The sequence below is a fragment of the Roseospira marina genome, from assembly GCF_014197855.1.
GTDB classification, from domain to species: domain Bacteria; phylum Pseudomonadota; class Alphaproteobacteria; order Rhodospirillales; family Rhodospirillaceae; genus Rhodospira; species Rhodospira marina.
In genome coordinates this window covers 1-50759 of the sequence record NZ_JACIGJ010000020.1, presented here as the reverse complement: position 1 = coordinate 50759, position 50759 = coordinate 1, and the positions used below count along the sequence as shown (strand labels likewise).

The window sequence follows — 50759 nt, the reverse complement described above, 5'->3', positions numbered from 1 at the left end:
ACCGCGATCCAGACCCGGGTCCAGGCGGTGATCAGAGGCAAAAAGTGTTACCTATGTCATCGGTCCAAAACGTTACCAATGTTTCCGGTTGCTCAAGGGGGGCGCTTCGCATCAACCCCACCCCGACCCTCCCCTATCCTGGGGAGGGCGGCCCGGCGGCCTGATTGCCCGAGGTGAGTCCTTCCCCCGAGACGCTCAGTCCGGATGATCTGTTCTATGGGAACACAAAGACAGCGTCATCCCGAAGCCCCGAAGGGGCGAGGGATCTCCCAAGGGAAGCGCGATCGGATCCGTTTTGTCTCGACCCAAGGCCGAGGTGCGAATCAGATCGCCTCAGTGGCAGAGGTAGCCGTACCACGTGCGATCGCGCGACGCGCCGTTGACCGCGAGGCCCTGAACCTCGAGGTGATGCACATGGCTGCCGTAGGCGACCACGCGAATCGCGGCCGCCGGTTCGCCGGTCAAATGGGCGGTCGCCGTGTCGCCGGTCATGGAATAGGTCGCCGGGACCACACGTTCATGCTCGCCCAGGAGCCTGAGGCGGCCGTCCTCAATCTCAAGGCTGGTCAGGCATGAGTCCGGAATGTAGTCATCGCCCACCCGCTTCTCAGCCTTAAACAAGCCCCAGCGCCCCACGAGAAACGGGGGGGCGCTGGGCACCGGCGCGCTGTAATCATTGATGTCCAGGTATTCCGACAGAAACACCCGGAAACCCTGCGCCTGCCGAATCTCCGACAAATACAGAATCGGATCGGTCGTCTTCAGTTCAGCGTAATGTTCTTCCATTACGCTTTCTTCGTGATTCAACAAAAAAATGTATCCACACCCCAAGATGGACAAGGCCGCAAGCATGGCTATGGCTCGGCGGCGCGGGGTGCGCCAAATACCGGATACCGTGGTCTTCTTCATCACTCACAATCCTTCCAGGCGGCACCCGAGCCCCATACGCATCGCGCCACACATCCCGTTCATCATGTCCGTTTATCGCGCCCACAACCCGTCCTGAGGTCGTGCGCGACCGGCGCCCGCTCCGTGTGGGTGCGGGCGAGCGGACCCTCGTGCCTAATCGTTTGGCACACTAGGGGGCAAGCCCGCTGGCGTCAGGGCTGGCATCCGCGATTCTCTGTTGTTTCGGTGTGGCTCTTATGTCAATTCAGGAGGCAAATTGCAAATCCGTGATGAGCATTGGCCCCATTGGCGGGCGGGACATAGAGTCTCGGCGCTGAAGGGGTTGTTGCTTGTTTCTGCACTCGCATTCATCTATTGCGTCAATATCTAGCGTTGGTCTGGTCAATCGGCATGGAATCTTCGGTAAACACACGAACGCGGGCGCCGATGGGTCTCGTTTCTTTAAGTATTCTTGCTCTGGTTGTTGGTGCCGTCACGGGGGTGGGAGCCGCGCTTCTTCGCGTTCTCATCGCGGTGGTTCACAACGCCGTGTTTCTGGGGGAGTTCGGCTGGTCGTACGTCGCCAATGATCCCACGCCGCCCAGCCAGTGGGGGCCCTTCGTGATCCTGGCGCCAGTCGTCGGCGGCCTGATCGTCCTGTTCCTGGTGCGACGGTTCGCGCCGGAGGCCAAGGGGCACGGCGTGCCCGAGGTCATGGCCGCAATCTTCTACAACAATGGACGCATCCGGCCCGTAGTGGTCATCATCAAGTCCCTGGCCTCGGCGCTGTCCATTGGCAGTGGGGCCTCGGTCGGGCGCGAGGGGCCGATTATCCAGATCGGCAGCGGCATCGGATCCACGTTGGGGCAGCTGTGCCATCTGGCCCGCTGGCAGACCATCACCCTGGTCGCCGCCGGCGCGGGGGCCGGCATCGCGGCGACCTTCAACACGCCGCTTGGCGCGGTGATGTTCACCATCGAGCTGATGCTGCCCGAGGTCAGCGCGCGCACCTTCCTGCCGGTCGTCCTCGCCACCAGCACGGCCACCTACGTCGGACGGATTTTCTTCGGGATCGAACCGGCCTTCACGGTGCCGACCGAGGTGCTGCCCGAACTGCTGTTCCCCAGCACCGTTCAGTTCCTGCCGGTCTATGTGGTCTTCGGGATCCTGTGCGGGGGGGCGGCGGCGCTGTTCGTCTGGTTCCTGCACTGGGTGGAGGACTTCTTCGACGACATGCCGCTCAATCCGTACGTCAAGAACGTCATTGGCATGACCTGCCTAGGCGTCATGATGTACGTGTTTTTCCTGATCTATGGCCGGTATTTCACGGACGGCGTCGGGTACGCCACCATCCAGAGTATCCTCAACGGTGACATGACGTTCGCCTATCTGATGGCGATCCTGTTCTTCGCGAAGCTGCTGGCCACGTCCATCAGTCTGGCGTCGGGCGCGTCCGGCGGCGTCTTCTCCCCGTCGTTGTTCCTGGGCGCGACGCTGGGCGGCTGCTTCGGCGCCATCCTGACCGTGGCCTGGCCGCATTTGGGCCTCGGACCGATCCAGTTCGCCATCATCGGTATGGCGGCCATCGTCGGCGGTGGCACGGGCGCGGCCATGACCGGGATCCTGATGATCTTCGAGATGACCGGCGACTACACGATCATCGTTCCCGTCACCATCGCCGTGGCGGCCGCCATCGGCACCCGCCGCGTGCTGATGGAGGACAACATCTACACCATGAAGCTGGCGCGCCGGGGGCAGCACATCCCCAAGGAACGCCATTCGCACATGTTCACCATCCGGAAGGTCCGCGACCTGATGGCGCCGGTGGTGGCCCGGCTGACGACGGACGACTTGAACCGCCAGGACACGGGCTGTCACGTGAGGGATGCCAGTGCGCTGATCGCCGACCACTACGCCACCGTGGAAGACGCCCGGGGCCATCTGGTCGGCGTGCTGCCGACCGACGCTCAGGGACGCCCGTTGCCCGGCGCCGCGCTCATCACGACCTACACCATTATCATCGAGGGGGACTTCGTTCAGGCGCTCATGACCCGTCTGGCCAAGCGGAACACGTCCCTGGCCGTGGTCCTGAAGGAGCGGGGCGCGGTTCGTCCCTACCGCGTCACCGGCGTGGTGCACCGGGACGGCGTGGCCAAGGCTATCCTGGACGAATACCGGGGCTGACGGCCCCGCCGCCGCTCACACAGGCTACGACGTTGAGACCCGCCGGGCTCCAGTGCATGGAGCCCGGCTTTTTTTTGGGGACCCGACAGAGGGGCCGTGATCCGACCTCAGGACGGCCGAGAGCCATCCGCCGGTCTGGGGCGCTGTGGATGCGCCATGGACGCGCCGAGGCGGGCCAAAGCGGGGCAGGGTGTTGGTCCCCCTCACGCTGGCGCTCGCGTACCCAAAAAAAAACGGCACGCCGGAGGTGATCCGACGTGCCGTCGTATCTGCGATCCGCGCCCCCCATCGGGGAGGGCGCGGGCCGGTGTTTTTTAGACGCCGTGGGCCATGACGGCCAGCAGCAGCAGCGCCACGATGTTGGTGATCTTGATCATCGGGTTCACCGCCGGGCCGGCGGTGTCCTTGTACGGATCGCCCACCGTGTCGCCGGTGACCGCGGCCTTGTGCGCCTCGGAGCCCTTGCCGCCGTGGTTGCCGTCCTCGATGTACTTCTTGGCGTTGTCCCAGGCGCCGCCGCCGGCGGTCATCGAGATCGCGACGAACAGGCCGGTGATGATGACGCCCAGCAGCATCGCACCCAGCGCTGAGAAGGCCGCCGACGGTCCGGCGATGAACTGGATGACGAAGAACAGCACGATCGGCGACAGCACCGGCAGCATGGACGGGATGATCATTTCAAGGATCGCCGCCTTGGTCAGCATGTCGACGCACCGGCCGTAGTCCGGCTTGGCGGTCTTTTCCATGATGCCCGGGATTTCCTTGAACTGACGCCGCACCTCGTTGACGACCGAGCTGGCGGCGCGGCCGACGGCGGTCATGCCGAGCGCCCCGAACAGGAACGGCAGCAGGCCGCCGATCAGCAGACCGACCACGACGAACGGGCTGGACAGCGAGAAGTTCGCCTCGACGCCCGCGAACATCGGGTACGTCTCGGGGTTGGCCGTGAAGTAGCTGAGGTCCGAGGTGTAGGCCGCGAACAGCACCAGCGCGCCCAGACCGGCGGAGCCGATGGCGTAGCCCTTGGTGACGGCCTTGGTCGTGTTGCCGACCGCGTCCAGGGTGTCGGTGACCTTGCGCACGCTCTCGTCCAGTTCCGCCATCTCGGCGATGCCGCCGGCGTTGTCGGTGACCGGACCATAGGCGTCCAGCGCCACGACCATACCCGCCAGCGCCAGCATGGCGGTCACCGCGATGGCGATGCCGAACAGCCCGGCCAGCAGGTAGGCGCAGATGATGGCGGCGCAGATGATAAGCGCCGGCACCGCCGTGGCTTCCATCGACACGGCCAGACCCTGGATGACGTTGGTGGCGTGACCGGTGGTCGAGGCCTTGGCCACCGAGCGTACGGGGCGGAACTCGGTCGAGGTGTAGTACTCGGTCACCCAGATGAGCAGGCCGGTGACCACGAGGCCGACGACCGCGCACAGGAACAGCGACCAGGGGCCGAACGTGCTGCCGCCCACGGTCCATTCCGCGTTGAAGCCCAGCAACAGCGCGGTCATGACCGCGATGCCGCCCAGCGAGAACAGGGCCGACATGAAGAAGCCGCGATACAGCGCGCCCATGATCTTCGTCGAGCCGTCCTTCAGCTTGACGTAGTAGGTGCCGGCGATGGAGGCCAGGATGCACACGCCGCCGATGGCCAGCGGATAGGCCATCATGGTCGACTGCCAGTCGGTGCCCAGGAAGAAGATCGACGCCAGCACCATGGTGGCCACCACGGTCACGGCGTAGGTCTCGAACAGGTCGGCGGCCATGCCGGCGCAGTCGCCGACGTTGTCGCCCACGTTGTCGGCGATCACGGCCGGGTTGCGCGGGTCATCCTCGGGGATGCCGGCCTCGACCTTGCCCACCAGGTCCGCGCCGACGTCGGCGCCCTTGGTGAAGATGCCGCCGCCCAGTCGGGCGAAGATGGAGATCAGCGACGCGCCGAAGCCCAACGCCACCAGCGGGTCAATCAGGCCGCGCCCCTCGGCGCCCATCATGAGCAGAATGACGTAGTAGGTGACGACCGACAGCAACGCCAGACCGGCCACCAGCATGCCGGTGACCGCGCCGCTCTTGAACGCAATCTCAAGGCCGCGTCCCAGGCCCTGTCGGGCGCCTTCGGCCGTGCGCACGTTGGCGCGCACGGACACCAGCATGCCGACGAACCCGGCGATGCCCGAGCAGATGGCGCCGAGGGCGAAGCCGAAGGCCACCGTGAGGTCCAGAACGAACATAAGGATCAGGAAGACGACAATGCCGACTCCGGCAATGGTCAGGTACTGCCGCTTCAGGTAGGCCTGTGCTCCCTCCTGCACCGCGCCCGAGATGCGCCGCATCTCATCGGTTCCCGTGTCCGCCGCCATGATGGCGCGGACCGTCTTGACGCCATACACGAGCGCCGCAAGGCCGCACGCGATGACAAATATATAGAGTACGATCAGCATCTTGGATTGCGCCCTTCGCTTAAGATTTAACCGACCGTTTAGGTCTCGGTTGTCTGCCGCGTTGCCCCACCGTTATCGGGCCGAACCGCGCATCTCGTCTGGACACAGGGGGCATCCCCTTAATTTTTTGTTATGGTCGGACCGGAGCCTGCCAGAAGACCCGGTTCCAAGCAACGTAAGACCCGTCAGGCCGATCCTGCGCGCGCCTAGGGATGCATGCGCGCTCAATAACCCTATCGAAAATAGGCGTTGTCAATCAGCACGTCGTAAATGGAGTCGCCCTCCATTTCACGGCGCGCAAGCGCGTTCAGAACCGCTTTCAAACCGGGACCGTCGAGTCGCCCGGCCCGATCACGCAGCTCCGGTAGCTTCTGGATCAGGCCGGTCAGAAAGGCGTCGTTGAGGCGGGGCATCGCCTGCGTGACGGCGGCCTCCTTCTCGGGATTGATGTGCAGGCGCAGACTGAGGTTGAGGTGCCGGTTCACCTGACCGTCGACGATCAGAGGAACGGCAAACTGCGGCATCCGCAGGAATGTGGGGGAGGGGCCATAGTCCGACGCCGGCGGCTCGGCGTGGGCCTCAGCCTCGGCCTCTGCGGGCTCGTCGGCGGGCGGCGCCATGCCGAGAATGGGGCCGACGCCCAGCACGTCGGGGATGATGCCGCCGAGGGTCAGCCCGACGGTGGCGCCGCCCAGGACGACGATCGCCAGGACGACGATCAGGAGCAGCTTGACCATGGCGTCTGTCCTCTCTCTCTCAACCGGTGCCCGCGCAAGCCCTACCAGTGATGGCGCCAGCCCGGCGTGTCAAGAAGGACGGGTTGCCCCTGCGCGTCGATGAGGGCAATCTCCGCGCCCGGCTCCAGCCGCCCGATGCACGCCACGGGAACATCGGCGGCGCGTGCGGCGGCCTGGACGGCGTCCGCCCGGTCGGGCGGGGCGGCGAACAGCAACTCGTAATCGTCGCCCCCGCCCAGCACCGCGGACACCAGCCCGGGATCCGCGTCGACGCAGGCCCGGGCCGCCGGGGAGAGCGGTACGCGCCCGGTCTCCACCCGGGCACCGAGCCCGCTGGCCGTGCACAGGTGGCCGAGGTCGCCGACGAGCCCATCGGAGACGTCCAACGCCGCCGTGGCAAGGCCCCGCAGCCCCACGCCGAGGCGCACGCGGGGGCAGGGCACATGGTAGCGTGCGATCAGCGCGTCACGATGGGTGGAGTCGGCCGGGGCCACGGCGCCCGTGAGGACCTTCAGGCCCAACGCCGCATCACCGATGGTGCCGGAGACCCACAGGTCGTCGCCCGCGCGGGCGCCGCCCCGGGTCAGGGGAGCGCCCGGCGGCGCCGATCCCAGGATGGTGACGGAGATCGTGACCGGTCCGGGGGTCGAAACGGTGTCCCCGCCGAGCAGGCCGATGGTCCAGGCCTCCAGGTCCGCGCCCAGGCCGGCGGCGAAGCCGTCCAGCCACCTGTCGTCCTCGGCCGGCGACAGCGCCAGCGTGAGCACCACCCCGACCGGCGTGGCCCCCATGGCGGCCATGTCGGACAGGTTGACACGCAACGCCTTCATGGCGACCCGGTCCGGTGGGTCCTCGGGCAAAAAATGCACACCGGCCACCAGCATGTCGGCGCTGATGACGGTCGCCTGCCCCTCGGGGAACGGGGGAAGCACGGCGGCATCGTCCGCCAGCCCGAGCGCCGCCGGACAGCGCCGGGCCAGGGGAGCGAACAGCGTCGTGATGAGATCGAACTCGCCTCGCCGGGCCATGGGGACCTCCCTGTCCGCGTCCGCAAGCGCTACCGTCAGCGGGGGGCGAATGCGTCCGGATAGACCTGACGGGCGACGCGGTCGAGTACGGCGTTGACCAGCTTGACCTCCGGCCCGTCGTAGAACGCGCCGGCCAGATCGACGTATTCGGTGATGGTGACGCGCGGCGGAATGTCCTCGATCGCGGTCAGCTCGTACACCGCGACCCGCAGGATGGAACGGAGCAGCAGCTCCAGCCGGGTGCCGCGCCAGTCGCCGCTCAGGCTGCCGTCGATGATCTCGTCCAGGCGCGCCGTCTCCGCGCCGGCGCCGCGCCCCAGCCGGGTCAGCAGCAGTGTGTCGGCGGGGGCGAGGGGGGTCGCCACCTCGCGGGGCTCGAACAGCCCCTCCGGATCGGGGATGTCGGCCAAGGCTTCCCCGCCCAGGCGACCCTCCAGCAGCTCGCGTAGGACCTCGTCGATCCGGGCGTCGCCGACAGCGGTCGCATACAGGGCCTGAACCGCCGCCAGACGTGCGGCGCTGCGGCGCCGGGCACTGGTGCTCATATCGTGGTGTCCGTTCCAAAAAAGGGGGCCAGGCCCCCGGGCCTCGCGAGGGAGGCCGAAAGTGGGCTTACAACCCCAGTTCGCGCTTGACCTCGATCATGCGCAGGCAGGCGCGGGCGGCCTTGCCGCCCAGGTTCTTGCCCTCGGTGCGCGCCCGATCCATCGCAAGCTCCCGGGTCGGGCAGGTCAGGATGCCGTTGCCGAGCGCCAGGGAGTAGTCGAGCACCAGTCGGCTAACGCCAGACATGGTCTCGTGGCAGACATGCTCGTAATGATCAGTCTCGCCCTTGATGGCGCAGCCGAGCACCACATAACCCGCGTAGCGATGATCGGTCGCCCGCAGTTCCATGGTGCGCACGGCATAGCGCACCACGGCGGGAATCTCCAGAATCCCCGGGACGATGATGCGCTTGTAACCGGCGCCCTTGGCCGTCAGTTCCTGGACGCAGCCGCGCACGAGTTGGTCCGCGATGTCCTCGTAGAAACGCGCCTCGACGATCAGAATGCGTGCGCCATCGGTCATGATCCGGAACCTTCCGCGTCGGGAATCTGGCGTTGTTCGATCACCCGGAGGCCATAGCCGTCCAGCGCGATGATGTTACGATGCGTGTTCGACAACAGGATCATGTCGCGCACCCCAAGATCCAGCAGGATTTGCGCCCCGACGCCGTAATCGACCAGGCGGCCGTCCTCGCCCTCGCCTTCGAGGCGGGCGCGCACGCGGCTCGACAGCGCGGTCGGGTGCGGCTCCCGGATCAGCACGATGACGCCCTGACCGGCCGCGCCGATGGCCTCCATGGCGTCGTGCAGCACCTCGCCCTTGCCGCTGCGGGCGTCGTGCAGCAGGTCGTCCAGCACGTTCAGCGCGTGCACCCGCACCAGAGTCGGCGTGTCCGGGGCGATCGTGCCCTTCACCAGGGCGATGTGCTCGGCATAGGCCACGGTGTTGACGTAGACGACCATGCGCCAGTCGCCGCCGTGCTGGGAATGCAGCTCGGTTTCGATCTCGCGCTTGACCAGCCGTTCGGTGCGGCGGCGGTAGGCGATCAGATCGGCGATGGTGCCGACCTTCAGGCCGTGGAACTGGGCGAAGCTCACCAGATCCGGCATGCGCGCCATGCTGCCGTCGTCGTTCATGACCTCGCAGATGACGCCGGCCGGAACCAACCCGGCCAGCCGCGCCACGTCCACGGCGGCCTCGGTGTGGCCGGCGCGGACCAGAACGCCGCCCTGCCGCGCCATCAGCGGGAAGACGTGCCCGGGGGTCGCGATGTCGTCCTTGCCCTTCGACGGGTCGATGGCGACCGCGACGCTGTGCGCCCGGTCGGAGGCCGAAATGCCCGTGGTCACCCCCTCCTTGGCCTCGATGGAGTAGGTGAAGGCCGTGCCGTGGCGGGTGCTGTTCTGCTGTGGCATCAGGGGCAGGCCGAGGGCACGACAGCGCTCCTCGGTCATGGCGAGGCAGATCAGGCCCCGGCCGTACTTGGCCATGAAATTGATCGCGTCCGGGGTCGCCATCTGGGCAGGGATGATGAGATCGCCTTCGTTCTCGCGATCCTCATCGTCCACCAGAATGAACATGCGGCCGTTGCGGGCGTCTTCCAGAATCGCTTCTGGTGGCGCCAGGAACTCACGGAAGCTCACATGGGTGGTTTTTACGGTGTCCGACTGTCCCACGCCCATTACTCCCGCGTTTCCAACAAACGCGCCACGTAGCGCGCCAGCATGTCGATCTCGAAATTGACCGTGTCGCCCACGGCCAGACCGCCGAAGGTCGTCACCTCGGTGGTGTGAGGAATAATGTTCACCCCGAACCGGCGGTCGTCCACCTCGTTGACCGTCAGCGATACGCCATCCAACGCGACCGAGCCCTTGCCGGCGACATAGCCCTTGAGCGTCTCCGGCACCTCGAACACGAACCGGGTGGACTCGCCGTCGGACCGCCGCTCGATGACGGTGGCGATGCCGTCCACGTGCCCGGAGACGATATGCCCGCCCAGCTCTGCGCCCAGCGCCAGGGCACGCTCCAGGTTGACCGCCTTGCCCTCGGTCCAGCCGCCGAGCGTCGTCTTCAACAGGGTTTCCCCGGACGCCTGGACCGCGAACCAGTCCGGCCCGGTCTCCACGACCGTCAGACAGCAGCCGTTGCAGGCGATGGACGCCCCCATGGCGATGGTGGTGGTGTCGTAGCCGGTTGTGATCTCTATGCGGGTGTCGCCGGACCGTTCCAGGCGGCGCACCCGGCCGAGGTCCGTGATGATGCCGGTAAACATGGACTGCAATCGCTTTTCGTCAGGGGAAAACCACAGGATCAGGCGGAGGCGTCGCCCGGTCCCCCGCGACCCGCCGCAGCGTTGTCAGGAGATCGGGGCCGGCGCGCGTTCGGTCCAGGGGCGCAAAATTGGCGCAATCGGCGAGCCGGTCAACCCCGAAGCCGGCCGCGACCGGCCGCGCCGCATCGCCCAGCAGCTTTGGCGCCGCGAACCAGGCCAACCGATCCACCCGGTCGGCGGCCAGAAACGCGCCGATCAGCCGGCCGCCGCCCTCGACGAGCAGGCGGGTCAATCCCTCCGCGCCGAGCGCATCCAGCGCGGCGGGGATCGACACACGCCCTGTGTCGTCGGGCGCGACCGGCAGGATGCGGACGCCGTGCGACTCCAGGCGGGCGCGCCGGTCGGCGGGCGCGGGTGTGGCGCAGACGACCCAGGTCGGCTGCCGTACCGCCGTCCGGACAAGCTGGCTGTCGGGGGGCAGGGCAAGCGCGCTGTCGAACACGACGCGGACCGGGGCGCGGTCCTCCAGCCCCGGAAGACGGCAGTCGAGCCGGGGATCGTCCGCGACGGCGGTGCCGAGTCCCACGGCGATGGCGTCGTTCTCCGCGCGCAGCCGGTGGCCCCGCGCGCGGGCCTGCGCGCCGGTGATCCAGCGGCTTTCGCCCGAGGCGGTGGCGATGCGGCCGTCGAGGGTGGCGGCGGCCTTCACGGTCACCAGCGGCCGCCCGACCGTAACCCGCAGCAGAAAGCCGGCGGTCAAGTCCGCCGCCGCGCGGGCATCGGGATGTTCGGGGGGCAGGGCGTGGACCGCGACACCGGCCTCGGCCAGGCGGGCCAGCCCGCGCCCGCTGACGCGCGGATCGGGATCCGTCAATGCCACCACGACCCGGGACACGCCGGCCGCGATCAGCGCGTCGGCGCAGGGAGGGGTCTTGCCGTAATGGGAGCAGGGTTCCAGCGTGACATAAGCGGTGGCGCCGCGCGCCCGGTCGCCGGCGCGGCACAGGGCCTCCGGTTCCGCATGGGGCCGCCCGCCGGGCTGGGTCCAGCCACGCCCGACCACGACACCGTTGCGGACCAGGACGCAGCCCACGGCCGGATTGGGCCAGGTGCGGCCGAGCCCCCGGCGCGCCAGCGCCAGCGCCGCGCCCATGTGGCGGCGATCCTCGCGGGGGGCGTCACTCATGGCGGGGGCGTCCGGGGTCGCCATCGTCGGGGCGGTCAGGCGTCCTCACCGCCCAGCTTCCCCACGAAACTCTCGAAATCCTTGGCCTCGCGGAAGTTCCGGTAGACGGACGCGAATCGCACGTAGGCCACGGGGTCAAGCGTGGCCAGCGCGTCCATGACCATCTCACCGACGGTGTTCGATGGGATCTCGGTCTCACCGGAGCTTTCCATCCGCCGTTGGATGGCGTTGACCACGCGCTCGATGCGGTCGGTGTCGATCGGCCGCTTGCGGCAGGCGATCTGGATCGACCGGGCCAGCTTATCGCGCTCGAACGGTGTCCGCTGACCGTTTTTCTTGACGATCACCAGATCGCGGAGTTGAACGCGCTCGAACGTCGTGAAGCGCGACTGGCATCCGGGGCAGAAGCGACGGCGCCGAATAGCGGCGCCGTCCTCCGTCGGACGCGAGTCCTTCACCTGGGTGTCCATATTGCCGCAGAACGGACACCGCATGGTTCAGAGCCCCTGATAGATCGGGAAGCGGGCGCACAGCTCACGCACCCGCTCGCGCACGGCACCCTCGACCGCGCTGTTGTCCTCGCGGTTGGCGGCCAGCCCGTCCAGCACCTCGGCGATCATTTCGCCGACCTGCTCGAACTCGGCCGCGCCGAAGCCGCGCGTGGTCGCCGCCGGGGAGCCCAGGCGGACGCCCGAGGTGACCATCGGCTTTTCCGGGTCGAAGGGAATGCCGTTCTTGTTGCAGGTCATGCCGGCCCGCTCCAGCGCGGTCTCGGCGATGTTGCCGGTCAGCCCCTTCGGTCGCAGATCGACCAGAACCACATGCGTGTCGGTTCCGCCCGAGACCAGATCGAGGCCATGCTTCATCAGGGTCTCGCCCAGGACGTGCGCGTTCTCCTTCACCCGCTCGGCGTAGGTCACGAACGAGGGCCGCAGCGCCTCGCCGAACGCGACCGCCTTGGCGGCGATGATGTGCATCAGCGGTCCGCCCTGGAGGCCCGGGAACACGGCGGAATTGATCTTCTTGCCCAGCGCCTCGTCGTTGCTGAGGATCATGCCGCCGCGCGGACCGCGCAGGGTCTTGTGGGTGGTGGTGGTGACGATATCCGCATAGGGCAGCGGGCTGGGATGGACCTTGGCGGCCACCAGACCGGCGAAATGGGCCATGTCCACCATCAGATAGGCGCCGACGGAGTCCGCGATCGCGCGGAAGGCCTTGAAGTCGATCTCGCGCGGGTAGGCCGAGCCGCCGGCGATGATGAGCTTCGGCTGGTTTTCCTTGGCGAGCTTGGCGACTTCGTCGAAGTCGATGCGGCCGTCCTGAAGCCGCACGCCGTACTGCACCGCGTTGAACCACTTGCCGGACTGCGCCGGCGCCGCCCCATGGGTCAGGTGACCGCCGGCCGCCAGCGACATGCCCAGGATGGTGTCGCCCGGCTTGCACAGCGCCAGCATGACCGCGCCGTTGGCCTGCGCGCCGGAGTGCGGCTGCACGTTGGCGAACTGGCAGCCGAACAGCTCCTTGGCGCGGGCGATCGCAAGCACTTCGGCTTCGTCGACGAACTCGCAACCCCCATAGTACCGTCGGCCGGGATACCCCTCGGCGTACTTGTTCGTGAGGACCGTGCCGGCCGCTTCCAGTACCGCGCGCGATACGATGTTCTCGGAGGCGATCAGTTCGATCTGGTCCTGCTGGCGGACCAGCTCACGCCCGACGGCCGCGCCCACGTCGGGATCGGCCTCGGACAAGCCGGCGGAGAAGAAGCGGTCGATGTCGGAAACGGGAGAATCCATGGGTGCGCAGTCCTTCCTGCCTGAATCGCCCCGTCCGGCCGGGGCGTAAGACCATCATCGCGTGGACGGGCGGTCCAGTCCGCGCGGAAATCACAGGGCGGGCATGGCGCCCAGTTTGTGTACGCGCCGCGCGTGGCGGCCGCCCTCGAACGCGGTGTCGAGGAAGGCATCCACGCAGTCGCGGGCGACCTCCACCCCGGTGGTGCGCCCGCCCAGCACCAGAACGTTGGCGTCGTTGTGCTGGCGGCACAGGCGCGCGCCGGTCACGTCATGGACCAGGGCGCCGCGAATGAAGGGGTAGCGGTTGATGGCGATCGAAATGCCGACGCCGGTTCCGCACAGTAGCAGACCCCGCTCGGCTCGGCCCTCTTGGATCGCCTGGGCCAGGGTGGCGGCGAAATCCGGGTAGTCCACCGACGCCGTGTCGTCGGTTCCGAGGTCGATAGCCTCCAGCCCGCGTGCGGTCACATGGTCGCGCAGGGCGGCCCGAAGATCGATGGCCCCGTGATCCGAGGCCAGGAGTATCGCGTTGGACACCGGCACCCCCGTGGCAGGAACAACATCAGAAACACACTATGGACGTCCGGCGCGCAGACACCGGGCGTGCGCACGTCGGGGCGATGGACGCCGGCTCGGCCGACACCTTATCGGAATGGCGTCTTTCGAAACGACGCTGGCCGGACCCGAAAGACTTTCGTGCCGGTGCGGGCCGTGACACCCGAGGCCCAAAAGAGGAGGCCCATAAGAGACGGTCCCCACCGCGCCGAAGCCTTACCCTGGCCGATCCGAGGGTGTGCTACCACATCTCGCCGAGAAATACCAAGTTCCTACACTGCATGGTCCCGCGCGGGCTTCAGGATGGCCCCAAGATGGCCCCAGGATGGCCCCAAGATGGTCACGGAGGGCTCCAAGGATGGTGTGCACGTGGTGCTGTTGAGGGGGGCCGCACGGTCGGCGCCCCGCGAGACCAAACCGGACTCGTGAATGCGGGCCAGAGAAGTGCTATTGCGGGTTGAGGGTTCGACAAGACGGTGTCCAAGTCGAGCGATGAGCGGGACATCGGGGCGACAGGGCCTCGCGTTCGAGGGCAATGACCGGTCTCAAAGATCAATCGAGGCTGTCGACAGCCGCCTTTACATTGCAAATTCATGCCTCCGCCGTTCGGGTTTCGACGGATCTCGGATAGCGCGAACTCGGTATTGATTATTGTATCGGCCGGCGTAGTGTAGTAGTTAATACTGTAACGGGGAGGGGACATTTGGCCGCGCCTACCAGGGTCGACCCAATGAATGTCCGGTCACGAGGTTTTGTCGCGGGCGTGCTGCCCGCCCCTGTTCGGAAGCGACACGCTTACATCAAGAGAGAAGAGAAACAAGCATGACGGAAGAAACTTCGACCGCTTTGCCGCGCGAGGAGATGCTGCGGCTGGCGGTCAGTATCGTGACGGCGTACGTCGGCAATAACCCTTTGCCGGCAGGGCAGATTCCTGAGTTGATCCAGACCGTCTACGCGTCGCTGATTGGGCTCGGCCAGCAGCAGGCCGAAGTCAAGACAGAGGCCCAGAAGCCGGCTGTTCCGGTTCGCAAATCCATCTTCCCAGATTACATCGTGTGTCTGGAAGACGGCAAGAAGCTGAAGATGCTCAAGCGGCATTTGCGCACCAACTATGACATGACGCCGGACGAGTACCGTGCGAAGTGGGGTCTTGCGGCCGACTATCCCATGGTGGCGCCGAACTACGCCGCCCAGCGGTCCGAGTTCGCCAAGAAGATCGGGTTGGGCCGTAAGGCCGGAGGGGGGCAGGGCTGATCCCTCTCTGGTGACGCTCTCGCGTGATTCGCTTCCTGGTGTGCGCTTCCGTTGTCGGCTGTCCCAGCGCTCGGTGCCCGTCGGCGTCCTGCGCCGCGGGGATCGTGAGGTGAGGCGTCCCGGGGTGAGCCCCTCCCGGGAAGGGCGTGCCGCCGACGGAACCGCGCCGTGTCGTTGGGCCGTCGGCGAGCTTCCGCGCTCCATACCGCGTCGCGTGGCGATCGACCCGTCTCGTCGGTGAGCAGAGCCGGGACCGATCAGGGCAATTTGCCGTCCCGGCGCAAGACGTACTTCAGTTTGCGAAGGGCTGCGGCCTTCAACGAGGCTTCGGTCAGGCGAGGATCGCCGACCATGCTGACCTCTGTGTTGGTGTATGGATCGATCGCCGACACCCGCACGACGCTGCCCTGGTAAGCAAACTCGAACAGGATCTCACGTCGTTGCGCCCCGCTCGTCGTGGTCATCGCTCGCCTCTCCCGGAAGGGCGCCGCGGCCGGCGTCGGATCCGTCATGATCTGGACCTCTCTATCATCCGGATGATGCCGGAAAAGTCTACGGCGCCGTGGCCCTGGCCGCAGAACAGCGCGTACAGCGCCTCGGCGAGCCCACCCAGCGGCGTGGTGGCGCCGCTGGTGGCGGCCGCCTGCTGGGCCAGCTTCAGATCCTTGAGCATGAGCGCCGACGCGAAGCCGCCGGTGTAGCCACGACTGGATGGCGCGGTTGGCACCATCCCCGGCACCGGGCAATAGGCCGTCACGGACCAGCATTGGCCCGACGCTTGGGAGGCGACCTCGAACAGTCGCGCCGGATCCAGGCCCAGGCGGTCGGCCAAGGTGAACGCCTCCGCCACGCCCAGCATCTGAATCCCGGCCATCATGTTGTTGCAGATCTTCGCCGCTTGGCCGTTGCCGGCCGGGCCGGTGTGGATGACGGCGCGTCCCATGGCCGCAAGCACGGGTTCGGCGCGCCGAAACGCGTCGTCCGGGCCGCCGACCATGAGGGCGAGGGTCGCCGCCTCCGCCCCGGGCACCCCGCCCGACACCGGGGCGTCGAGCATCGACAGGCCGGCCGCGTCGGCGGTGGCGGCCAGCGCCCGGGCCGTTTCCACGTCGATGGTCGAGCAGTCGATGAACAGCGTGCCCGGTGCCGCCGCCGCGAAGGCGCCGCCGCCGTTGGATGATGACCCCTCGTCTTCGCCGGTCAGGACCGCCCGGACGTGCCGCCCCATGGGCAGCATGGTGATGACGATCGCGGCGCCCGAAACGGCGTCCGCCACGGACGCGGCCGTACCCACGCCCGCTTCGGCGGCGCGCGCCACGGCGTTCGGGTCCATGTCAAAGCCGCGCACGGTGTGGCCGGCTTTGACCAGATTGGCGGCCATGGGGGCCCCCATGTTGCCCAGCCCGATGAAGCCGATGGTGTGGGGGGCAGACGCCATGGCCGCGCTACTCCTGGCCATCGATCATGCGGATGATGCCCGAGAAATCGAGCCCGTCGTGCCCCTGGTTGCAGAACAGGGCGTACAGGCTTTCGGCGGCCGCTCCCATGGGGGTCGCGGCGCCGCTGCGGGCGGCGGCCTCCTGGGCGAGCTTCAGGTCCTTCAGCATCATCGCGGCCGTGAACCCCGGCGCGTAGTCGCGGTTGGCCGGGCTGGTGGGCACGGGGCCGGGCACCGGGCAATAGGTGGTCAGCGACCAGCACTGACCCGAGGCCTTAGAACTGACGTCGAACAGTTTCTGGGCGTCCAGCCCCAGCCGCTTGGCCAGCATGAAGGCCTCGGCGACCGAGATCATCTGAATGCCGAGCATCATGTTGTTACAGACCTTGGCGGCCTGCCCGGTGCCGGGGCCGCCGGCATGCACGACGGCCTTGCCCATGACCTCCAGGATCGGCCGGGCGGCGGTGACGGCCGCGTCGGGCCCGCCGACCATGAAGGTCAGGGTGCCGGCCTCGGCGCCGCCAACCCCACCGGAGACCGGGGCGTCGACCATGTGCAGACCCGCCGCCTCGGCGGCGGTGGCGACGGCGCGGGCGGTGTCCACATCAATGGTCGAGCAGTCGATCAGCAGGGTGCTCGGCGCGGCGGCGGCGAGGATTCCGCCCTCGTCCAGGTAGACGCTGCGCACGTGCGGACCGGCCGGGAGCATGGTCAGGACGACCTCCGCGCCCTCGACGGCGTCCGGCACGCTGCCGGCGCGGGTGGCGCCGGCCGCCTCCGCGCGGGCCAGCGCCGCGTCCGACAGATCGAAGGCCCGCACCGTGTGCCCGGCCTTGACGAGGTTGGCCAGCATCGGGCCGCCCATGTTGCCGAGCCCAATGAATCCGATGGTCGCCATGTGGGGTCCTCCTCCCTGTGTGTGGTCCGCCGGCGTGTTGTTGGGTGCCGGTCGGGAGCCGTGGTCCGGTTCAGTCTGCGCCACGTCAATCCGCGCCACGTCAATCCGGGAAGGTCAGTGCCTCCCTATCGTCGAGCGGGGCGAAAAAGCCGTCGACCGTGGTCGCGTCGACCGCTTCCAGCGTGGCGGGGGTCCAGCGTGGCCGGTTGTCCTTGTCCACCAGAGTGGCGCGCACGCCCTCGACGAAGTCCGGGGCACGCAGGAAGCGGCAGGCCAGCCGGAACTCCGTCTGCATGGCCGCATCGAAGTCCAGATCGGCCCCCAAGCGCATTTGGCGCAGGGTGACCTTCAGCGATGTTGGCGCCTTCTGACGAAGGATGGCGGCGGTCCGCGCGGCCCAGCTCTCTTCGCCCGTGTCGGCCGCCTGTCGGTCGAGGGCCGCGAGCATCGCCTCCACACTGTCCAGGCCGAACACGGCGTCGATGGCGGCTCGGTGCGGAGCAAGGGGGGCCGGCCCGGGGTCTTCATGGAAACGGTCGAGCACCGCCGCCACCACGTCATCCGCCGCCTCGGGGGTCTCCGCCTCGGCTGTGGCATCCCGTAGGGCCGCCTCCAGGGCATCCAGGTGGGCGGCGGGCACGACATGCGTCGCGATCCCGGCGTACAGGCAATCGGCGGCCTTCAGGCGCTCCCCGGTCAGGGCGAGCCAGGTCCCAACCCAGCCCGGACAGCGCGGCAGAAAATACGTGCCGCCGACGTCGGGAAACAGGCCGATCCCCGTTTCCGGCATGGCGAACACGGTGTTTTCGGTCACGATGCGGTAACGGCCGTGGACGGAGATGCCGACCCCGCCCCCCATCACGATGCCGTTCAGGAAGGGCAGGACCGGCTTCGGGTAGGTCTTGATGAGCCGGTCGAGGGTGTATTCTTCGCGGAAGAAGCCGCGAATGGTGGCGTCGTCGCCGGTGCGCGCGGCCTCGGCCAGCACCCGGATGTCACCCCCGGCGCAGAACGCCCGGTCGCCCGCGCCCTCCACGACCACCGCCTTGACGGCCGGGTCGGTGGCCCAAGTGCGCAGCGTGGTGTCCATGGCGCGGATCTTGGACAGGGTCAGCGCGTTCAGCGCGCGCGGCCGGTTGAGCCGGATGCGGCCGATGCCGCCCAGCACGTCGAACAGGATCTCCGGTTCGCTCATGAACGCTCCCGTAATGGCGAAAAGAGGGGGCCGTGCCGGCCGTCAGTCCGCCAGCAGGCGGCGGCCGATGATGACCCGCATGATTTCGTTGGTGCCCTCCAGGATGCGGTGCACCCGCAGGTCCCGCAGGATCCGCTCCACCGGGTATTCGCGGATGTAGCCGTAGCCGCCGTGGAGCTGAAGGGCCTGATCGCAGACCGTAAACCCGGTGTCGGTCGCCAGCCGCTTGGCCATCGCGCACAGTTTGGTGGCGTCGGGATCGGCCGCGTCCAGGGCGACGGCGGCCTTGTGCAGCAGCAGGCGCGCGGCCTCCAGATGCGTGGCCATGTCGGCCAGGGTGAACCGGGTGGCCTGCAGGTCGGCGATGGCCCGGCCGAACTGCTTGCGCTCGCGGACGTAGGCGGTGGCGGCGTCCATGGCGCCGCGCGCGCCGCCGAGGGAGCACGCCCCGATGTTGATGCGCCCGCCGTCCAGCCCCTTCATGGCGAAGGTGAAGCCGTCGCCCTCCGCCCCCAGGCGGTTGGCGGCGGGGACTCGGCAGCCGTCCAGGATGACGGCGGCGGTCGGCTGGCTGTTCCAGCCCATCTTGCGCTCGGGTTTCCCAAACGACAGGCCGGGCGTGTCCTTTTCCACCACGAAGGCGGAAATCCCCTTGGGGCCGGGCTCGCCGGTGCGGGCCATGACGAGATAGAGGTCCGAGCGCCCGCCGCCGGAGATGAACGCCTTTTCCCCGGTCAGGACGTAGCTGTCCCCATCGGCCTCGGCCCGCGTCTTCAGCGACGCCGCATCGGATCCCGCGCCCGGTTCGGTCAGGCAGTAGCTGGCGAACCGCTCAATGGTGCACAGGCCGGGCAGCCAGCGGGTGCGCTGCTCCTCCGACCCGAAGCGGTCGATCATCCAGCAGACCATGTTGTGAATGGTTAGAAACGCCGCCGTGGAGGGGCAGGCGGTCGCCAACTCCTCGAAGATCAGCGCGGCGTCCAGCCGCCCCAGGCCGGAGCCGCCGACGTCGTCGCGCGTGTAGATGGCCGCGAACCCAAGCTCCGCCGCTTGACGCAGGACGTCCTCGGGAAAGATCTTCTCCTCATCCCACCGCGCGGCCTGCGGCGCCATCACGTCGGCGGCGAAGGCGCGCGCCACGTCCTGAAACTGAACCTGATCCTCGGTCAGTCGAAACTCCATCGTCCCGTACCCCGTGTCGCTCCCCCGGGCACGCGCATCGGGTGCCCTGATTGTGTTTGCCAGGGATCATAGAGTGGGGGAGGGGCGACGAAAAGATGGCCGGCGTGTTTTTTGTACGCTGCCGTATGGTGGGCGGTAGGGGGCGCCGCGCCCCGGGGCGGATCCGGCCCCAGGATCGGGATCCGGATCAGGCGACGGCAAGCCACGCGGCGTCGTCGGACGGCGCGATGGCGCGGCCCTCGGCGGCGCCGAACTGAACGTAATGCGCCAGCGGGCCGCCGGCGAAGTCGGCGACGTCGGGGTTGGCCGCCACATAGGCCGAGGTGTCGAAGGCGGCGGACGGATCCCGGCCCTCGGCCCAGCCAAAGGCCAGATAATGCTCCAGCGGGTCGACTCCAGAGCCGGCAATGTCGGCGTAGACCGCCTCATAGCCGTCGACGTCGAACCATGCGTTCGGATCGCGGCCCTCGTGCCAACCGAAATTGGTGTAATGCGCCAGCGGATCGAGCCCGGCCGCCGCGACGTCCGCGTTCTGCTCCAGGTACCACGCGGCATCGAACGCTGCGCTTGCGGCGCTGGAGACGGTGGTTGTGCCGCCCACCCCGATGACCGGCCCATCGGCGGTCGGGATCAGGCCATCGTTGCCGGCGATCCAGTTTTGAATCAGGGCGTAGTTGGCGCCCACGTCGGCGGCCCACCCGCTGGTCGAGCCCACGCCGACGGCCACTGCTTCGCCCGCCCCGTTGATGTACCAGAGGGGACTGCCGCTGTTGCCCGGGTTAGTCTCGATCGACGTGTAGTCGAAGACGTCGGCGCGTGCGTTGTCGGTGGCCACGCCGACGTCGGTGGTCATGCGCGCCTGCCCGTCGGTGCGGTAAATTGCGGGGTAGCCGGTGAAGTTGTACGTGCCCGTCGTGCCGCCGCCGTCCAGGCCGAAGAGGCCGGTGGTGTCGCCAACCCGGCTGTTCAGGCCCAACACGGCGATGTCGCCCGCCGATTCCGATGCGAAGATCAGGCCATCCCCATCCGTGTCGATCGGAAGGTAGTCAATCGTGCTCGCCGTGTATTCGCCGTAGAGCGCGACGCCCGCGTCGTACCCGGGAATGACGGTGACGCTGTTCGCGACCCCCCAGGCTGCGTCGTAGATGACGTGCGACGCGGTCAGGACGTCATTCGGTCCGACCATGAACCCGGTCGCCGCGAAGACGTTGCTGCCGCCGAAGTCCGCGATGACATAACAGACGCCGCTGTAGGGGTAGGTATCGTTGGCACCCTCGACATAGGTCGTCATCGGTTCTGGTCTCCGGCGTCGTCCGAGGGCGCAACACGCCGCGCATCCTCGGGGATCAGAACGGCCTGGGCGGTTCCGGCGGGACCGCGCAGGGTTCGCATGCCCTCGGGACCGGGGGCGTTCGGGTTCCGCAACACTCGCAAAATCCGACCCTCGGGGTCTGTGACCACCAGCACGAACCGGGCCGGGCCACCCGCGGGCGGGGTTTCATTTACGAACCGCAGAACCGGTTCCGTCACGCCGTACTCAACAACAGCCGCCCCCATGCGCGCCGGATCGTCGTTGCGCAGGGGGCGTCGGCTCATGGGCGGACCCAAACGCGCCTCCACCGCCTCGATCGAGTCGCCGACCCCGATCCGCAGAACCACGCCGGACGGGTGCGGCGTCTCGCCCGGATCCTGTGTGGGATGGTGCGGCATCGGAGGGGCCTGCGGCGGGGCCAATTCGGCGGACGAGGGCGGCGCCGTGCGGTCGCCGGAGCGATGTCGCGGCGGATGTCTAGGGGGGCTGCATGCGGTCAGGCCCGTCACCGCGCCGGCCGCCACAAGGGCGGTCAGCGCCACGTCGCGCCGACGGACCGTTCGCATGCTTGCGTCCTCATGACACCAAAAGAGCCGCCGCCGCGACGGCGCACTCATATCCGGTTCCCTCCGAGGAGACAACGGTGAAGAAAGTGTGTTCGTAGCCGCGCAGACCGCCGTCGGGCGCGCCGCACGCCCATTGGGGAGACAGGATGCCAGGACGGATACGCGAAACGCGGCGTCCCCGACGCCTTGGTGTCACGTAAGCGCGAGGCTCAGGGTGACCACCAACACTGCGATTGCCGCCACCCAGGCCGCCAAAACGGCAAACGTCTTCCCCGTCAGGGCAAGGCGCACCGGCGGGGGCGACGTCAAAGGCGGAACCCGGGCCGGCGGCAGAGGGGGATTGGGATCGGCGGTCTGAGGGCCGATCTCGATCGGGCCGAGGGGCGGCTGCGTGGTTGCGGTCGTGGTGGGTTGGGGGCGCGCTTCGGCCGCCGTGTTGGTCGGGGCGGCTGCGCTGGCGGCCGGAATTGGCCCCGCGATCGGTTCGGACGGTGTGTCGGGCGGCGGTTCGGGGGCTATCACAGGCTCTGGTTCGGGCTCGGTGATCGTCTCGCCGGTCTCCGTGTCCACCACCTCCGGGGGCGCGCCGCCCACTCGCTCAGAGAAGGCGCGGAAGAAGTCATCCGCCGTTTTGGTGGCGACGCCCTTGACCAGACGTCCGCCCACGCTGGCCAGCTTGCCGCCGACGCTGCCCTGCGATTCATAGCGCAGCACGGTGACGTCCGGCCCGTCCTCGGTCAGCGACACGGAGGCGCTGCCCTTGACGAACCCGGCCGCGCCACCCTGGCCCTGGCCGCTGATGACGTAGCTTTCCGGCGCGTTGACGTCCGACAGCGTCACGGTGCCCGAAAACTTCGCCGACACCGGGCCGACCTTCGCCTTCAGCTTGGCGGTGAGTTCCGTGTCCGAGACGCGCTCCAGGCTTTCGCAGCCGCTGATGCAGTGCTTGAGCACGTCCGCATCGTTGAGGGCCTCCCAGACGGTCTGTCTCGGCGCCGGAATGCGGTACTCGCCGCTGAACTCCATGGACGCTTCCTCCCCATTATTTTGTCGTTTTGATCCGGTCCCGCGTCTTTGCCGTCAGTTCGCGGCGATCATTTTGCAGCGATCATTTTATAGATTCCCTGCGTGCCGTCCTCGCGCCCGCCCTCGGCGGCGAAGCGTTCGAACAGCGTCCGCGCCAGGGTCAAGCTCTCCAGATCCAGGGCCATGCGCTCGGCTTCCGCTCCGGCGATGCCCATGTCCTTGATGAAGTGATGCACATAGAATCCGGGGGCGAAATCGCCCTCGGCCATGCGCTTGCCCAGCACGTTCAACTGGAACCCGCCGGCCGCGCCGCCGCCGATGACCTCCAGAACCTGGTCCAGGTCCAGGCCCGCCGCCTTGCCGTAGGCCAGCCCCTCGGCGACGCCGAGGATGGTGCTGGCGATGACCGTCTGGTTGACCATCTTGGTGTGCTGTCCGGCTCCCGCCGGCCCGAGCCGGGCGATTCCCTTGCCCATCTGCTCGAACAGGGGCCGCACGGCGTCGAAGGCCGCCGCGTCCCCGCCGACCATGATGGCCAGGGTGGCGTTCTGTGCGCCCACGTCCCCGCCGGAGACCGGGGCGTCGAGCGCATAGGCGCCGCGCGTGCGCGCCGCCTCCGCGATCCGCTCGGCAAGGCTGGGGGAGGAGGTGGTCATGTCGATGGCCACGGCTCCGGGCTTCAGGTTGGCGAGAATGCCCTGTTCGGGCGCGCCCTCCGGCCCGAAATAGACCGCCTCCACATCGGCGGGATAGCCCACCATCGTGACAATCACATCGCAGGCGGCCGCCAGGGCCGCCGGATCGTCGTGCCACGTGGCGCCCGCCGCCAGCACCGGGGCGGCCTTGTCCCGGGTCCGGGTGAAGACATGCAGGGGGTAGCCGGCCGCCTGGATATGGACCGCCATGCTGCGGCCCATAATGCCCAGGCCGATGAAGCCGACCGCTGTGGTGCCGGGGGTAACCGTCACGATCCCGTGTTGCATGCTGAACCTCGTCCCCAAACGTGTGTTGCGCGCGGCGTACCGGTCGCCATGATGGTCGCCGCGATGCCTATAAGATCAAGATGCCCGAGAGTATAAGGAGGAGATTATGACCGCGAAACCCGTGCTGGCGCTGGCGCGCACGCTCCCGGACGATGTCGAGGCCCGCGCGGCCCGGGACTATGACGTGCGCGCGGCGCCCGTGGACACGCCCGCCCTGGGCGGCGAGGCGCTGGTCGCGCATGCCGACGGGGCCGATGGTCTGCTGGTGGCGCCCGGCAACGCGGTGACCGCCGAGGTGATCCAGGCTCTGCCGGACTGTGTGCGGGTTATCGCCACCTTCTCGGTCGGGTTCGACCACATCGACTTGGACGCCGCGCGCGCGCGCGGCCTGATCGTGACCAACACGCCGGACGTGCTGACCGACGCCACGGCCGACATCGCGATGCTGTGCATGCTGGGCGCGGCGCGCCGGGCCGGCGAGGGCGAGGCCATGATGCGGGCCGGGGAGTGGATCGGCTGGGCGCCGACCCAGATGATGGGCGTGCAGGTGACCGGCAAGCGGCTCGGCATCATCGGCATGGGGCGTATCGGTCGCGCCGTGGCAAAGCGGGCGCGCGCCTTCGATATGACGATCCACTACCAGGACAGCAAGAAGCTCGACACCGCCGTGGTGGGCGACGCGATCTACCACGCGACCGTCGAAGACCTGTTGCCGCACTGCGACTTTGTCAGTTTGCATTGTCCGGCGACGCCGGAGACGACGAAGCTGATGAACGCGGAACGGCTGGCGCTGCTGCCGAAGGGGGCCGTGCTGGTCAACACGGCGCGTGGCACGGTGGTCGACGACGAGGCCGTGATCGCTGCGCTGAAAAGCGGGCAACTCGCCGCCGCCGGGCTGGACGTGTTCACGGGCGAGCCGAACGTGCACCCGGGCTACCGGGATCAGCCCAACACCTTCCTGCTGCCGCATCTGGGCAGTGCCACCATCGAAACCCGCAACGCCATGGGCTTCCGGGCGCTCGATAACCTGGACGCGGTGCTTTTGCGCGGCGAGGCCCCCGGCGATCGGGTGGTCTAACGAGGGCAGGGAACGGCGCTCGACGGCGGCCGGTCAGGCCGTGCCGTCGAGCTCCGCCTTCAGTGCGTTGGCATAGCTGCTGCGGGCAACCTGGAACATGGACACCTGCGCCTGGGTGCGGGCGATTTCCATGTCCGCCGTGCGCAGCGCGTCGATCAGCTTCCGCGCCGTGTCGCTGAGGGAGTCGAGGGCGTATTCGGTGCCGTCGATGGTCACCGTGGTCGGTTCGGCCATGGGGTGATCCTTTCGTTTCGGTACGTTGGTACGTGGGTCGCAAGCGATCGGCCCCAGACGCACGCAAACCCGCCGGCGCCCACGGCGGTGGGCGCGAACGGCGGGGTGCGAGCGCAGGACAGGAGCGCGGCCGTCGGGCCGCGCGGTCCTACTTGATGCCGAAGCCGGCGAAGCGCTTGTTGAACTTCGCGACCTGGCCGCCGGTGTCGACCAGGCGCTGCACGCCGGTCCAGGCCGGATGGCTCTTCGGATCAATGTCGAGGCGAATGGTGTCGCCACCGCTATAGGTGGATCGGGTCGTGAACTCGGACCCATCGGTCATGATGACCGTGATGTCCTTGTACTCGGGATGAATGTCGGCTTTCATGATCAGCTCTCCTGCGCAAGAAGGCGCCCTTATATCCACCTCGCCGCAGGGACGCAAGGGTGCCACAGGGGTGGTCCCTTGGCGTGTCCTTTGGGGCACGCTCACGTGGACACGCCGAGGATCACACGGCCTTTTTCGTGTGGGCGCACGGGCCGCATGGGCGCCGCCGGGCACGGAGCGCGGACCTGCCGCGTCGCGTGCGGATAGCCCCCGCCGTGTCCTTGTGTTGAGGGCCGCCCGTCGCCATTCTATACTCTGGTTCGAGCACGGCGGAGCCGTCGTGTTCCGGTCGCACGCCTGGGGCGACGCGACAACCCTGCGGAATGACCGCCATGCACACTGGGTCCGTCAGACAGAAAGGCCGGTTCGACGGTCCGATTGGCCGCACGGCGACCGCATCGACACGAATCGATGCGGTGCCGCCGTCATACGCTCGGTTCGCGGCCCCGAATCGTGGCCCGAATCGCGAAGGGCGGTTGCACGCGACAGCACTCATGGTCGGGCTGGTGATGGCTGCCTTGGCGCCGATGCCTGGGGCGTCCGCGCAGGACGCCGCGCCGGAAGGGCTGAGCCTCGTGTCCGGCTTCAACGCCGCCCCGACCGCGACAGGCATACCGGCCGGCACCAATGCGCCGTGCCTGGGGTTGGGCGCCGGCGAACGCCCTCTCGTCCGGTGTCTGAGCCGGGGCGGTGGCCTGGATCAGGCCCCGGGGGCGGTGACGGTCGGCGTGCGGTACGGAGTCGATGGCTGGTTGAGCCTGGGGGCTGGAGTCGGGTTCGAGCCTGGGCTGCGTCCGGCCGGCGCGGGGTTCGGCGTGTCCAGTGCCACGGCGGCGGCCCCGAGCGCCGCCTCCCTGGGGACGGAGCGGGCGGTCGGCAGTCTGTCCGCGCTCGTGGATCTCACGGCGGCGACCGGAGTCGACCTCGGTGCCATGCGGCCCTTCGTGGGCGCCAATCTCGCGCTCGGTTACGCGAATACGCCGAAGGGCCTGACGCGGGACCGGACGGGCGGTTCCGTCACCGTGCAGCCGATGACCGGTGCGGGCGTGACCTGGGGGGCGACCGCCGGGTCCAACGTGGCTCTCGGCGACGGCCTGAGCTTGGATTTCGCCTACCGGTATACGGGGCAGGACACCGATGGTCCGATGGACCACGGCAGCGCCCTGGGGGTCGGCACCGGACTCGGGAGCACGAGCGGCAAGGCGGGGCCCGAAGGCGATCACGGCATGTCGATCGGCCTGCGGCTGCGATTCTGAGCCGGACGGCGCCGCCTGCGGGCCGCGATGCCCCGGGATCCGCCCCTGAGCCGATGTGATCGACCGGGGGCGATCCTAATGAATGTGAAACACCGAGTTCTTTCGAGTGGTTGTGTGACTTCGCCCTAGTGATTTCACAACCCTTTTCGCATACAGTCTGGACGAGTCGCTGTCCTCTCCGTCCTAGAACCGCGTGCGTCCATGAACCGTTCTGTTCGAGTCCTGTCCTGGCTGATTCTCCTGGTCGGCCTGACGGCCGTCGGCTGCGCGCCGACGCGCCGGCCAATGCCCGATGCCTCCATGCCGGTGACCGACGCGTCCCACGCGGTGTCGGCGGCCTTTACCCGGGCGAGCGCTCAGCCGATGTTCACGCACGGCTACGTGGCCGTGTCGAGCCGGTACATTGAGCCGGTGGATATGGCCGCGTTCGTCGTCGCGGGACTCGACGGGTTGGATCGGTTCGATTCGCGCCTGGATGTGGAGGCGACGGCGGATACGGTCGATGTGTTTCTGGGCGATCGGCGGGTGGCGCGCTTTGCCAAGCCGGAGGAAGACCGGGGCAGCGACTGGGCGCGGCTGAGCATCGATGCCATCCAGGCGGCGCGTGCCGTGTCTCCGCCCCTGGCGGCGGCGGATGCCGAGGCCATCTATGACGCCCTGTTCGATTCCGCGCTGGCCAGCCTGGACCCGTTCTCGCGGTACGCCGGCGCGGCGGAGGCCCGCCTGAATCGGGGCAGCCGCAATGGTTTCGGTGGGATCGGGATCCTGTTCACCATCCGGGCCGACGGCGCTGTGATGGTCGAGGAGGTGGTGGAAGGCGGTCCGGCCGCCGACGCTGGGCTGTTGGCCGGCGACCAGATCCTGGCTGTCGACGATGTCGCATTCACCCGTCCGGACACCGATCGGGTGCGGGAGCGTCTGCGCGGTCCGGTCGGCTCCGTCGTGCACCTTTCGGTCGTGCGGGGCAACGGTGTGCTTGAGGTGGATCTCGAACGCGGCCTCATCGTCATGCCGACCGTCAAGCTGTCCGTCGAGGACGGCATCGCGACCTTGCGGCTGTCCAGCTTCAATCAGGCCACGACCGAAGGGGTTGCCAAGGCCGTACAGGTTGCGCGCGCGCGTGCGCAGGCCGGCGAGGCGGTGCGCGGCCTTATCCTCGACATGCGCGGCAATCCCGGGGGCCTGCTCGACCAGTCGGTGAGTGTCGCGGATCTGTTCCTGGACCATGGTACCATCGTGTCGACCCGGGGCCGCCATCCGGAGGCCCGCCAGTTCTACAGCGCCTCGGCCGGGGACGTGTCCGGTGGCCTTCCCATCGTGGTGCTGATGGACGGCGATTCGGCCTCGGCGGCGGAAATCGTGGCCGCGGCGCTTCAGGACGGCGGGCGGGCGGTCGTCATCGGCACCACCAGCTATGGCAAGGGCACGGTGCAGACGGTGGTTCAGTTGCCCAACGGCGGCGAGATCACCCTGACGTGGTCGCGCTTCCACAGTCCCTCCGGCTATGTCCTGCATGGGCTGGGTGTGCCGCCGGTCGCCTGCACCAGCGGGCGGGCCAACCAGACCGCGCCGGGCGTGGTGGAGGGCGTGCTGTACGATCTGCGCACCCACGCCGATCCCATCGCCCGCCGCCTGTCCTCCTGGCAGCATACAGCGTTCGAGGACATCGAGCGCCGCCGTATGCTGCGCAACCTGTGCCCGGCCGAGCATCACGAGCCGAATGGCCTGGATGAGGCCGTCGCCCGCCGGCTGCTCCAGGACCCCAGCCTGTACGCGCGCGCCATCGGGCTTGTCGGCGCCAACGCCGCGCCCCGGTAAGACCGCGCTCTCCCCCTTTCCATCTGCCGTCTCTTTTTGCCGCCGGTCGTGTCCGCGACCGGCGGCGTCGGTGTCTGGCCGCCCCCGTCGCCTCCGCCCCAAGCCGTTAGGCCGCGCGGACGTCGGCCAGGAACTGCTCGACCATGTTCCGCAGGCTGTTGGCCTGCTCGTTCAGCAGGCTGGTGGCTTCCAGCACGTTGTCGGCGGCGGTGCCGGCCTCGCTGGCCACCTCGGTGACGCCGGCGATATTCTCCGAGACCATGCTGGTGCCGATGCTGGCCTCCTGGATGTTGCGGGCGATCTCTTGCGTGGCGGCGTGCTGCTGCTCCATGGCGGAGGCGACGGCGGCGGAGACCTCGTCGATGATCTGAATGATCTTGAACACGGAATCGATGGCCGCCACCGCGGCGGTGGTTTCGCTTTGGATCGCGGTCACCTGACGGCTGATGTCGTCGGTGGCTTTCGCGGTCTGCGTGGCGAGGGTTTTCACCTCGTTGGCGACGATGGCGAAGCCCCGGCCGGTTTCGCCGGCGCGGGCGGCCTCGATGGTCGCGTTGAGGGCCAGCAGATTGGTCTGGTTGGCGATGCCGGTAATCAGACCGACGACCTCGCCGATTTTCTCCGCCGTGTTGGACAGGCCGGCGACGATCGTGCCGGTGCGCTGGGCCTCGTCGGCGGCCTGCCGGGCGACATCGCTGGAGCGGTGCACCTGCCGGCCGATTTCCTCGATGGAGCTGTTGAGCTGTTCGGTCGCGGCGGCAATCGTCTGCACGTTGGCAGAGGCTTCCTCGGATGCGGCCGAAACCGTTGTGGCCCGCGACCGCGTTCGGTCGGCGATCGCCGCCATGCTTTCGGCGGACGAGTGCAGTTCGGTGGAGGCGGAGGCGACCGTCTGCAAGACCCCCGTGACACCGTGGTCGAAGCCGCGATTGAGCTCTTCGATCCGTTGGGCATGGGCTTGACGGCGGCGGATGGCCTTGTCGTTTTCCTCCGCCAGCGCGTCGGCCTTCTGCATGCCCTGCTTGAAGATCTCGACGGCTTTGGCCATGTCGCCCACTTCGTCCTTATAGTCCTGGGCCGGGATGGCCACCGCATAGTCCTTGTGCGCCAGACGGTCCATGGCCGCCGTCATTGCCTTGACGGGCCGGGTGATTCCCGTGCCGATCAGCCACGCGGCGGCGGCGCCGATAGCCACCGCTGCCGCAGCGATAGTGATGGTCACCACGATGGTCTGGTGGATGGCCGCCATCGCCTGAGGGCCGAGCATGTCCTGTTTGGTCTTTACGACCGCCTTGAACTCCTCGATGTGCGCCGCCGCCGTCGGGCCGATGACGTCCAGGGTGCCGGTGATGATCTCGTTGCGTGCGTTGACGGTCCGCACCAGGTCCTGAAACGTGTCCTGGTAGATCTCGGCGCTGGCGCGGGCTTCGTTGGCCAAGGCGATATGGTTCGGGGCCGACAGCGCGCTGGCCAGAACGGCGAGCGCCGGAGTCAGGGCCGTCAGTTCGTCCTTGGCCAGGGCCGCCGTACCGGGATCGTTGTCCGCCACGAACTGGATCGCATACTGACGGCCCACCATGTACTGGCGCAGCACGAGCCCGGCGTTGTAGGCCGCGCCGGTGTCGTCGGTGTCATGGGCGGAGTGCATGATCTCGGTCAGGGCCTCTTCGATGACCGGACCGATGCGGATTAAGGCGTCCAGCAAGGTGTGGCGTTGGTCCTGGAGCTCCCCGACGCGGTCGAAGGCGTGGGTGTAGGTCTCCACTTCTTCCCGGATCCGCTCCAGCGCCTGATACGCCTCCGCCTCCGTGGTCAGGTCCTCGGCGACCGTGAGCAGCGCATCGGTGGTCTCCATGTGGTTGTGGACGGCATCGATGGACAGTGTGTCACCCCGAATAATGAACTCCTTCACCGCCATGCGGCCCAGCAGCAGGCTCGCCTGGACTCGTCCGACTTCGTTGGCCGACCGCGCCAGTTGGCGGTAGTGGGCGAACGTATCGCCGACGCCTGCGAGTTCCATCGCGGCCGTGGTCCCCAGCGCGATCAGCAGCACCAGAACAAGCCCGAACCCCCCAAAGAGTTTGGGTCCGATGCGCAGTGACTTCAGCATGCCCATCCTCGTGAATCCGCGCCGGGGCCCGCCCTGTCCGGCTTGTTATGTGTTTTGGCCGTCCCGCGTGCGACTCCCGCGCCCTCCCGGATGTGCCTGCCTGTGCTCACACACTCCCGACGGTCCTGGAGGGTCCGCATGCGGTAAGCATGCGAGCCCTCCAATCCCTCGGACTCAGGGAGTGTTCAACGCCCATTGAACAACGAAAAGAGGCTGGAATCGATACAAAAGGGCGCCGGCCTGCTGGCAACCCCGCGCGGGGATCCGGTTGGCGCGCCGGATCGATCACCCGGGGCCTGGGGGTCATGCCGTCCGCACATCCGACAGGAACTGCTCGACCATGGTCCGCAAGGCCGTGGATTGTTCATTGAGCGTTCCGGTGGCCCGCACCACGCTCTCCGCGGCGGCACCGGAGGCGCGGGCGGCTTCGGTCACCCCGGCGATGGTGTGCGTAACCTCGGCGGTGCCGTGGCTGGCTTGTTGGATGTTGCGGGCGATGTCTTGGGTCGCCGCGTTCTGTTCCTCCATCGCGGAGGCAATGGCAGCGGCCACGTCGCTGATCTGGTTGATGATCTCGAAGATGGAGGCGATGGCTTCGACGGCGGTCTTGGTTTCGGACTGAACGGACTCGATCTGGTGGCTGATGTCTTCGGTCGCGCGGGCGGTCTGGGTGGCGAGGCTCTTGACCTCGTTGGCGACGACCGCAAAGCCCTTGCCGGCATCGCCCGCTCGCGCGGCCTCGATCGTGGCGTTGAGGGCCAGAAGGTTGGTCTGATTGGCGATCCCGGTAATCAGGACGACCACCTCGCCGATCTTCTGCGCGGCGTCGGCCAGGCCGGAGACGGTCTGGCTCGTGCGCTCCGCCTCGGATGCGGCCTTGTGCGCGATGTCGTTTGACTGCTGCACCTGCCGGCCGATCTCGCTGATGGAGGAGGATAACTGCTCCGCGGCCGACGCGACCGTCTGGACGTTGGTGGAGGCCTGTTCCGAGGCGGTCGCCACCGTCGAGGCTTGGGAGTTGGTTTCCTCCGCGATGCTGGCCATGCTGTCGGCGGTCTCCTGCAACTCGGCCGCGGCCGTCGCGACGGTCCGCAGCACACCCGTCACGCCATGGTCGAAGGCGCGGTTGAGACTCTCGATCCGTTCGGCGTGCTGCACCCGGGCGCGCGCGGCTTCGGCCTGTTCGGCGGCGAGGGCGTCAGCCTGCTGCATGCCGTCCCGGAAGACCTGGACTGCCTTGGCCATATCACCGATTTCGTCCCGGTTGTCCCGGGCCGGGATCTCCACGGCGTAGTCTTTTAAGGCCAAGCGCTGCATCGCGCCGGTCATGGCCTGGATCGGTTTGCTGATTCCGGATCCGATCGCCCAGGCGGCGGTGATGCCGATGGCCAGGGCGATGGCCGCCACCGCTATCGTCGTGACGATGGTTTCGCGAATGGTCGCGGCGGCCTGGGAGCCAAGCTCGTCCTGCTGGCGTTTGATCGCCAGCTTGAAGTCCTCGATATGCTCGGCCAGGGACGGCCCGATGACGCCCAGCGTATCCGCGATGATTGTGTTGCGTTGGTCGGCGGCGGTCATCAGCTCGCCAATGGCCTGAGCCAGCGTTCGCGCACCTTGGACGGCCGCGTCGGCGAGATCGCGTCGCCGTGGATCCGTCAGGTCCGCAGTCAGGGTCGCCAGGGACTGGTCTAACTCGGTCAGACTGCGCCGGGCCCGGTCCGCTTCCGCCGCGTCGCCGGTCTCGCGGAAGGTTCGCGCGTAAAGGCGCGTCGCCATCAGGTCGCGGGTCGCGAGGCCGGCCAGATAGGCGATATGAGCCTCGCCATCCTGATCGGCCGCGCGCATGATGTCCGACAGGGTGCGCTCGATGTCGGGCCCGGTGGTGTTTATCGTGTCGGTGAGCGCGTCGATCCGCGCCTGAAGCGCCGTAACCCGGTCGAAAGCGGTGCGGTAGTCCCGGATGTTCGCGCGCATATTCTGCAGAATCGTGACGCCTTCGGTGTCGTTGGTCAGGGCCTCGGCCGTGCCGATGAACTCTTCGGTCGCGTCCAGGCGGGTCTTGACCTGCGCGATGGCGAGCTGGTTGCCGTTGTTGATGAAGTCCATGACGCCCATCCGCCCCATCAGGAGGTTGGCCTGAACACGTCCGACCTCGTTCGCGGACCGGGCTAAATCCCGGTAGGTGGTGAAGATGCTGCCGACGCTGGACACTTGGATCGACGCGGCGATGCCCAGACCGAGAAGCAGCACCAGGATGATCCCGAATCCGCCATACAGCTTGGGACCGATGCGCATGGACTTCAGCATGGCAACCCTCATTAATTGTATAGTGTGCCGACGTGCGTTCTTAGGTCATGATATATTCCACTAAAGTGGTCATCGCTCCTGCTTTTCGAAACTCAGAGTCGATAGTGCCATACGGAAAACGCTACCGAAAAACAATTCCAATCGAAAAATCTTGTTTTGGGTGTGGGTGACTCGCGCCCGAGCGCGAGTGGCGGCGGGCTCAATGTTCACCCAGGCCGGATGCGCGCCGCACGGACGCCGGACGCCCCTCGGCACAAAAAAACGCCGCCGGTTCCGGGGAACTGACGGCGCGAGATCGGGGACTCATACCAGGCGGCGATGAGCCTGACTCATCGCCGCCGTGTTTTTCGCGCCATAAGGCGCGACGGCCGGTCGGCCTTGCCAAGCTGAGGTGCGTTGGCCTCACCTCAGCTTGGTATCAGGTTTCGATATTGGGGCGGAGGGGCGCCCCCGTGGCCTAGAGCCGATCCTTCAAGGGAGAGCCGATTCACGCGCCAAACCGGCATCCAACAGCGATACCGTTTTGGCGCGATATGTTTTAGGCGGCCAGCGCTTCCTCCGCCGCGAGGAACGGCAGGCCCTGGGCTTCGGCGACCGGCTGGCAGGTGATCCGGCCGTTGGCCACGTTTAGGCCGCGCCGGAAGTGCGGGTCGGCTTGGAGCGCCGCGCGCCAGCCCAGATTCGCCAAGCGGAGCACATACGGCAGGGTGGCGTTGGTCAGGGCGTAGGTCGACGTGTTGGGCACGCAGCCCGGCATGTTGGCGACGCAGTAATGCACGGTGCCGTCCACGATGTACGTCGGCTCCTGGTGCGTCGTCGGGTGGCTGGTTTCGAAGCAGCCGCCCTGGTCAATGGCGACGTCCACCAGTGCCGCGCCCTGTTTCATGCGCGAGACCATGTCGCGGGTCACCAGCTTCGGCGTGTCCGCCCCGGCGATCAGCACAGCGCCGATGACGACGTCCGCGTCGAGCACCGCCTGTTCAAGCACCGCCTTGGAGGAGAAGAGCGTGGTCAGCGCCGGGCCGAAGCGATGCGCCAGCCGCTCCAACACCAACGGGTTGCGGTCCAGAACGGCAACATCCGCACCCAGGCCCAGCGCCACCTGAATGGCGTTCTCGCCGACCACGCCGCCGCCGATCACGGCCACGCGCGCCGGTGCCACGCCCGGTACGCCGCCCATGAGCAAGCCCCGGCCACCGTGGGCGCGCTCCAGCGCCTGTGCGCCGGCCTGCACTGAAAGGCGACCGGCCACCTGTGACATCGGCTTCAGCAGCGGAAGACCGCCCGTGGCGTCGGTGATGGTCTCGTAGGCGATGCATGTGGCGCCGGAGGCCACTAGCTCGCGGGTCTGCGGCACGTCCGGCGCAAGATGCAGATACGTGAACAGGACGTGGTCCGGGCGCAGGCGGGCCCGCTCCACGGCCAGCGGCTCCTTGACCTTGACGATCAACTCGGCGGTATCGAACACGGCCGCCGCATCCGGAAGGACGCGCGCGCCGGCGGCCTCATAGGCCGCGTCGCTGGCGTCGATGCCGACGCCGGCCCCGCTTTCCACGACGACTTCGTGGCCGTGCGTCGTCAGTTCGTGGGCGCCGTCCGGCGTCATGCCGACCCGGAACTCCTGGGGCTTGATTTCCTTGGGCACACCAATCCGCATATGGCCGACTCCCTTATTAAGACCAATTATCAGCCAAAGTATACCGGTTCGGGCGTCGAATGTGCTTGCAAAGGGTGGCCATGTGCGGCTTTTCTGCGCAACAGTTTCGCCCGAAAGGACCTGTATGGCGAAGAGTTCACCATATATCGCTATGGATGCGACGGATTATCGCATCCTTACCTTCCTCCAGGCGGACGGCCGCATAACCAACCAGGATCTCGCCGCCCGGGTTCATCTGTCTCCGTCGGCCTGCCATCGGCGGGTCGGCCGGCTTGAAGCGGCCGGGGTGATCCTCGGCTACACGGCGGTGGTGGAGCCGGACGCGGTCGGGCGCGGTACCGTCGTATTCGTGCACGTCGCCTTGGAGCGCCAGACCGAGGACGCGATGGCCGCGTTCGAAGCCGCCGTCGCCGGCTGCCCGGACATCACGGAATGCCACCTCATGTCGGGTGAGGCCGACTACCTCGTCAAGGTGGCGGCGGCCGATTTGCCGGATTTTGAACGCATCCACCGCCGCGACCTGTCCCGCCTGCCCGGGGTGGCGCGCCTGCAATCGAGCTTCACGCTCCGCACGGTGAAGAAGGTGGGGCCGTTTGAGCCCTCCGGTGCGGCGGCGCCCTCTTAAGCGAACGCGCCGTCCCCGAGCATGGGCCGTTCGGGGCGGGTTTCGTCCCTGGCCGCGCCCCCGGCATCGTCGGCTTGCGAGCGCGGGCGCCGGGCCGTATAACACGGGACCGCGCGACCGCCCGGCCGATCCCGTGCGCGGCGTGGCGTGCCGTCGGAAGCCCCGAGCCGTCGCGCGACCGGATCCGAGCGACGGGACGTCCAGTTCTTGGGCCCGCGGGATTGGGGACCCACAGGATCGGACCCGCAGGATTGGATAGGGCCTCCCGGAAGTCGTCTGCATGCCTCACATGTTTCAGTTTTCGGACTCGTCCGCCGAGTCACCATCCGTCGCGCCGGAGCCAGACGGCGGCCTGACCGCGTGGCGGACGGCCGTGACGTGCGATGCCGCGCGCCGGGCCGCCGTGGATGCCCTGCCGCCGGTCGCGGCGCGCCATGCCATGCGCCTTGTTCTGGACGTCCACGCGCTGCCGGACGCGGATGCGCTGGCCGCCTTTGTCGACAGCCTGCGCGCCCAGGCGTTTCCGGACTGGACGCTCGTCGTTGTCCGGCGGGAGGGGACGCCCGATCCCGAGGCGGGGATGGTCGCGGCGCTGGCGCATTACAGTGCCGTGGATCCCCGCGTTCTCGGTCCCTGCGTGGCGGTGCGGCCGGAGCGGCTGCATACGGTGCTCGATCCGGACGCGGCGCCGGTCACCGTGCTGGTGGATCGCGCCGGGCGCCTGTCGCCGGTGGCCTTGGCCCGGATTGACCAGATGTTTCGCGATCTGCCCGCCACCGACATGGTGTTCGCCGACGAAACGGCGCGCGCCGGCGGTATCGCGGTCACGCCGCTGCTGTGCAAGCCGCCGTGGGATCGGCATTACGCCCTGACCCGCGACGTGTTCGGTGCGCTCAAGGTGATGCGCAGCACGGTTGCGGTGAACGCCTGCGCCACCAGCGATCCCGGGGCCGGACCGGCGTGGTTCTATGCTCATGCCGTGCGGGCCAGCGAAATGGCGCGGACCGACACCATCCGCCATATCGCGGAAGCGCTGTTCGACCACCCGGGCGATCCGCGTCCGGATCCGGACCGCGATGCCGACGAGCGGGCGGCGGTGGCCGCCGCGATGGTGCGGCGGGGGCGTCCGGCCACCGTGCACGCGGTCGCGCCGGGCCTGCGCCGCGTCGTGCCGGAGCCGGCCTGCTGGCCCTCCGTCACGGTCATCATCCCGACCCACGACAAGGTCGATTACCTGCGCCGGATTGTCGACGGCCTGCGGACCGACACGGACTATCCGGCGTTGGACATCATCATCATCGACAATCGCAGCCGCGAGCCGGAGACGCTGGCCTATCTGGACGCCATCGGGCAAGCGGCGGACGTGCGGGTGATGCCGATCGACGCGCCGTTCAACTTCGCCCGCTTGAACAATCTGGCGGCCGGCGTGGCCACGGGTGACGTTCTGGCGTTCCTGAACAACGATACCGAGGTCCTTCATGCCGACTGGCTGCGCGAGATGGTCGCCCAGGCCCTGCGCCCGGAGGTGGGCGCGGTCGGGGCGCTGTTGTACTACCCGGACGGTCGCATCCAGCACGCCGGGGTGATGCTGGGCGCGGGCCACGGGATCGCCGATCACATGGGCCTGCTGATGGACGACGCCTGGGTGGCCACGGGCCCCGGTGCGACCGAGCGCCCGGTCAGCGCCGTCACGGCGGCGTGTCTGGTGATCCGCGCCGAGGCGTTCCGCGCGGTGGGCGGCTTTGACGAGGCGTTCGAGGTCACGTTCAACGATGTCGACCTGTGCCTGCGACTGGCCGGCGCTGGCTATTCCAATGTTTGGACGCCGTGGGCGCGTCTGTACCACCATGAATCCGTCAGCCGGGGCGACGACCGCATGACCAGCAAGCGGGAGCGGGCCCTGCGCGAGGAGCGCCTGCTGCGGGAGCGCTGGGGGCCGTCGGTGTGCGAGGATCCGTGGCACGGTCTGGCGTTCGAGCCGGCCTTGCCGGGGTTCGTCCGACGCACCGCGCCGCGCTCCCCGTTTCCGTGGCTGGAGCGGCGCTGAGTCGCCCTCCTGCGGCCACTCTCTCCGGACCGGGCGCCGCGCCCGGTCGTGTCTCGCGTCGGGGGGCCGGCGGCGCGCCCGATTTCGAACCGAGGATCCTGAGCATGTCCATTGTCCAGCCGACTGCGTCGACCGAGACCGTCGCTCCGGGCCCCGAGGGGCTGTTTCCCTTCGACGTGGTCCGGACGCTGCCGCTGCCGCCGCTGTGGCAGAGCCGCGAGACGCGGGCGTGGCAGGGCCATATTCCGTTCGCCCGCTGGCTCCTGACCCAGACGCGCCCGAATACGCTGGTCGAGTTGGGCGTCCACCGGGGCGATTCCTACTGCACCTTCTGCGAGACAATCGTTGCCCACGGGCTGCCGACACGGCTCTGGGGGGTGGATACATGGCAAGGGGATGAACACGCCGGGCACTACGGCGACGTCATCCTGGGCACGCTGCGGGCGCACCACGATCCCCGCTACGACGCCTTTTCGACCCTGGTGCGGGCGCTGTTCGCCGACGCGGCCCGGGACTTCGCGCCCGGAAGCCTGGACATCGTGCACATCGACGGGCTGCACACCTACGACGCCGCCCGCGACGACTTCGAGACGTTTCTGCCGAAGATGAGCGCGGCCGGCGTCATGCTGTTTCATGACATCAGCGAGTATCACAGTGATTTCGGCGTCTGGCGCCTGTGGCAGGAGCTGACGGACCGGTACCCGTCGTTCACGTTCACCCATTCCAGCGGCCTTGGCGTTCTGGCCGTCGGCACGGCACCACCCCCGGCGATTCAGTGGCTGACCGGCCTGCCGGAGGATGAGGCCGCAGCGGTACGGCAGTTCTTCCAGGCCATGGGTGACGGGTTGCAGAACGCCGCCAGCGGGCGGGTTCTGGAGGACCGCATCACGTGGCTGAACGCGCGCCTGGAGACGCAGGCGGAGTCCCAGTATCGGCTGCAATCCTCGCTGAACGTCACCGTGGACACGATGACCGGCGCACTGCGGCGGGCGTATGAGGATGTCGGGCCGTATGTGCGCCAGCTTGAATTCGATGTGGCCCAGCGCGGCGCCGAGGTGGAGCGCTTGCAGGTCGAACTGGACGCGGTGCGCGGAGACCTGAATGCGGTCTTGCGCTCCAGCTCCTGGAAACTGACCGCGCCGCTTCGCACGCTGGCGGGGGGGGGCGCCGTGCGTGGCTACGCCAAGGCCTTGATCCTGCGCGTGCTGCATCGCGTGCCGGGTGGCGAGGCGATCCTGCGCGCCCGCGCCGATCTGGTGCGCCGGATGCGGGGTGCGGGTGCCGTGCCCGCCGTGCCGGACCTGTCGGCGGCCAAGGAGGCCCTGCGCCAGCGTACGGACGCGGACCTGCGGGCGCTGCTGGAGGGCGAGGGCCGGGTGCGCCTGCCGTCGTCCGCGCGGCCGTCCGTCAGTGTCGTCCTCGTGCTCTGGAATCAGGCCGCCCTGACGCTGGCTTGCCTGCGCGGTCTGGAGACCGAGTTCGGCGTGCCGCTGGAGGTCGTGATCGTCAACAACGCCTCGACGGACGAGACCGGCGCCCTGCTGGAGCGGGTGGACGGGGCCCGCGTGATCCGCAACACCGACAACGTCGGCTTCCTCAAGGCGGTGAACCAGGCCGTGGCCGCCGCGACGGGCGAGCATGTGCTGCTGCTCAACAACGATGCCATCCTGCGGCCGGGCAGTCTGGCGGCGGCGGTGGCGACGCTGGAGTCCGACGCCACCGTGGGCGCGGTGGGCGGCCGCATCGTGCTGCCCAACGGACGCCTGCAGGAGGCCGGCAGCCTGATCTGGTCGGACGGAAGCTGCCTGGGCTACGCCCGCGATCTGCCGCCGGAGGCTGGCGAGGCCATGTTCCGCCGCGATGTGGACTACTGCTCCGGCGCGTTCCTGCTGTTCCGGCGCGGCACGTTCAACGATCTCGGCGGGTTCGACGAGGCGTATGCGCCGGCCTATTACGAAGAGGCGGATTTCTGCATGCGGCTGTGGGCCGCCGGTCTGCGGGTCGTGTTTGAGCCCCTGGTCGTCATCGATCACTACGAGTTCGGCAGCGCGGGCAAGAGCGAGGCCGCCATCGCCCAGCAACGCAAGAACCACGCTCTGTTCCGCGCCAAGCACGCGGAGGCGCTGGACGCCCGCCACGAGGCCCCGAACCTGGAGCGGATTCTGTGGGCGCGCCACCGCCTGCCCGCCGGGACCGAGCGGGTGCTGATCCTCGATGACCGCGTCCCCATGGCGCACCTGGGCTCCGGCTTCCCGCGCACGCGGACCCTGCTGCAGGCTGTGGCGGAGAGCGGCCGGTTCGTCACGTTCTATCCCATGGACAAGCCCGACGAGGACTGGGCCGAAACGTTCGAGGCGCTGCCGCCGGGCGTCGAGGTCGCCATGGGCCGGGGCCGGCCCGGGCTGGCGGCGTTCCTGCGGGAGCGCGCCGACTACTACGACACCATCGTGGTCAGCCGTCCGCACAATATGGAGCTGTACAAGGCCGCGCTGGCGTCCTCCAAACCGGCCATAACCCCGCGCGCCACGGTGATCTACGACGCCGAGGCCGTGTTCGCGGTCCGCGACCTGAACAAGGCCCGCGTCTTCGGCGCGGGGGCCGCCGCCATCCAGCGGGCCGAGGCCGCCATCGGCGCGGAGGTGGCGCTGGCACAAGGGGCGGCCCGGGTGGTGTCCGTCTCCGAGGGCGAGGCCGCGCACTTCCGCGCGGCCGGGCACACCGATGTGCGCGTTCTGGGGCACAGCCTGACGCCGACGCCGTCCACGCGGGCGTTCGCGGATCGGCGCGGCCTGCTGTTCGTGGGGCTGCTGCGCGACGAGGACACGCCGAACGTGGACTCCCTGGTGTGGTTCCACCGCGAGATTCTGCCGCTGTTCCAGGCGCGGCTTGAAAAGGTGGTCGAGGTCCTGGTGGCCGGCCGCAGCGACGCGCCCAGCGTGCGCGCGCTCGGGCAGCAGGGCCTGACCCTGCTGGGGCCGGTGCCGGACCTGACGCCGCTCTACGAGCAGGCCCGCGTGTTCATTGCGCCGACCCGCTACGCCGGGGGCATTCCGCACAAGATCCACGAGGCGGCGGCGCGGGGCGTGCCGGTGGTCGCGACGCCGCTGCTCGCGAAGCAGCTGGACTGGCGCGACGGCGAGCACCTGCTGGTGGGCGACACGGCGCAGGCCTTCGCCGAGCAATTGGCGCGCTTGTACACGGACGAGGCCCTGTGGGAGAGCATCCGCGCCAACGCCCTGGCCCGGGTGCAGGCGGAGTGCGATCCCGACGCGTTCAAGGACCGGGTTCGGTCCATCCTGGCGCGTGGGTGAGGCGGATTTCCGATGAAACGCCTTCTCCTGCCGTTCCTGGTCTACACCGCCCACCGCAAGCTGATCGCGCGCCTGACGCGCCGGGAAATCGCCCAGACCTATCGTGGGTCCCTGCTGGGGCTCGCCTGGGCGCTGCTCAATCCGCTCATCATGCTGGGGGTGTTCACCTTCATTTTCAGCGTGGTGTTCCAGGCCCGCTGGGGCACGGAGATCGAGGGCCATGGGGAGTTCGCCCTGGTCCTGTTCTGCGGCCTGATCGTGTTCCGCTTCTTCGCGGAGGTCATGGGTCGCGCGCCGAACCTGATGCTGGAGAACACCTCCTACATCAAGAAGGTCGTGTTCCCGCTGGAGGCGATGCCCTGGGTCGCGGCTGGCGGCGCGCTGTTCAATCTGGCGGCCAGCCTGCTGATGCTGGTGCTGGGTTTCGTGATCCTCAACGGCGTGCCCCCCTGGACGCTGGTGCTGGTGCCGGTGGTACTGGCGCCCTATGTGCTGCTGATCCTGGGCCTGACGTGGTTCCTGTCGGCGATCGGCGTCTTTCTGCGGGATTTGCATCAGGTGGTCGGCGTGCTGGTGACGGTGACCATGTTCCTGTGCCCGATCTTCTATCCGATCGAGGCGGTGCCGGAGACCTTTCGCATCTTCATCTACATGAATCCGCTGACCTTCATCATCGAGCAGCTTCGCGACGTGGCGTTGTTCGGCCACCTGCCGGACTTCGGTCTGCTCGCGGGGTATCTGGCGGCGGCCTGGGGCATCGCGCTGGCCGGGCTGTGGTGGTTCTCGCGCACGCGCAAGGGGTTCGCCGATGTCGTCTGACCCCGCCATTTCCGTCCAGGGCCTGTCCAAGTGCTATCAGATCTATGACCGGCCGCAGGACCGCCTGCTGCAAATGCTGTGGCGCGGTCGCAAGCAGTTCTTCCGCCCGTACTGGGCGCTGGAGGACATCACTGTGGAGGTCCCGCGCGGCGAGACATTGGGCGTTCTCGGCAGCAACGGGGCGGGCAAGTCCACGCTGCTTCAGATCATCACCGGCACGCTGACGCCCACCGCCGGGACCGTGGCGGTGAATGGGCGTGTGGCCGCCCTGCTGGAACTGGGCGCCGGCTTCAATCCGGAGTTCAACGGTCTGGAGAACATCCATCTGGCCGCCTCCATCCTCGGGCTGACGCAGCCGGAGATCGACGCCCGCCTGGACCAGATCATTGCGTTCGCGGGGATCGGCGACTTCCTGCACCAGCCGGTGAAGCTCTACTCCAGCGGCATGTACGCCCGGCTGGCGTTCTCCGTCGCGGCGCACGTGGACGCCGACGTGCTCATCATCGACGAAATCCTGTCGGTCGGGGACGCCGCGTTCACCCAGAAGTGCATGCGCTTCATCCACCGCTTCAAGGAACACGGCACCATCCTATTCGTCACCCACGACATTCCGGCCGCGACCAAACTGTGCGACCGGGTGTTGTGGTTGCAGTCCGGGCGCCAGCGCGCGCTCGGCACGGCGAAGACGGTGTGCGAGGACTACATGGCCGCCGTCAGCGAGAGCCAGGACGAGGGCGGCACCTTCCGCATTGGCAAGGCGCGCGGCGAGCGGTCCGGCCGTCCGGTGGAGGCCGACGGGCCGGCGCCGGCGCGGCGGGTTCAGGATCCGCGCCACGAGGCCCTGAAGGCGTCAGACCACGCCAACGTGCTGGAGGTGTTCGAGTTCGATCCCAACGCCGACAGTTACGGCCACCAGGGCGCCACGGTTACCGATGTCGCGTTGCTGGATCGAGAGGGCGCGTCCCTGCCCACGCTGTACGGCGGCGAGGAGGTCATCCTGCGGGTGACCGCCACGGCGGCGGTCGATATCGTCAACCCGATCGTCGGGTTCTACATCCGCGACCGCCTGGGCCAGAACCTGTTCGGCGACAACACCTATCTGACCACGCTGGATCAGGCCGTGACGGTGCCGGCCGGCGCGACCTTCAGCGGGGAGTTCCGGTTCCAGTTGCCCTACCTCAGTGCGGGCGACTACGCCATCACGGTGGCGGTGGCGGAGGGCACCGAGTCCGACCATATCCATCACCACTGGATCAACGATGCGGTGTTCTTCACAGTGCTGGCCAGCCACTTCTCGCACGGTCTGATCGGGGTTCCGATGCTCGACATCCGTCTGGATGTGGGGCGACCCGCCGGCGCGAAAGACTAGAGCAAATCCCGAGCGATCTGGAACAGATCGCGACGACGATTTGCTTCAATGTCACACGTCGAGAGCATTTTGCGTGATCGAGATGTCGCGCAAAATGTTCTAATTCCCCGCGGTGTCGCGACGGCGGCCGCGCCCAACGAGAGGACCCGATGAGCGGACATCACTTTCATCCCACCGTTCTGCGCAAGTACGACATTCGCGGCATCGTCGGCGACACGCTGTCGGCGGACGACGCCCACGCCATCGGGCGGGCGTTCGGCACCATGGTCCGCCGCGCGCACGACGGCGGCACGGTCTGCGTCGGGCGCGATGGGCGTCTGTCCTCGCCGGAGCTTGAGGCCGCGCTGGTGGCGGGCCTGCGTCGGGCCGGGGTGGACGTGGCCCGGCTGGGCTGCGGGCCGACGCCGCTGGTGTACTTCGGCCAGAAGCATTTGAATGCGGTCGGCGCCATCATGGTGACGGGCTCGCACAATCCGCCCAGCCACAACGGCTTCAAGATGATGATGGCGGGCCGGCCGTTCTTCGGCGACGACATCCAGACATTGGGCGCCATCGCCGCCGCCGGGGATTGGGCGGAACCGCCGGCCGAGGGCGCGGAGACGGACCGGAGCGCCGTGGTCGTGGACTACCGCGCCGCCCTGCTGGACGCCTGGCGCGATGGCGGCCGTCCGTTGACCGTCGTCTGGGATCCCGGCAACGGGGCGGCGGGCGAGGTGGTCCAGGATTTGGTCAAAGCCCTGCCGGGGACGCACAGCGTCATCAACGGCGCCATCGATGGTACCTTTCCCAACCACCACCCGGACCCGACCGAGCCGCACACGCTGGAGCAGATCAAGGCCAAGGTTGCCGAGACCGGCGCCGACATCGGACTGGCGTTCGACGGCGACGGCGATCGGCTGGGCGTGATCGACGGGCACGGGCACATCCTGTGGGGCGATCAGTATCTCGTCTTGCTGGCCAAGGAGGTGCTGGCGGAACGACCGGGCGCGCCCATCATCGCCGACGTGAAGGCCAGCCAGCTTCTGTTCGACCAGATCGCCGCCATGGGCGGTACGCCGGTCGTGGGCGCCACCGGGCATTCGCTCATCAAGACCCGCATGGCCGAGATCGGCGCGCCCCTGGCGGGGGAGATGAGCGGTCATATCTTTTTCGCGGACCGCTACTACGGCTTTGACGATGCGCTCTATGCGGCCGTGCGGCTGCTGTCGATCGTGGCGCACATGCCGGACACACTGGCGGCGTGGTATGAAAGCCTGCCGAAGCTGGTGAACACGCCGGAATTGCGCTTCGACTGCGCCGACGAGGCCAAGGTCGGGGTGATCGAAACGGTGCGCGCGCGGCTGAAGGCTGAGGGCGCGGATATGTCCGAGGTCGACGGCGTGCGCGTCAACCGGCCGCACGGCTGGTGGCTGCTGCGGGCCTCCAACACCCAGGCGGTGCTGGTCGCGCGGGCCGAGGCGCAGACCGAGGACGACCTGGCTACGCTGCGGGGCGAACTCGCGGACTATCTGGCGGCGGCGGGCGTGGACCTTCCGGCGGCCTGAGCGGACCACGACGGGTCACGACAACCCAGAAGAAAGGGCGAGGGGATCATGAGCACGACACAGGCCGTGGGCGATATCACGCCGGTGATCCTGTCGGGGGGATCGGGCACGCGGCTGTGGCCTCTGTCCCGGGCGGGCTATCCGAAGCAGTTCCTGCCCTTTGCCGGGCCTCTGACCCTGTTCCAGGACACCGTCGAGCGGGTGCATGGCGGCCGGTACCGGGCGCCCCTGGTGATCTGCAACGACGAGCACCGCTTCATCGTGGCGGAGCAATTGCGCGCCCGGGGCCGCTCGGCGGCGGGGATCCTGCTGGAGCCGTTCGGGCGCAACACGGCTCCGGCGGTGGCGGTGGCCGCGCTGTGCCGGCTGGAGGCCTGCGAGGCCGCCGGGGAGGCGGACGCCGATCCCCTGATCCTGGTCATGCCCTCGGACCATCTCATCCGCGACGTGCCCGCGTTCCATGCCGCCGTGGAGGCCGCCGCGCCGGCGGCGGCGGCCGGGCGTCTGGTGACCTTCGGCATTCAGCCGGACGCCCCGGAAACCGGCTACGGCTACATCCAGGCGGCCGGTCCGCTGGACGGCTATCCCGGCGTGGAGGCCCTGGGCCGGTTCGTCGAGAAGCCGGACCGCGCCACGGCCGAGGGCTATGTGGCCGACGGCTCCTACCGCTGGAACAGCGGTATTTTCCTGTTTCCGGCCCGGACCTATCTGGCCGAGCTGGAGGCGACCCATCCGGAGATGGTCGCCGCGTGCCGGGCGGCCCTAGCGGCCAGCCGCGAGGACCTGACCTTCCGCCGCCTGGACGCGGCGGCGTTCGAGGCCTGCCCGTCGGACTCCGTCGACTACGCGGTGATGGAGCGCACGCGCAACGGCGCGGTGGTGCCGGTTTCCATGGGATGGAATGATCTCGGCGCCTGGTCCTCGCTTTGGGAGGTCGGCACGCGGGACGATCACGGCAACGTCGTGAAGGGCGACGTGGTCCTGGAGGATACGCAGGACACTTTCGTGTGGTCCGACCATGGGCTGGTGTCCGTGGTGGGCCTGGACTCCGTCGTCGTCGTGACCACCGATGACGCCGTTCTGGTGGCGCACCGCGACCGCGCCCAGGACGTCAAGGCAGTGGTCGAGCGTCTGAAGGCCGAGGGCCGCTCGGAGCACAGCCTGCACACCACCGTGCACCGGCCGTGGGGCACCTATCGCGGCATCGACCACGGCGAGCGTTTCCAGGTCAAGCGCATCGTGGTGCAGCCGGGCGAGCGGCTGTCGCTTCAGATGCATCACCATCGGGCCGAGCACTGGATCGTGGTCAGCGGGACCGCCCGCGTGACCCGCGATACCGAGGAGTTCCTGCTCAGCGAAAACCAATCCACCTATATCAGCGCCGGCCAGACCCACCGCCTGGAGAACCCAGGCAAGATCCCCCTGCACCTGATCGAGGTGCAGTCCGGCGGCTATCTGGGCGAGGACGATATCGTCCGGTTCGAGGATGGCTATGGGCGCGGCGGACGCTGACGCACACGGACCTCGACGCGGGCCCGGGTCACGCTCGCCGTTGGCGCCGCCGCAGCAGCATGGGCTCGCCAGCGAACAGCGCCACCGCCGTCCAGATCAACGCGAAGCTCGCGGCGTGCCCTAGGGTGAACGTCTCCCCGTAGACCGCGACCGCCATAGCGAACTGGATGGTCGGGTTGATGTACTGAAGCATGCCGAGTGTGCCCAACGGCAGGCGCCGGGCGCCCAGCGCGAACAACACGAGCGGCACGGCCGTGAACGGCCCGGAGATGACCAGCAGCGTGATGTCCAGGCCCGACCCGTAGGGCAGGGCGCCGGTCCCGGTCCACGCGACCCAGAGCAGCCCGATCATTGCGATCGGCGCGATCAGCAGAACCTCCAGCGTGAACCCGACCAGGGACTCCGCCGGGGCGATCTTGCGCAGGAGCCCATAGATCCCGAAGCTGGCGGCGATCACCAGAGCCACCCAGGGCAGTCGGCCCAGCCCGATCAGCATCATCAGGACGCCCAGGCTCGCGAGGCCGACCGCCAGCCATTGCCAGCGGCTGAGCCGTTCTTTTAGGAAGAGCGCACCCAGCAGCACGGACGCCAGCGGGAAGATGTAATAGCCCATGCTGGAGTCGAGCTTGTGCCCGTGACCGGTGGCATAGATGAACGTCAGCCAGTTGATGGAGATGGCCGTCGCGCTGCCGGCGAACACGGCGAGCTTGCGCGGCTGGCGCAACACCGCCAGCAGGGCGTCGGTCTGCCCGAACCAAACCACCAGGGGCAGGGCGAGCGCGAGACCCCAGACGATGCGGTGGGCCATCACCTCCAAGGGCGGCACATGGCCGAGAAAGTGGTACAGGACCGGCGACAGGCCCCAGTAGATGTACGTGACGATTGCGGCGGTGTACCCCAGCTGGCGCTGGCGGGCGGCGGCGATCGGGTCCAGCGTGGCGGGGTTGGACGGGGCGGCGCTGGACGGGGCGGCGGAGGAGGACAACGGAGCACGTCCTTGAGAAGGCCGCTGGCGGGGGCAGAGCGGCGCCAGACCTAGAACAAATCCCGAGCGATCTGGAACAGGTCGCGACGACGATTTGCTCCAATATCAGCACTTTAGAGTATTTTGCGTGATTCCGATGTGGCGCAAAATACTCTAACGACGGGCAAAATAGGCGATCAACCGGGCCTCGATATCGCTGGCAAGGCTTTCCGCCATGTCGGCCTGGGCCTTCCGGCGGTTGGCTTCCGTGGCGTACTGATTTTCCAGGATGTTGTAGGTCACGGCCGCGCGCGCCACGCCCTCGGCCTCGAGACGCAGCCGCCCGTCTCCGACGCGCGCCAGAAGGCGCCAGATGGCCGTGGCGTGCACGGCCCCCAGGGTCGCCCGGTCGTCCCGCTGGATGCCGAGGTCCTGGTCCACCAGCGAAACGCTTGCCTGCACTTCGTACTGGGGCTCGGGACCCGGTTGCAGGCGGCGCAGCAGGGCGTTGCGCAGCTGCTGGCCCATGCGCTCCGGGATGATGGCCACCGCGACCGAGGTCAGGGCGCCCCCGCCGACGCCGCGGTCGCCGTGCACTGGCCGGAAGCCGCAGGCGGCCAGGACGCCAGCGGCGCCGAACGCCGCCGCTCCTGCCAGCGCCCGTCCGGACGCGGTCAGCAGGGCGCGGCGCCCGCTCCTGTGTAGGACCCGGCTCATCCCACCACGACGATGTTGACGATGCGGTTCGGCACCACGACGACCTTCTTGATGGTCTTGCCGTCGGTGTGCAGCCGCACGTTCTCCACCGCCAAGGCGGCGGCCTCGGCGTCGTCCTTCGGGCAGTCTTTCGGCACCTCCACATTGCCGCGCAGCTTGCCGTTGACCTGCACGGCGAGCGTCACGGTATCGTCCACGCACAGCGCCGGGTCGGCCTCGGGCCAGTCGCTTTCGGCCAGGATCTGATCGTGCCCGAGCAGCGCCCAGCCGGCTTCGGTCACATGCGGTACCATCGGGTTGAGCAGCCGCACGGCCGTTTCCAGGGCGAAGCGGGCGACCGCGCCGGCCCCGGGCGCGTCCGGTTTCAGGTCGGGCAGGGCGTTGGTCATTTCCCGGATGCGCGCGACGGCGGTGTTGAAGCGGAACCGCTCCAGGTCTTCGGTGACACCGGCGATGGTCTTATGGGCGCGCTTGTACAGGTCCAGCGTCGGGCGGTCGAGGTCGGCCACCGGCACCGGCGTGCCGACCGGCGGCAACGCCATCGGCGGGTCCGCGACCAGTCGCCAGATGCGGTTGACGTAGCGCCACGCGCCCTCCAGCCCCGCGTCCGACCACTCCATATCGCCGTCGGGCGGGTTGTCGGAGACGATGAACAACCGGGCGGCGTCGGCGCCGTAGGTGTCCAGGATGCGCTCCGGATCGACCGTGTTGCGCTTGGACTTGGACATCTTCTCGGGCCGGCCCACGGTGACCGGTGCGCCGTCCGCGATGCGGCGGGCGGCGCCGCCGTCGCTGGCCTCCACCTCCGCCGGCTCCAGCCACTGGCCGTCCGGATCCCGGTAAGTTTCGTGCAAGACCATGCCCTGCGTGAACAGGCCCTCGAACGGCTCGGCGAGGCCGACATAGCCGCACTCGCGCAGCGCCCGCGTGAAGAAGCGGGAGTACAGCAGGTGCAGCACCGCGTGCTCGACGCCGCCGATGTACTGATCGACCGGCAGCCAGTAGTCCACCGCCGCGCGGTCGAACGCCTCGGTCTCGCTCCAGGGGGAGCAGAAGCGCGCAAAGTACCACGACGATTCCATGAAGGTGTCGAACGTGTCGGTCTCGCGCCGGGCGGGCTTGCCACAGGTCGGGCAGTCCACATGCTTCCAGGTCGGGTGCCGGTCCAGCGGATTGCCGGGCGCGGAGAAGTCGACGTCTTCCGGCAGCGTCACCGGCAGCTGATCGTCGGGCACCGGCACGATGCCGCAGGACTCGCAATGGATCACCGGGATCGGGCAGCCCCAGTAGCGCTGGCGGGACACACCCCAGTCGCGCAGGCGGAACTGCACTGTGCCTTCGCCCTTGCCGAGGCTTTCCACCTTCTCGATGGCGGCGCGCTTGGCGTCGGTGACCGACAGGCCGTCGAGGAACTGCGAGTTCACCGCGACGCCGTCGCCCACGAAGGCCTCGTCCCCCGCCACCAGATCGGCGCCGAAGGCAGCAACGTCCGCGTCCTTGGGCGCGACCACGGGGACGATGGGCAGGTCGTACTTCTTGGCGAAGTCGAAGTCGCGCTGGTCGTGCGCCGGGCAGCCGAAGATGGCCCCGGTGCCGTATTCCATCAGCACGAAGTTCGCCACGTAGACCGGGACGGTCCAGGTCTCGTCAAAGGGATGCACGGCCCGCAGGCCGGTGTCGAAGCCCTTCTTCTCGGCGGTCTCGATCGCCTCCTCGCTGGTGCCGATGCGGGCGCAGTCGGCGATGAAGTCCTTCAGCGCGGGGTTGGCCTCGGCCAGTTCGGCGGCCAGCGGATGGTTCGGCGAGATGGCGCAGAACGAGGCGCCATAGAGCGTATCCGGCCGGGTCGTGAACACCTTCAGCGCATCCTCGCGCCCGGCCAGCGGCCAGGTCAGGAACGCACCTTCGGAGCGGCCGATCCAGTTGGTCTGCATGGTGCGGACCTTGTCCGGCCAGCGCTCCAGGTCCGCGATTGCGCCCAGCAGTTCGTCAGCGTAGCGGGTGATGCGGAACGACCATTGCGCCAGCTTGCGCCGCTCCACCGGCGCGCCGGAGCGCCAGCCCTTGCCGTCGATGACCTGCTCGTTGGCCAGCACCGTGTGCTCGACCGGGTCCCAGTTCACCCAGGCCTCGGTGCGGTAGGCCAGATCCGCCTTGAAGAAGTCCAGGAACATCTTCTGTTCGTGGCGGTAGTACTCCGGCTCGCAGGTCGCGACCTCGCGCGTCCAGTCGATCGACAGGCCCATCGGCTTGAACTGGTCGCGCATGGCCGCGATGTTCTCGCGCGTCCACTTGGCCGGATGCACGCCACGCTGGATGGCCGCGTTCTCCGCCGGCAGGCCAAAGGCGTCCCACCCCATCGGATGCAGCACGTTGAAACCGCGGGCGCGCCGGAAGCGCGCTACCAGATCGCCCATGGTGTAGTTGCGCAGGTGCCCCATGTGGATGCGCCCCGACGGGTAGGGGAACATCTCCAGCACGTAGTATTTCTTGCGGCTGGGGTCCTCGACGGCGCGGAAGCAATCACGCTCCGCCCAGATCGTCTGCCAGTGGGCTTCGGTCTCCTTGACGGAATAGCGCTCGGCGGCGGCCATGTGCCAGTGGTCCTTTGTCGTCGGTCGGGGCCCGGCGGGCACGGCCGCGCCGCGCGGGGGCGATGGTGTGAAACGGGGAGGGCGGGACGTTTAGGTTTGAGCTCTACCGGTCGCGCAGCGCCGCCATCCGAAGCTGGCGGGCGCGGGTGAGGATGGTGTCCTCCAACTCGGTGCCGACCGCCTCCTCGACGGGGATGTCGGTCCAGCCCCCCCCGGCGCCGGTGCTGGTGCCGGTGCCGCCGTCGGCGGGCAGGGGGCGCCGCTGCTTGAACACGGAGACTTCGATCCCGTCGGCGCGCAGGGCGCGCGCCAGGATGTAGACGTTCACCTTGAACCGCTCGTCCGGGGATTCCGGGGGCGTGTACCAGTCCGTGATGATGACGCCACCGAACGGATCGGCCGAGGTCAGCGGCATGAAGGCGATGGTGTCCAGCGAGGCCCGCCACAGGAAGCTGTTGACGCCGATGCCGCCGCCCCCTTCGGCTGGGCGGTCGTCGCCGCTGCCGAACAGGTCGACGCCGTCGGGACCGAACACGGTGTCGCGTTCGTAGGGTTTGCTGAGGTCGCGGATCACGCTGCGGTTCGATCCGGGCGCCCGGTCGGCATAGACCGGGTTCGCGTATTCACAGGCTGAAAGCAGAACGGCCGCGGCCAGGACCGCGCAGACAGCTCTCGTACGTCGCATGCCATCCCCTTCCAAACAAACACGGCGCCGATGCACGTGGGCAGCCCACGTCCGGCATTGGGTCCTTCCTTATAATAGGCGCGGTCGCGGGGCAACAGGGGCGGACCGTTTGGCAGCCTTCCATCGCCAGCGTGCCGGAAAAAACGCCCGGCGTGGCAGGGGTGGATCAAAAAAAAAAGGTTCATGACGGAAAATCGGGGAGGGGCGGACAACGGGACGGCCTGACACACTGGTAGTTGCGACACGACACAGACTGCCAGGGAGGCC

At 68.2% G+C, this 50759-nt stretch carries 42 protein-coding genes; 12 read left to right on the top strand and 30 right to left on the bottom strand.

Features of this window, described 5'->3' with window-relative positions:
* Window positions 1-333: 333 nt before the first annotated feature.
* Window positions 334-909, bottom strand: a complete 576-nt coding sequence (locus tag GGD82_RS18165) for a hypothetical protein (RefSeq protein WP_150063696.1) — start codon at window positions 907-909, stop codon at window positions 334-336.
* 426 nt (window positions 910-1335) lie between these two features.
* Here GGD82_RS18165 and GGD82_RS18160 point away from each other — a divergent pair, with 426 nt between their 5' ends.
* Complete coding sequence (locus GGD82_RS18160) at window positions 1336-3072, top strand: chloride channel protein (RefSeq protein WP_150063697.1); 1737 nt, start codon at window positions 1336-1338, stop codon at window positions 3070-3072.
* Window positions 3073-3386: 314 nt separating this feature from the next.
* On the opposite strand, the gene GGD82_RS18155 is transcribed toward GGD82_RS18160, so the two are convergent.
* The 11 genes from GGD82_RS18155 to rpiB all read right to left on the bottom strand — a co-directional run bounded on the left by GGD82_RS18155 (window position 3387) and on the right by rpiB (window position 13612).
* On the bottom strand, window positions 3387-5507 hold the full coding sequence (locus tag GGD82_RS18155; protein WP_184013319.1) for a sodium-translocating pyrophosphatase: 2121 nt from the start codon (window positions 5505-5507) through the stop codon (window positions 3387-3389).
* Window positions 5508-5740: 233 nt separating this feature from the next.
* Window positions 5741-6244, bottom strand: a complete 504-nt coding sequence (locus GGD82_RS18150) for a flagellar basal body-associated FliL family protein (RefSeq protein ID WP_150063698.1) — start codon at window positions 6242-6244, stop codon at window positions 5741-5743.
* Between the two features lie 41 nt (window positions 6245-6285).
* On the bottom strand, window positions 6286-7272 hold the full coding sequence (gene thiL / locus GGD82_RS18145) for a thiamine-phosphate kinase (RefSeq protein ID WP_150063699.1): 987 nt from the start codon (window positions 7270-7272) through the stop codon (window positions 6286-6288).
* A gap of 35 nt (window positions 7273-7307) precedes the next feature.
* On the bottom strand, window positions 7308-7817 hold the full coding sequence (nusB, locus tag GGD82_RS18140; protein WP_150063700.1) for a transcription antitermination factor NusB: 510 nt from the start codon (window positions 7815-7817) through the stop codon (window positions 7308-7310).
* 67 nt (window positions 7818-7884) lie between these two features.
* A complete protein-coding gene (gene ribH, locus GGD82_RS18135) occupies window positions 7885-8340 on the bottom strand; it encodes a 6,7-dimethyl-8-ribityllumazine synthase (RefSeq protein WP_150063701.1) in 456 nt (151 codons plus the stop codon).
* The gene (ribB, locus tag GGD82_RS18130) at window positions 8337-9461 is read right to left on the bottom strand and encodes a 3,4-dihydroxy-2-butanone-4-phosphate synthase (RefSeq protein WP_246163993.1); all 1125 of its coding nucleotides are present in this window, start codon (window positions 9459-9461) and stop codon (window positions 8337-8339) included. The genes ribH and ribB overlap by 4 nt, the downstream gene beginning before the upstream one ends.
* A gap of 38 nt (window positions 9462-9499) precedes the next feature.
* The gene (locus GGD82_RS18125) at window positions 9500-10090 is read right to left on the bottom strand and encodes a riboflavin synthase (protein WP_150063703.1); all 591 of its coding nucleotides are present in this window, start codon (window positions 10088-10090) and stop codon (window positions 9500-9502) included.
* A gap of 19 nt (window positions 10091-10109) precedes the next feature.
* Entirely contained in the window at window positions 10110-11276 is a 1167-nt protein-coding gene (ribD, locus tag GGD82_RS18120; RefSeq protein ID WP_150063704.1) for a bifunctional diaminohydroxyphosphoribosylaminopyrimidine deaminase/5-amino-6-(5-phosphoribosylamino)uracil reductase RibD, read from the bottom strand.
* Between the two features lie 35 nt (window positions 11277-11311).
* Window positions 11312-11770, bottom strand: a complete 459-nt coding sequence (gene nrdR, locus GGD82_RS18115) for a transcriptional regulator NrdR (RefSeq protein ID WP_150063705.1) — start codon at window positions 11768-11770, stop codon at window positions 11312-11314.
* 3 nt (window positions 11771-11773) lie between these two features.
* Complete coding sequence (gene glyA, locus GGD82_RS18110; protein WP_150063706.1) at window positions 11774-13069, bottom strand: serine hydroxymethyltransferase; 1296 nt, start codon at window positions 13067-13069, stop codon at window positions 11774-11776.
* A 90-nt stretch (window positions 13070-13159) separates the two neighbouring features.
* The gene (gene rpiB / locus GGD82_RS18105; protein WP_150063707.1) at window positions 13160-13612 is read right to left on the bottom strand and encodes a ribose 5-phosphate isomerase B; all 453 of its coding nucleotides are present in this window, start codon (window positions 13610-13612) and stop codon (window positions 13160-13162) included.
* An 834-nt stretch (window positions 13613-14446) separates the two neighbouring features.
* On the opposite strand from rpiB, the gene GGD82_RS18100 reads away from it, so the two are divergent.
* On the top strand, window positions 14447-14878 hold the full coding sequence (locus GGD82_RS18100) for a Ros/MucR family transcriptional regulator (protein WP_150063708.1): 432 nt from the start codon (window positions 14447-14449) through the stop codon (window positions 14876-14878).
* A gap of 257 nt (window positions 14879-15135) precedes the next feature.
* Here GGD82_RS18100 and GGD82_RS18095 read toward each other — a convergent pair whose 3' ends face one another.
* The 9 genes from GGD82_RS18095 to GGD82_RS18055 all read right to left on the bottom strand — a co-directional run bounded on the left by GGD82_RS18095 (window position 15136) and on the right by GGD82_RS18055 (window position 23478).
* Window positions 15136-15342, bottom strand: a complete 207-nt coding sequence (locus tag GGD82_RS18095; protein ID WP_150063736.1) for a DUF6898 family protein — start codon at window positions 15340-15342, stop codon at window positions 15136-15138.
* 44 nt (window positions 15343-15386) lie between these two features.
* On the bottom strand, window positions 15387-16316 hold the full coding sequence (gene mmsB, locus GGD82_RS18090) for a 3-hydroxyisobutyrate dehydrogenase (protein WP_150063709.1): 930 nt from the start codon (window positions 16314-16316) through the stop codon (window positions 15387-15389).
* A 7-nt stretch (window positions 16317-16323) separates the two neighbouring features.
* The gene (gene mmsB / locus GGD82_RS18085) at window positions 16324-17214 is read right to left on the bottom strand and encodes a 3-hydroxyisobutyrate dehydrogenase (RefSeq protein ID WP_150063710.1); all 891 of its coding nucleotides are present in this window, start codon (window positions 17212-17214) and stop codon (window positions 16324-16326) included.
* Between the two features lie 100 nt (window positions 17215-17314).
* Window positions 17315-18409 carry an enoyl-CoA hydratase/isomerase family protein gene (locus GGD82_RS18080; protein WP_150063711.1) on the bottom strand — a complete coding sequence of 365 codons (1095 nt, stop codon included), beginning with the start codon at window positions 18407-18409 and terminating at the stop codon, window positions 17315-17317.
* A gap of 42 nt (window positions 18410-18451) precedes the next feature.
* A complete protein-coding gene (locus tag GGD82_RS18075; protein ID WP_150063712.1) occupies window positions 18452-19591 on the bottom strand; it encodes an isobutyryl-CoA dehydrogenase in 1140 nt (379 codons plus the stop codon).
* Window positions 19592-19778: 187 nt separating this feature from the next.
* Window positions 19779-20882, bottom strand: a complete 1104-nt coding sequence (locus GGD82_RS18070) for a trypsin-like serine peptidase (RefSeq protein ID WP_150063713.1) — start codon at window positions 20880-20882, stop codon at window positions 19779-19781.
* Window positions 20879-21469: a hypothetical protein gene (locus GGD82_RS18065; RefSeq protein WP_150063714.1), complete on the bottom strand. Its 591-nt coding sequence runs from the start codon at window positions 21467-21469 to the stop codon at window positions 20879-20881. Before GGD82_RS18065 ends, GGD82_RS18070 begins: the two co-directional genes overlap by 4 nt.
* Before the next feature lie 192 nt (window positions 21470-21661).
* Entirely contained in the window at window positions 21662-22495 is an 834-nt protein-coding gene (locus tag GGD82_RS18060) for an SRPBCC family protein (protein WP_150063715.1), read from the bottom strand.
* A gap of 68 nt (window positions 22496-22563) precedes the next feature.
* Window positions 22564-23478, bottom strand: a complete 915-nt coding sequence (locus GGD82_RS18055; RefSeq protein ID WP_150063716.1) for an NAD(P)-dependent oxidoreductase — start codon at window positions 23476-23478, stop codon at window positions 22564-22566.
* Window positions 23479-23584: 106 nt separating this feature from the next.
* Here GGD82_RS18055 and GGD82_RS18050 point away from each other — a divergent pair, with 106 nt between their 5' ends.
* Entirely contained in the window at window positions 23585-24556 is a 972-nt protein-coding gene (locus tag GGD82_RS18050; RefSeq protein WP_150063717.1) for a 2-hydroxyacid dehydrogenase, read from the top strand.
* A gap of 33 nt (window positions 24557-24589) precedes the next feature.
* On the opposite strand, the gene GGD82_RS18045 is transcribed toward GGD82_RS18050, so the two are convergent.
* Together GGD82_RS18045 and rpmE are read right to left on the bottom strand one after the other, a co-directional pair.
* Window positions 24590-24790: a DUF6447 family protein gene (locus GGD82_RS18045; RefSeq protein WP_150063718.1), complete on the bottom strand. Its 201-nt coding sequence runs from the start codon at window positions 24788-24790 to the stop codon at window positions 24590-24592.
* Between the two features lie 148 nt (window positions 24791-24938).
* Window positions 24939-25157: a 50S ribosomal protein L31 gene (gene rpmE / locus GGD82_RS18040; protein ID WP_150063719.1), complete on the bottom strand. Its 219-nt coding sequence runs from the start codon at window positions 25155-25157 to the stop codon at window positions 24939-24941.
* Between the two features lie 494 nt (window positions 25158-25651).
* Between rpmE and GGD82_RS18035 the strand changes: the two genes are divergently transcribed.
* Both GGD82_RS18035 and GGD82_RS18030 read left to right on the top strand, forming a co-directional pair.
* Window positions 25652-26413 (top strand): hypothetical protein, encoded by a 762-nt coding sequence (locus tag GGD82_RS18035; RefSeq protein ID WP_150063720.1) that lies wholly within the window; start codon window positions 25652-25654, stop codon window positions 26411-26413.
* Window positions 26414-26614: 201 nt separating this feature from the next.
* Window positions 26615-28231, top strand: coding sequence for a S41 family peptidase (locus tag GGD82_RS18030; RefSeq protein ID WP_150063721.1), 1617 nt, complete (start codon window positions 26615-26617; stop codon window positions 28229-28231).
* A 106-nt stretch (window positions 28232-28337) separates the two neighbouring features.
* On the opposite strand, the gene GGD82_RS18025 is transcribed toward GGD82_RS18030, so the two are convergent.
* The 3 genes from GGD82_RS18025 to ald all read right to left on the bottom strand — a co-directional run bounded on the left by GGD82_RS18025 (window position 28338) and on the right by ald (window position 34305).
* Window positions 28338-30341, bottom strand: coding sequence for a methyl-accepting chemotaxis protein (locus tag GGD82_RS18025; protein ID WP_170284430.1), 2004 nt, complete (start codon window positions 30339-30341; stop codon window positions 28338-28340).
* Between the two features lie 303 nt (window positions 30342-30644).
* Complete coding sequence (locus GGD82_RS18020; protein WP_170284431.1) at window positions 30645-32648, bottom strand: methyl-accepting chemotaxis protein; 2004 nt, start codon at window positions 32646-32648, stop codon at window positions 30645-30647.
* Between the two features lie 538 nt (window positions 32649-33186).
* The gene (ald, locus tag GGD82_RS18015) at window positions 33187-34305 is read right to left on the bottom strand and encodes an alanine dehydrogenase (RefSeq protein WP_150063724.1); all 1119 of its coding nucleotides are present in this window, start codon (window positions 34303-34305) and stop codon (window positions 33187-33189) included.
* A gap of 124 nt (window positions 34306-34429) precedes the next feature.
* Here ald and GGD82_RS18010 point away from each other — a divergent pair, with 124 nt between their 5' ends.
* The 7 genes from GGD82_RS18010 (at window position 34430) to GGD82_RS17980 (ending at window position 45532) form a co-directional block, all read left to right on the top strand.
* Window positions 34430-34930 (top strand): Lrp/AsnC family transcriptional regulator, encoded by a 501-nt coding sequence (locus GGD82_RS18010; protein WP_170284432.1) that lies wholly within the window; start codon window positions 34430-34432, stop codon window positions 34928-34930.
* A gap of 280 nt (window positions 34931-35210) precedes the next feature.
* Window positions 35211-36977 (top strand): glycosyltransferase family 2 protein, encoded by a 1767-nt coding sequence (locus tag GGD82_RS18005; protein ID WP_150063725.1) that lies wholly within the window; start codon window positions 35211-35213, stop codon window positions 36975-36977.
* 104 nt (window positions 36978-37081) lie between these two features.
* A complete protein-coding gene (locus GGD82_RS18000; protein WP_150063726.1) occupies window positions 37082-40288 on the top strand; it encodes a class I SAM-dependent methyltransferase in 3207 nt (1068 codons plus the stop codon).
* 12 nt (window positions 40289-40300) lie between these two features.
* Window positions 40301-41107, top strand: a complete 807-nt coding sequence (locus GGD82_RS17995; protein ID WP_150063727.1) for an ABC transporter permease — start codon at window positions 40301-40303, stop codon at window positions 41105-41107.
* Window positions 41097-42476, top strand: coding sequence for an ABC transporter ATP-binding protein (locus GGD82_RS17990; RefSeq protein WP_150063728.1), 1380 nt, complete (start codon window positions 41097-41099; stop codon window positions 42474-42476). Before GGD82_RS17995 ends, GGD82_RS17990 begins: the two co-directional genes overlap by 11 nt.
* A 149-nt stretch (window positions 42477-42625) precedes the next feature.
* Window positions 42626-44020 carry a phosphoglucomutase/phosphomannomutase PgmG gene (pgmG, locus tag GGD82_RS17985; protein WP_150063729.1) on the top strand — a complete coding sequence of 465 codons (1395 nt, stop codon included), beginning with the start codon at window positions 42626-42628 and terminating at the stop codon, window positions 44018-44020.
* 48 nt (window positions 44021-44068) lie between these two features.
* Window positions 44069-45532: a mannose-1-phosphate guanylyltransferase/mannose-6-phosphate isomerase gene (locus tag GGD82_RS17980; protein WP_150063730.1), complete on the top strand. Its 1464-nt coding sequence runs from the start codon at window positions 44069-44071 to the stop codon at window positions 45530-45532.
* Window positions 45533-45560: 28 nt separating this feature from the next.
* Here GGD82_RS17980 and rarD read toward each other — a convergent pair whose 3' ends face one another.
* The 4 genes from rarD to GGD82_RS17960 all read right to left on the bottom strand — a co-directional run bounded on the left by rarD (window position 45561) and on the right by GGD82_RS17960 (window position 50492).
* On the bottom strand, window positions 45561-46517 hold the full coding sequence (rarD, locus tag GGD82_RS17975; RefSeq protein WP_170284433.1) for an EamA family transporter RarD: 957 nt from the start codon (window positions 46515-46517) through the stop codon (window positions 45561-45563).
* Window positions 46518-46670: 153 nt separating this feature from the next.
* A complete protein-coding gene (gene lptE / locus GGD82_RS17970) occupies window positions 46671-47213 on the bottom strand; it encodes an LPS assembly lipoprotein LptE (RefSeq protein WP_150063732.1) in 543 nt (180 codons plus the stop codon).
* Complete coding sequence (leuS, locus tag GGD82_RS17965) at window positions 47210-49807, bottom strand: leucine--tRNA ligase (RefSeq protein ID WP_150063733.1); 2598 nt, start codon at window positions 49805-49807, stop codon at window positions 47210-47212. The genes lptE and leuS overlap by 4 nt, the downstream gene beginning before the upstream one ends.
* Window positions 49808-49910: 103 nt before the next feature.
* The gene (locus GGD82_RS17960; protein ID WP_150063734.1) at window positions 49911-50492 is read right to left on the bottom strand and encodes a DUF3576 domain-containing protein; all 582 of its coding nucleotides are present in this window, start codon (window positions 50490-50492) and stop codon (window positions 49911-49913) included.
* Window positions 50493-50759 lie beyond the last annotated feature (267 nt).

What these genes read in the sequence shown, in the direction of transcription:
- GGD82_RS18165 (WP_150063696.1), bottom strand. Translation starts at nt 909, where the DNA reads ATGAAGAAGACCACGGTATCCGGTATTTGGCGCACCCCGCGCCGCCGA.
- GGD82_RS18160 (WP_150063697.1), top strand. Translation starts at nt 1,336, where the DNA reads ATGGGTCTCGTTTCTTTAAGTATTCTTGCTCTGGTTGTTGGTGCCGTC.
- GGD82_RS18155 (WP_184013319.1), bottom strand. Translation starts at nt 5,507, where the DNA reads ATGCTGATCGTACTCTATATATTTGTCATCGCGTGCGGCCTTGCGGCG.
- GGD82_RS18150 (WP_150063698.1), bottom strand. Translation starts at nt 6,244, where the DNA reads ATGGTCAAGCTGCTCCTGATCGTCGTCCTGGCGATCGTCGTCCTGGGC.
- thiL (WP_150063699.1), bottom strand. Translation starts at nt 7,272, where the DNA reads ATGGCCCGGCGAGGCGAGTTCGATCTCATCACGACGCTGTTCGCTCCC.
- nusB (WP_150063700.1), bottom strand. Translation starts at nt 7,817, where the DNA reads ATGAGCACCAGTGCCCGGCGCCGCAGCGCCGCACGTCTGGCGGCGGTT.
- ribH (WP_150063701.1), bottom strand. Translation starts at nt 8,340, where the DNA reads ATGACCGATGGCGCACGCATTCTGATCGTCGAGGCGCGTTTCTACGAG.
- GGD82_RS18125 (WP_150063703.1), bottom strand. Translation starts at nt 10,090, where the DNA reads ATGTTTACCGGCATCATCACGGACCTCGGCCGGGTGCGCCGCCTGGAA.
- ribD (WP_150063704.1), bottom strand. Translation starts at nt 11,276, where the DNA reads ATGAGTGACGCCCCCCGCGAGGATCGCCGCCACATGGGCGCGGCGCTG.
- nrdR (WP_150063705.1), bottom strand. Translation starts at nt 11,770, where the DNA reads ATGCGGTGTCCGTTCTGCGGCAATATGGACACCCAGGTGAAGGACTCG.
- glyA (WP_150063706.1), bottom strand. Translation starts at nt 13,069, where the DNA reads ATGGATTCTCCCGTTTCCGACATCGACCGCTTCTTCTCCGCCGGCTTG.
- GGD82_RS18100 (WP_150063708.1), top strand. Translation starts at nt 14,447, where the DNA reads ATGACGGAAGAAACTTCGACCGCTTTGCCGCGCGAGGAGATGCTGCGG.
- GGD82_RS18095 (WP_150063736.1), bottom strand. Translation starts at nt 15,342, where the DNA reads ATGACCACGACGAGCGGGGCGCAACGACGTGAGATCCTGTTCGAGTTT.
- mmsB (WP_150063709.1), bottom strand. Translation starts at nt 16,316, where the DNA reads ATGGCGTCTGCCCCCCACACCATCGGCTTCATCGGGCTGGGCAACATG.
- mmsB (WP_150063710.1), bottom strand. Translation starts at nt 17,214, where the DNA reads ATGGCGACCATCGGATTCATTGGGCTCGGCAACATGGGCGGCCCGATG.
- GGD82_RS18080 (WP_150063711.1), bottom strand. Translation starts at nt 18,409, where the DNA reads ATGAGCGAACCGGAGATCCTGTTCGACGTGCTGGGCGGCATCGGCCGC.
- GGD82_RS18075 (WP_150063712.1), bottom strand. Translation starts at nt 19,591, where the DNA reads ATGGAGTTTCGACTGACCGAGGATCAGGTTCAGTTTCAGGACGTGGCG.
- GGD82_RS18070 (WP_150063713.1), bottom strand. Translation starts at nt 20,882, where the DNA reads ATGACGACCTATGTCGAGGGTGCCAACGATACCTACCCCTACAGCGGC.
- GGD82_RS18065 (WP_150063714.1), bottom strand. Translation starts at nt 21,469, where the DNA reads ATGCGAACGGTCCGTCGGCGCGACGTGGCGCTGACCGCCCTTGTGGCG.
- GGD82_RS18060 (WP_150063715.1), bottom strand. Translation starts at nt 22,495, where the DNA reads ATGGAGTTCAGCGGCGAGTACCGCATTCCGGCGCCGAGACAGACCGTC.
- GGD82_RS18055 (WP_150063716.1), bottom strand. Translation starts at nt 23,478, where the DNA reads ATGCAACACGGGATCGTGACGGTTACCCCCGGCACCACAGCGGTCGGC.
- GGD82_RS18050 (WP_150063717.1), top strand. Translation starts at nt 23,585, where the DNA reads ATGACCGCGAAACCCGTGCTGGCGCTGGCGCGCACGCTCCCGGACGAT.
- GGD82_RS18045 (WP_150063718.1), bottom strand. Translation starts at nt 24,790, where the DNA reads ATGGCCGAACCGACCACGGTGACCATCGACGGCACCGAATACGCCCTC.
- rpmE (WP_150063719.1), bottom strand. Translation starts at nt 25,157, where the DNA reads ATGAAAGCCGACATTCATCCCGAGTACAAGGACATCACGGTCATCATG.
- GGD82_RS18035 (WP_150063720.1), top strand. Translation starts at nt 25,652, where the DNA reads ATGGTCGGGCTGGTGATGGCTGCCTTGGCGCCGATGCCTGGGGCGTCC.
- GGD82_RS18030 (WP_150063721.1), top strand. Translation starts at nt 26,615, where the DNA reads ATGAACCGTTCTGTTCGAGTCCTGTCCTGGCTGATTCTCCTGGTCGGC.
- GGD82_RS18025 (WP_170284430.1), bottom strand. Translation starts at nt 30,341, where the DNA reads ATGCTGAAGTCACTGCGCATCGGACCCAAACTCTTTGGGGGGTTCGGG.
- GGD82_RS18020 (WP_170284431.1), bottom strand. Translation starts at nt 32,648, where the DNA reads ATGCTGAAGTCCATGCGCATCGGTCCCAAGCTGTATGGCGGATTCGGG.
- ald (WP_150063724.1), bottom strand. Translation starts at nt 34,305, where the DNA reads ATGCGGATTGGTGTGCCCAAGGAAATCAAGCCCCAGGAGTTCCGGGTC.
- GGD82_RS18010 (WP_170284432.1), top strand. Translation starts at nt 34,430, where the DNA reads ATGGCGAAGAGTTCACCATATATCGCTATGGATGCGACGGATTATCGC.
- GGD82_RS18005 (WP_150063725.1), top strand. Translation starts at nt 35,211, where the DNA reads ATGCCTCACATGTTTCAGTTTTCGGACTCGTCCGCCGAGTCACCATCC.
- GGD82_RS18000 (WP_150063726.1), top strand. Translation starts at nt 37,082, where the DNA reads ATGTCCATTGTCCAGCCGACTGCGTCGACCGAGACCGTCGCTCCGGGC.
- GGD82_RS17995 (WP_150063727.1), top strand. Translation starts at nt 40,301, where the DNA reads ATGAAACGCCTTCTCCTGCCGTTCCTGGTCTACACCGCCCACCGCAAG.
- GGD82_RS17990 (WP_150063728.1), top strand. Translation starts at nt 41,097, where the DNA reads ATGTCGTCTGACCCCGCCATTTCCGTCCAGGGCCTGTCCAAGTGCTAT.
- pgmG (WP_150063729.1), top strand. Translation starts at nt 42,626, where the DNA reads ATGAGCGGACATCACTTTCATCCCACCGTTCTGCGCAAGTACGACATT.
- GGD82_RS17980 (WP_150063730.1), top strand. Translation starts at nt 44,069, where the DNA reads ATGAGCACGACACAGGCCGTGGGCGATATCACGCCGGTGATCCTGTCG.
- lptE (WP_150063732.1), bottom strand. Translation starts at nt 47,213, where the DNA reads ATGAGCCGGGTCCTACACAGGAGCGGGCGCCGCGCCCTGCTGACCGCG.
- leuS (WP_150063733.1), bottom strand. Translation starts at nt 49,807, where the DNA reads ATGGCCGCCGCCGAGCGCTATTCCGTCAAGGAGACCGAAGCCCACTGG.
- GGD82_RS17960 (WP_150063734.1), bottom strand. Translation starts at nt 50,492, where the DNA reads ATGCGACGTACGAGAGCTGTCTGCGCGGTCCTGGCCGCGGCCGTTCTG.